Below are 43,266 nucleotides of genomic sequence, written 5' to 3'. Positions count from 1 at the left end.
TTGTGAAACGCCGCAGCGGCTACGATAGTTGGAGAGTTGTCTCCTGCAACAATTGCTCGGTGCCAGGGCAATAATACAAAACAAAACCCTTCTCTTGTATATAAGAGGAGGTTTTTGTTTTTGGCGCCTTTTTATTAAATAAACAATTTATTAAAATGTGTTGGGTTACGCAAAGCCTCCACCCAACCTACAGTTTTAATATAGAGGATAAAGTTTTTAATAATTCTATTGCTGTATAAGGCTTCGATAAAAACGCTTTGGCGCCAACCGAAGCTGCTTCAGCCATTCTTTCGGTTGATGCTAATCCACTTGTAGCAATAATTTTGACCTGCGAATTGATTTTTTGTAACGTGCGGATAGTAGTTAAACCGTCCATTTCTGGCATCATCATATCCATCAAAACTGCACTAATCTCAGCTTTATGTTGAGCATACAGCGCTATCGCTTCAATACCATCACTAGCTGTAAGCACTTTATAATTACCCATTTCTAATGAGATTTGAGTAATTTCCCGAATCGAAACTTCATCGTCTACAACCAAAACTAATTGCCCGTCACCTTTTGGCTGTTCTAAATCTTCAATTTGCTGACTCATGGCGCCTTCTACTGCTGGCAAATATACCTTAAACTGGGCGCCTAACCCAACTTCACTATACACATTCACAAAACCACCGTGGTTTTTAATAATACCAATAACTGTTGAAAGCCCCAAACCTGTACCTTTACCAACTTCTTTAGTAGTAAAAAATGGCTCAAACATTCTCTGCAATATTTCATTTGAAATGCCAACTCCCGTATCCGAAACAGTTAGCATAATATAATTACCAACTTTTGCCTCAACATTCATCTGAGCATATTGTTGATCAATATATAAATTTTCAGCATAAATACTTAAAGTTCCACCATGTAGCATTGCATCGCGCGCATTAACTACTAAATTCATAAGTACTTGATGTAATTGAGTCGCATCTGCACAAACAGTCCAAAGATTTGGTGATATATCTGTATATATTTTGATGGACTTGGGAAATGTCTGTTTCGCAATCTGCTGAATTTCTAAAAGTAAATGCCGAACTTGAAGAATAGTCCGCTTACCTTCAATTCCTCGCCCAAATGATAGCACTTGCTTGACCAAAGAGGCGCCACGTTTGGCACTAGCTTCTAATTCTGTAAGCAACTGCTGACTATTGACATCAGTGATTTTTTCCTGTAGCAGTTCAGCAATCATCAAAATTGGCCCTAGTGCATTGTTTAAATCGTGGGCAATGCCACTAGCAAGGGTACCAATGCTCTCTAATCGCTGAGAACGAAAAAGCTGCGCTTCGAGTTGTTTCTTCTCAGTAATATCAGTATTAACAACAAGAAACGATTTTGGTTGTCCTTGTTCATTACGTACCAACGTCCAACGACTTGAAACAATTATTAAGTTGCCAAACTTATTGAAGCAACGTAACTCACCTTCCCAAAAACCACTCGATTGTACAACTTGTTGCACTTGATCGAGTTGAGGCACTTCTTGGTACAAAAGCTGATTAGCATTTTGACCAAGAGCTTCGTCTTGCTTCCAACCATATATACGCTCGGCACTCTCATTCCAAAATATAATTTGGTTGTCAAGAGTTTGTACATTAATTGCATCGCTGGCAACATTTAATAAAGCAGCTTGTTCGCGGATTTTCTCTTCAGATTTTTTGCGTTCAGTAAGTTCAGTATTAACTTGCTCAAAAAGTGTAGATTGCTGAATTGCAATCGCCACCTGCGTAGCTAATTGTTGAAGCAAATCAATCTCTAACTGCTGCCACTGTCGCGGTGACGAACAGTGGTTAGCTACTAGCAACCCCCATAATCCGGATTGCACAATTGGTACTACCAAATTAGCTCTAATTTGAAGCCGAGCTAATAAATCAACATGACATTTTGATAATTCTGCTGTATCAATATCCTCAATCGCTAGAAACCGACCTTGTTGGTATAGCGTTCGACCAAGCGGTTCTCCAAAAAAAGAATCTTTGATTTTTGTTCCCAATATAGAGGAACAACCAGAAGCTACTGATTCTACAGCCACATATCCACTCCAATCTGGCTCAAACCGATAAATAAATACACGCTCAGTTTGAAGAAACTGCCGAACTTCAGATACTGTAGTACTAAGAATTTCTTCAAGGTTAAGAGATTGGCGAATGCGTTGTGCCATAAGTGCCACTAATCGCTCTCGAGATGCTTGCTGTCGTAATGTCACCTCAGTACGTCGTCGTTCGGCTAACTCAGCAAGTTGTTCCGCGCGAGTTTGACATTCACGCTTGACCCTCTCTCTATAATTGCAGAAAAAATCAGCCAAACTAGGCTCGTCTTCGAGTAAAGCCCCAAAATTATCAATAACTCGCTTATCTGCTTCATAAGGCACTTCGGGGTGAGCTTCCATCCACACATGACATGTTTTAATATAAGCAATAAATGCAATTAAATGCTGGTAGTTAACAGAACCTAGAATCCGTCGCAGTTCCTGACGATAATGCTCATCCGAATCTGGTAAGGCAATAAAAATTGAACAGTAAAGTAAACTTCCTTCAAGTTGCGAGTTTGGTTCAGGCCAGACAATTGGATCCGCAGACTGTGCCGCAAGGAAGCTAAGATGTTTTTTAATATCCGTTGAGTTAGGCGCAGGTGCTTCAAGCAACTCCAACACGTCGCTTGCCATCATTCCTAAAGGACGCAAAGTACAACTATGGCAAATCATACAGTAACTCACAGCACAGAAGCGCGAGAGGTACGCAGAAAGTTTTTCCTTAAAGAGGACTGGCAAAGGATTGTTTATATACGCGCTTAGAGTCTGTTGCCATAGGTTTTCCAAAATTTGCGGATTCTTTTCTGCTGGTGCAAAGAAAGGTGGAACAAAACCAAATTTTAATTCAATTTCTGCCTTAATTTGTTCGCTGGTTCGCGGCTTAGTCATAGCAGGGTTAATTTGCTGTTCTTTATTAAAAACTTGTGACATTGTGTTTTTCAATGGCTAAACAAATAAGGAATTTATTAATACTAGTGATGATGTACTAAAATTTTGTCCTTATACTTTGTTTGAGTTATTAATGGCGCCAGTTCACGGCTATATTTCTATTAGGAGTTGTAACGTGCGCGATTATAAAGTCATACCAACTTTGGTTTAACAATAATTCTAACGTACTGAGCAATAAATAGTACTGCTGTAAATAGCTTTTTCAGTAATTTCAACATACAACTTACCTAGTGTAATTAGGACTTGTTGCTCAAACGAATAGCCTTAACAGGTATTAAATAAATAAATTGGTACTTATAAAACTATGGTAACAACAAAATTCGAATATTTCACGATTAGTTTCAAAAGCTACTCCAAGTCTAGTCAATTGCTCAAGTTTTGAGTGACACATTTTTATTAGCAGTTTTTATAAGCAATGACGCACCATCATCTTCGATAAATATATGCGGCGCCGATGAAAAGTTGATTAACTACTTTCTGACAAACTGTTACAATCTACCTGTAACGTGCATTACTTATAATATACTTAAAATGTTTGCAATTAGATGCTATAATTGTGAAAATTTAGATGAAGTTGTAACTCTCTGGTATCGTAGTTGGACACATACTTTTCCCAACTTGAACCACCCACAGCCTTTTAAGGAGTGGAAATCACGATTGCAAAATGAATATGCTCCATCGGATGTGTGGGTTGCAACGACCAAAGAACGAATAGTCGGTTTTCTGGTTGCCAAAGACGGCGTAATTTCTCAAATTTTTGTAGATGTAGATATACAACGAAGTGGGGTTGGAACTACATTGTTAAATCAAGCAAAAAAAATTTATCCTGACGGTTTGAAACTGACGACGCTTGAGCAAAATGTAAACGCGCGTCAATTTTATGAAAAGCATGGTTTTGTGCCAGGATTAAGGGGAATTAATCCAATTAACGAACAGTCGAATATTGAATACTGTTGGAATCCGTGAAACAATAAAAATGGCACGTTATGTAGAAAATGGTATTTTATTAAGAAATGTAACAGATTTTAGGTTATTGCAGAAATTAACGTGTTGAGAGTCCGATAGGTAAATGGAGGTTTACCTATTTCCGCAATGACCGAACGAGCAATGACCGAAAAAATGCTACTGGGAAATCATGCAATGGCGCCTGAAGAAATTATACCGTTACTGGCACAGTATAATTTGATTGGGCAGTTATTACGTGAAACTATTATTGATGAAGCAATTGCTGGTATATCCTGTACTCCAGAAGAAATATTAAATGCTTGTGAAAGTGTTTATAGACATTTTGCGTTAAGCAATGAAGTAGAAAAAAATGTCTGGTTATCGCGTTATAGCTTAAATCACGAGCAGTTACAATTGCTAGCCACCCGAAAACTTAGAATTGAAAAGTTTAAACAAGTCAACTGGGGAAATAAAATAGAGTCATGTTTTTTACAGCGCAAGCGAAATTTAGATAAGGTTATTTACTCGTTAATTCAAACTAAAAATCAGAATATTGCTGGTGAAATATTTTTTCGCATTAAAGAAGGTGAACAAACCTGGGCTTCCCTAGCTAGCCAATATTCTATTGGAAATGAAGCGCAAACAGGTGGTTTAGTTGGCCCTATTGAGTTTGGTAATCTAGCAAGAAATTTGGCTATATTGCTTTATACAAGTCAATCTGGTGTAGTTCAGGCGCCAATTCCGATAGGAGAATACTGGGTTATTTTGCGAGTTGAAAAGTTTATTGCTGCAAGTTTAGATAATTTTATGCGGCAACGTTTGCTGAATGAGTTGTTTGATTCTTGGTTACATGAGCAGTGTTTACAATTACCAGATTTTGAGAAAGCTTGGATGGGTATCACTCAGAAAGTTGTACCTATCAAATCTAATTTGGTGGCGTAAAAATTTCAGTCGATATTACGACCAGAAAACAAGTATTAAATATGACATCTATTACTGTTGACATTCAAGCATTTTTATCTGAAACGTTTCCTTTTAATGTATTGGAAGCGGAGGTTTTAGAGAAGGTGCAATCAAAGTTTAAATTTGCGCGCTATTGTATGGGGCAAGTCATAATATCACGCGATATGCGGGAGCAAGTTAGTATTATTTATTCTGGAACTGTGCGGTTGTTGGGTTATGATAAACGCACAAATAAACCTGATACACTTACACTATTACAACCAGGTGAGTTAGTAGGTTGGGTTTCGGTATTACGGGAGGTTGGTTGCGAAACTGCGATTGCATCTACTGAAGTTGTTTGTCTCAACCTGCCTGTAAGTGATTTTATTGATTTAATGAACCAAGAACCGCTGTTTTCATCTAGCTTGCAAAATCGTACACATATTAGTGAAGTTTATGATTTGCTAGGTGAAGAAATTTTGCGACGTGCGGATGGCGCCACTAATTTAGTTAAACTAGCTTTATCAGCAATCGAAACGGCAATAGTGCTTTCGGTTGAGATGAGAGAAAAAAGTAGAGTTATATCTAAACTTGGCCCAAAATATACTTGGTTAATTAGCAATAACTCTGCTGATATACCAATAGGGAGCCAAATTTCATCTGATACAATTGGTAATATCAAAACCAAGCAAACACGTTTAGTTGGGATTTCAAAAGATTTATTATCACTATCATCAACAAAAGAGCTATCAGAAGATAATGATTTTTCAGATATAGCTTATGCTCCAGAGTATACTGCTGAAATTGCAGTTAATAGAGCAAATCAAAAATACCCTTATATACGTGGTAATAATCAACAAGAAGCAGCTATGGCTTGTTTCCAAATGTTGAGTCAATATTTCAATATTCCTTTTCGTAAAGATATGCTGCGAAGAATCGTAAGCAAACAGTACGAACAAGGAAGTTTATCGTTGATTTTTTGCGCTGCGGTTGCTGAACTCATGGGTTTAACTAGTCAAGTCGTTAAAGTACCCGTTACTGCTTTGACTCGATTACAAACCCCATTCATGATAGCTTGGCAAGATAGTTTTGCAATTATTTACAAAAATTCCCCTCAAGAATTACTTATTGCTGTTCCTGAACTAGGATTAATTCGTCGTCAACCGAAGCGTCTCGATACTTGGGGTAAAGATGGTGAAGTCTTGCTACTCCAACCAAACAAGCAAACTCCTCAATCTCGCTTTAGTTTACGCTGGTTTGTTCCTTCTTTACGGCGCCATCGTAAAGTTCTCATTGAAGTATTAATTGCTTCTATAGTCGTGCAAATCTTTGGACTGGTAAATCCTCTGGCAACCCAGGTAATTATTGACAAAGTAATAGTTGGCAACAGTCCTGACACACTAGAAGTTTTTGGTATATTTTTGATTGCTGTCGCAGTAGTTGAAGCTATTCTCAGCGCAGTTAGAACCCAGCTATTTGTTGATACTACCAACCGTATTGATTTAACGCTAGGCGCCGAAGTTATAAATCACCTCTTACGTTTACCGTTGTCGTATTTTGAACGTCGTCCGGTTGGTGAATTATCAACGCGAGTCGGAGAACTTGAGAATATTCGCTCATTTCTAACGGGAACTGCGCTTACTGTTGTTATGGATGCGCTGTTTTCTGTTGTTTACATTGTTGTGATGGCAATTTATAGCTGGATGCTGACATTAGTGGCACTTGCTACTGTACCGCTATTCGCTTTGCTGAACTTGCTAGTTTCACCAATGATACGGCGCCAATTGCAAGAAAAAGCTGAACGCAACGCCGAAACCCAATCTTATTTAGTTGAAATAATGGGGGGAATGCAAACAGTCAAAGCTCAAAACTTAGAATTGCGCGCACGTTGGAAATGGCAAGAAAAATATGCTCGTTACATTAGTGCTGGTTTTAAAACTATTTCCACCCAAACGACTGCTAGCTCTATTAGTAGCTTCCTAAATAAATTCTCTAGTCTTCTTGTACTATGGGTAGGCGCCTTCCTCGTCCTCAAGCAACAACTCACCCTCGGACAACTTATCGCTTTCCGCATTCTTTCAAGTTACGTCACAACTCCGCTACTACGTCTCGTTCAGTCGTGGCAAAACTTTCAAGAAACCGCACTTTCTTTACAACGTCTTAGCGATATCCTTGATACACCCCAAGAAACTGAAGCTGAAGTACAAAACATTATTATGCCTGCAATTGTGGGCAATGTACGTTATGAAAATCTTTGCTTTAGCTTTCGCCAAAACGGACAATTACAGCTATGTAATATCAACTTAAATTTAAATGCGGGTTCATTTGTGGGTATAGTCGGACAAAGTGGTTCGGGTAAGAGTACTTTGTTGAAATTGCTACCGCGACTCTACGACCCTAAATCAGGCGCCATTCTTATAGATGGTTATGACATCAGCAAAGTAGAACTCTATTCACTGCGTCGTCAAATAGGAGTTGTATTACAAGATACCTTACTATTTGAAGGGACTGTGCGCGAAAATATTGCCCTTGCTTATCCCGATGCTAGTGATGAAGAAATCATAGCAGCCGCAAAAGTCGCTTATGCTCATGATTTTATTATGAATTTACCCAATGGCTACAATACCCAAGTTGGTGAACGCGGTTCGTCACTTTCTGGTGGACAGAAACAAAGAGTTGCCATTGCTCGCACTGTTTTACAAAATCCACAATTACTGATTTTGGATGAAGCTACTAGTGCCCTTGATTACAATGCTGAAGGACAAGTTTGTAGAAATTTAGCTCAAGCTTTTAAAGGTAAAACGGTATTTTTCATCACTCATCGTCTCAGCACAATCCGTAATGCTGACACTATTTTAATGATGGACTCTGGAACTGTTGTAGAACAAGGAACGCATGAAGAATTAATGTCCATCAAAGGATATTACTACTGCTTGTATCAGCAACAGGAAACTCAGATTTAAATAGTTAGGAGTTAGGAGTTAGGAGTTAGACCTATGACTAATCAATACAAATTTGACCAACCCGTTCTTCTTGAACAATCTTCTAATTGGTCACGTGCGATTGCATGGGGAATTTTTGGTATTACTGCGTTTACTATAACTTGGGCAAGTGTTTTCAAAATCGATGAAGCAATTCACGTTACGGGTAAATTAGAACCAAAAGCACCTGTCACCGATATTCAAGCACCTATAGGTGGTGTTGTGAAAACGATTCACGTTAAAGATGGTGAGTCGGTACAGCAGGGCAAACTTCTAGTGAGCTTAGAAAAAAATACTGCTGAAGCTGAACTTACATCATTACAAAACATTCGTACTGCGTTGATACATGAAAATAATTTTTACCGCAGTCAAATGCAATCTATGTCACCAGTTATATCTCGCCAAAAAGCTGAATTATTGGCAATGAAACCAGAAATTGCTTCATTAAGTCAGTCGCGCGCGGCTTTTGTTGCTGAAAATCAACTCTATCGCGCTCAATTACAAAATTCCAGTGTAATAGCACTAACACCCGAACAAAATCTCAGATTGCAAGCACGTCAAAATCAGCAAACTTCTCTACTGGCAGGGACACAGATGGAGATAGAACAAGCAAAACAACAGTATCTTCAAAATCAAACTCAACTTGTCAACGCTAAGGAAGTACTGGAAATCAATCAAAAAATTCTTAAAAATCTTGACTCACTTGCTAAAAAAGGCGCCTATCCCAGACTGCAAACCCTTAAGCAAGAACAAGATGTTCGTATTAAAACTGCCGAAGTCGCAAAACTAGACCAAGAACAGCAGCGATTAAAAATAACTATCGCTCAAGCGCAAGCAAAACTCCAAAACACCTCAGCCCAATCAAAAGAAGATATTTTCGCGCGTATTACTACGAACGATAAGAGTATCGCCGAAATCGATAGCCAACTAACCAAGATTATTCTGGAAAACCAAAATAAAATTTCTGAAATCGATAGTAAAGTCAGTCAAACAAAAACCACCCTCAAGTACCAAAGTATTACTTCACCTATTAACGGAACTGTATTTGAACTGAAAGCCAAAACTCCCGGTTATGTCACAACTTCTAGCGAACCTATCCTGAAAATCGTACCGTCATATAATCTCGTTGCCAAAGTTTATATAACTAACCGCGATATTGGATTTGTACACGAAGGTCAGCAGGTCGATGTTCGTATCGATTCGTTTCCTTTTCAAGAGTACGGTGATATTAAAGGAGAGTTAATTGAAATTGGTTCCGATGCTTTACCACCCGACCAAGTGTACCAATATTGGCGCTTCCCTGCAAAAGTTCGTCTTACTGGACAAACATTACAAATTGCAGGGCGCCATGTACCGTTACAATCGGGTATGTCTATTAATGCTAATGTAAAATTGCGAAAACGCACGATAATGAGCATTTTTACAGATTTTTTAGTCCAAAAAACTGAAAGTCTAAAGTTTATTCGATAAAAATAAGTACTATTGTATGGTTGCCAATGGCGACCCTACTTTAATCTTAAACGTGCTTCTTGTTTAACCAAACCATTCATGGCAGCTTCTTGCAAACTCATAAAAGCGTTAAAATCTTCTTTGTCATATTTAGTTCTCAGAAGCTTACGTAATTGATTTTCGTCCGCAAGTGTTAAATAACCAGTTGTTAATACTTCTTTGACCACATCACGAATTAATACCATGACTAATATCCTGACCAATTTAAATAAGGGGATATAAATAGATACCAAATGCGTTCCTCTACCTTTTCTCTGGAGAAAAGGTATCGTTTTTATGCATAAATACTTCATTTTACAAAACTTAATGTTAATTGTTTGAAAAACGTCTCTGTATGGATAAAATATAACTAGTTATATTAATTACTTATTTTTTAGTATTATTACGATAATGATATAGCTATTAAATTTATTATGGTAGTAGTCTATGGCATTAATTATGGTAGGTAAGAATATTGGCAACGGATGATGAACGGATGTAACGGATAGGTCATTTTAAACAACAATATATAAGTTTGTGACGAATAACTCATCCGTTACATCCGTTGTATCCGTTGCAAGGCAACCCATCATATTTAATTACACAGACCACTAACTATTATGCAGAATCCTAATCATTAAAAGTATAAAAAAACACATAACAATAATTATCCAAAATCGAGTATAAAGTAAAAAATTCGAGTGTTTGGCGTAAAACTCGTAGTGTAGGCCTGAGTATATATAGAGGCGCCTACAATTTTTGATGAGCTTTGGGGTTTTCAATGGACAATACAAGGAGCAAGGAACTTGATTTAGAGCTACAACAGCTAGCGCTCTTGGCACAGCAGCAACCAGTAAAAACCATTAAAAGGCAGTTAGTATTGACACGGTTGGTTAATGAAATTAAGCTATCCGGTAGACTTTGCCATCCACAAAGAAATCAATTTTCAGCAAGACTCTATGAAGAAATTTATAATGAAGCGCTTCAAGAGCTTTGGTTATATATTTGTCAAAACATCCATAAATATGAACCTGAGCGCGCGTCCGTTATTGTATGGGTAAATGTATTACTCGAACGACGATTTTTTAGAGAAGCTATTCCAAAAGTTTTAGGTAAAGCGAGTGTGGAACGTATGAATTTATCAGAATTAGAAAATACTCCATATTTAGAAGAACCACCTGCACTGACAGAAGTTTTAAGAGAATATATTGAAAACGACCCGGAAAACTTGTTTAAAAAAGAACATATCGAAAAATATCCTTCTGCCACTTTTCAAGCTCTAGCACAACGTCGATTTAAGGGCAAATCTTGGAAGGAGATAGCCGCAGAGTTTGAAGTAAAAATACCTACTGCTAGTAGCTTTTACTACCGATGTATTGATAAGTTTCAGTCAAAAATACGCGAACATTGCGTTAATTGTTAGTTAATTAAATAAATAATTAAAATTTACAGTGCAAGAGTACTAGCAATGCTTACCAACCACCAAGAACATTTAACTTTTACAGTTCCGTTGACTTTAGAAAATCACAGTCTTGCTCAAACTTTTAGGCGCCAGCAAAGCGATTCAACGAAAGGCAAACAAGTATATCTTAACACTCTGGCTGTATCTGCTGTTAGGTATTACTTATGTTGCATGGGAATTGAAACGAATTGCGAAAATTGTTCGAGTTGGAATTCTGTGGCACAATCATTTATGGATGTCGGTGATTTAGAAATTCCTCAACTTGGAAAACTTGAATGTCGTCCAATATTACCTAATAGTGATATAGTTCGTATTCCCGCAGAAACTTGGTACGACCGCATTGGTTATATTGGGGTGCAGTTTGATGAAGCTTTGCGTGAAGGTACTTTGCTAGGGTTTGTAAAAAATGTTGCATCATGTGAGTTGCCAATTAGACAATTACTGTCTTTAGAAGATTTACTTATTCACTTAGACGAACTACAACAAACAGCGCTTAGTAGAATGCAAGTTAATCTTAGCCAGTGGTTTGAAAATGTTTTTGCTGCTGGTTGGCAGTCTTTAGAAGCATTATTAACAGCTAATGTTAGCCAACAAGCCTTTAGTGTCAGAAATGAGACTAATATAATTAATACAGTCAGAGGAGCAAAGCTGATTGATTTGGGATTGCGACTTGGGCAAATTTCGCTAGCATTATTAATCGCAATTACTCAGGAAGCTAAAGAAAGTAGGTGTATTACTATACAACTTCACCCGATGACTTCTAACAAATTTTTACCTAATAACTTAAAATTAATTTTAATGTCTACTCTTGGTGAAATAATTCAAGAAGTTCATTCCAGAAGCATGGATAATTATATACAACTCAAACGATTTAGAGGTAAACCTGGAGAGCAATTTACGATTTGTATAACTAATAATGAATTTACACTTACTGAGAATTTTGTTATTTAGTAGGTAATTTAATAGGAATGCAAAAGTTAGTTGTTTTAAGTTTGGGAGAAGGTAATTTAGGTAGTGGCTTTTTGGTGACAGCAAAGCTATCTAAACCTGGTGAGCATCCAATTCAGCTACGAGGTGCTTTACCTGCGTTTCGCGAATTACTCGAACTAGAACGAAACTGGCAACTATTATATTCTGCGCTTTATCGTCGTGTGGATTTTGCCCCTCGTCTAGAAGTCGAAGATACAGATGTTACAAACGTTTCTGAGGTTGAATTTTATGATTTATGTCAAACTTTGTCAGATTACATAAATACTTGGCTGAACTCAGATGCATTTCGTAAAATAGATAAATCTTTACGCACCCACTTAAACATCCATGATGAAATTCGGATAATTATCGAAACCAATGATGTCATTGTGAAACGACTTCCTTGGCATTTATGGGAATTGTTAGAAGATTATCCTAAAGCTGAAATTGCTATTGCATCTCCAGAATATCAGAAAAAATCAGTTACTCAACCTTTAAATAGAAAACTCAAAATTTTGGCGATTCTTGGTAACAGTCAAGGTATAGATATAAATAAGGATAAAGAGTTTTTAGAAAAATTATCCCCACAAGCGACTATTAAATTCCTTATAGAACCATCTATTGAAAGTTTAAATAATCTTTTATGGAAAAACTGTGATATTTTATTTTTTGCTGGTCACAGTTCGAGTCGAGATAGAGGAGAAATTCAACTTAATCAAACTGATGTTTTAACTGTTGATAAATTAAAATACGCGCTTAATAAAGCTATTTCTGGTGGACTTAAGCTTGCTATATTTAACTCGTGTGATGGCTTGAAGTTAGCACAAGATTTAGCCAACTTACACATTCCCCAAGTTATTGTAATGCGGGCGCCTATTGCCGATACAGCCGCGCAAGAATTTTTAAAGTACTTTTTAGAAGCATTTTCCAGTGGACAATCATTATATGTAGCAGTACGTCACGCACGCGAACGACTCCAAGGTATCGAAGGTGAATATCCCTGCGCTAGTTGGTTACCAGTTATTTGCCAAAACCCAGCTGAAGAACCACTGTTGTGGAAATTACCACCCAGAAAATTGACTTGGGGGAATCTAAGCAAAATTTTAGTAACGAGTACGCTAATTACTATCTTAGTTTTAGGCGCCCGCTATTTTGGATATCTCCAACCATTTGAACTAAAAGCTTATGACCGTTTTATGAGTCAGCGTCCAGCTATCGAACGGTCAGACGAGCGTTTGCTTTTAGTCACAATAGACGAAAGTGATATTCGTTACCAAAATCGTAGACAAATGAAAGGTAGAGGTTCATTATCTGACCAAGCGTTGGCTGATCTTTTACAAAAACTCGAAGCATACAAACCCCAGGTTATTGGTATCGATGTATATCGAGATTTTCCAGTAGAACCCAACTACCCAGATTTAGCGAATCGATTGCGCTCTGACGATAGAATTTTCACTATATGTAAAGTTAACGCCAAATTTGATGGTGAAGAGGGAATTCACGCACCATCTGAAGTACCAAAAGAACGTTCGAGCTTTAGCGATTTTGTCGAAGATAAAGATGAAGTACCCCGGCGCCATCTATTACAGTTACAACCAGATGTAAAATCACCTTGTACTTCAGAATATGCCTTTAGTCTTCAGGTTGCGAGTTACTACTTAGAGTCAAAAGGTATATATTCAAATATTACTTCCGATGGATACTTAAAAATTGGTGATGTTGTATTCAAGTCATTAAAAGAACATTCTTCCGGTTATCAAAAAATCGATGCATCCGGGTATCAATTGTTGCTTAATTATCGCTCATTATATCCAACTGAAAAAATTGCTACATCGGTATCGCTTCGGGATATTCTCAACGGTCAAATTCAGCCAGATTCACTGAAAAATAGACTCATTATTATTGGTGTCACTGCTGGTAGCACAGCAGATTATTGGAAAATTCCTATCAGCAAAAAGCGGATTCCAGGCATTTTTGTGCAAGCGCACATGGTTAGCCATATATTAAGTGCGGTAGAAAATCGTAGACCTTTGCTGTGGTGGTGGTCTGGATGGGTAGAAACAATTTGGATTTGGGGGTGGTCAATAATTGGTGCAATAATTGTTACCTATATTCAAAAGCCATTACACCTAGGAATAGGGGTAGCTACAACTCTTGTGGCACTACTTGGTATTTGTTTCAGCATTTTTATACAAGCTGGATGGATACCCTTTATTCCTTGTGCTTTAGCATTTGTGTTAACTGCGACTTTTACCATAATATGGATGCGTAAATTTGTAGCTTCTAAATGTAGTTAAAGGAGGAGTACAAATATTGCCAAAAATTGGAAGCTCGCATTATGGCTGGTATACATTTACTAAAATTCTTCATAAGATTTTTGCTGTTTGTTGTAATAATTAATTTTATGAATTATCCTTTATCGGCGCCAGCACAAAGTATTAAACTAATAAGTAGCTCTTTGAATCAGTCTAAAAACCGTCTTGCTAAATTAAAGTTTCCTAATAACGGGGCCCCTGTAGGTAGGCGCCGAGGTGGTGCAAGACGCGAGGTATGTCCAAGCCTTGATAATAGTTTAGATAATAGTTTAACTGCACTGGTTCCAGGAGAAGATTCGGAAGTTGAATCGAAATCTTTTCTAGCGTTGACTGTTTCTGAGTATCCAACATTTTGGATTTATCTACCAAAATTTACCGCGACAGTTACAACCGGACAATTTTCGCTTCAAGACGAAAACAACAAAGATATTTATCGCAAATCGCTAACTTTACCTAACAAATCAGGTGTAATTGGGTTTAAATTACCACAAAACGCGCGTTATGCATTAAAAGTGAATCAAAAGTATCAATGGTATTTTAAAGTAAGTTGTAATGAAGCGCAAAAAAAACCTAGAAATTATTACGTTTATGCATGGATAACAAGAATAGAAATGACCTCGAATCTTGACAGTCAGTTAAAATCCACTAAACCGAGGGAATATATAACTTATGCAGAGAATCAAATTTGGGAAAGTGCCTTAACAAATTTAGCTGATTTACGTTTGAGTAATGCAAATTTACCACAGCTAAGAGAAGATTGGACTGGTTTGTTAGAATCTGTGGGTTTAGGTGAATTTTCTCAGGCGCCAATACAGCGTTACCAGTTAGAGGAATAGTTGTTATCCGTGTATTAGTTATTAAATTTTATCGAAAATTCTATATTGTCAAATACTTTGGAGGTTTTGTATGTACATCAAAGAGATTTTTAAGCGTTTTAGAATATACATAGCTACCTTAACTATGTTAACAATTGGATTATTCTCTTATAAAGGAGATATCGTTTTAGCAAAGAATCCAAGTAAAATTGATGTAAATACAGCAAAGAAAGAGGCGATTCAAAAACATTCTTATATTCGGCTTCCAAAAAAAGATCACCAGACAGACTCACCGTCAAGACATAATTCATTGAATTTACAGCGAATAATCTGTAATACAACTGCCGAATCTGCTCCCTATAATATGGTAAGGATAAAAGTTTATAAACATAACCCAGATATGCCGGATGGCTTAGAACTTTTAGCATATTGGGGACCAAAACAGCTTAGTTCAGGAAATAATGATGCGGTTAGTATTATTACAACATTTGAACACGAGATTTTAGTTCAAGTCTCTTACCTTGGTGAAGATGGTACAGAATATTTAATTGGACAAGAATGGTTAAATGGGTGGAACAATCAAGATTTGAATTTTATTAATGAAGGTAATAGATCAAACTACTCAATGTCTTATTCAATTAGTATTGATGATTTATCTAGTAATTCCTCTCAACAATAATGAAACAGCACGTTTGCCAATCGATAAAGACCGCGATTGCATTCTGTTTTCTATTCGTGAATAATCGCACTCAAGCACAAATAGTTCCAGATGCAACACTAAAAGTTAACTCTCAAGTTGTTTCTCCTGAAACCAATGTTGAACAGGTAATAGGGGGAACTGTTGCAGGTAGTAACTTATTCCATAGTTTTGACAAATTCGATATCAACGAGGGTAGTAAAGTAGATTTTGTCAGTCCTAGTGCAATCGCAAATATTTTGGTGCGGGTGACAGGTGGAAACCGTTCTGATATTAAGGGAACATTAGCAACATCAGGTCTATCGAAACCCAATTTCTTTTTAATGAATCCGGATGGGATTTTCTTTGGTTCAAAAGCTAGACTTGATATTGGAGGTTCGTTTGTCGCAACAACAGCGAATGCAATTCAATTTGGTGATGGCGCCATTTTTAGTGCATCAGTACCTAATAATCCTGAGCTACTAACAGTAAACCCTTCGGCTTTTTTATTCAATCAAATAAAAAGCGCGCCAATTACAAATCAATCAACAGCAGCAATTACAGGTTTAAAGGTTCCTAACGGTAAAAGTTTGTTGTTAGTGGGTGGAGATATAAATTTACAAAGTGGGATATTAAACGCTCAAGGTGGTTATATTGAGTTAGGAGGTTTAGCAGGTTCTGGAAATATCGCATTAAATACTGACACTGATTTTCTTAAACTTAGCTTTCCTGAAAATGCTCAACTAGCTAATGTCTCACTTACTAATGGCGCCGCAATAAATGTACTTGGTCAGGATGGTAAAATAGTAATTAATAGCCAAGATTTTAGCATAGATAAAAGTTCTTTACGTATAGGTTCTTCGCGTAATACTCAAGAAGCAAATATTATCATCAACGCTCAAGGTAATATGAATGCCACCAACAACTCGAACATTTCTTCTAACGGTAGCAGTATTGACATCAAAGCTGGAGATATTTATTTCAACAATACAAGATTGAGTAGCCCAGCAGCGAGTAGAAATGCAGGTAACATTAATATAAATGCTCGCAATAGTATTAATTTAGTAAATAGTGGAATTAGCAGTGATTCTAATGGTGTTGGTAATGGTGGAACAATTGATATTAGTGCTAAATTACTATCTTTAAGCGATGGTGCTTTGATTTATACAAGAGCGTTAAACCAAGGCAATGCAGGCAACGTCAAAGTCAACGCTGACGATATCAACATTGCTGGAGTTAATTCCATTCAAGGATTTTCTAGCGGTTTATTAACAGCTTCTGAAGAAAAAGATAGTGGTCAGGCTGGTAATATTGATGTTACTACCCAGAACCTGCGTATATCTGATGGAGGAGTTTTAAGTGCTAGAACTCTCAGTGTTTCACCTGGGGGTAATATCTCTGTAAATGCGAATAAAGTTGAACTTTTTGATGGTGGACAAATACTCACCAGCACTTTCAACAGTGGCAATGCAGGGAATATAAATATTAATGCTAACTCGGTTCAAATATCTGGTACTGACCCTACATATTTTGAGCGACTTGACAAACTACGTAATAGTAGATTTGACGCTATCCAAATAATTGATAATGATAGCTCGGCTAGTGGTTTATTTGCACGCGCGCGCGGAGACACAGCAAGTAGTGGAGGAAATATTCAAATCCAAAATTTCCAGCGGTTAGAGTTACGCAATAATAGCCAAATTAGTACTACTGCTGGAACAGAAAATAGTCCTGGAAATGGTGGTAATATCACGATTCAATCACCTAATGGTTTTATTGTTGCCGTTCCAGAAGAAAATAGTGATATTACAGCCAACGCTTACAATGGTAAGGGTGGTTTTATTAAGATTGATGTACAAGGTATATACGGTTTGGCGCCGAATAAACAACTTACTTCATCGAGTGATATCACTGCATTTTCGCAACTCAATCCTGAACTGAATGGAATTATTCAAATTGATAGGTCTGCTGTAGAACTTAATACTGATTTACTAGAGTTACCTTCTGTACCGACTGATACCAGACTTGCTCAAACTTGCCAATCGACTATAGCAACAAATCAAAGTAGTTTTAGTATTATCGGACGTTCTGGTTTACCACCGAATCCGAAAGAAGTGCTTAGTGGTGATGCGGTACAAGTTGGTTGGTTGGAGCCAAGTACATCAAATCAAAATAATCAAATAGCATCTGCATCTAAGATTTACGTTCCAGCGAAACCTGTACAAATTGTGGAAGCAAATACTTGGGTAAGAAATTCTAAGGGTGAGATATTACTAACTGCAAATGAACCGACAAAAAACCAAAGTGATGGTTTGGAAAGCAATGCTCAATGTGCAGCAAAGTAAGGTGGGCAGTGCCCACCCTACAAGTTGTCAAATTCATCCGTTACATCCGCTCTCATCCGTTGCCAAGTTACAACCAGTTGCCTACTAGTACATAAGGCGCCCAATGAAATGGTTTTTTATCTTTTTGCAAAACTGCTAGTTGGGCTTGACGTAATGCTTCGGCTTTACTCATTCCAGTATTTAATTGTTGGTAAAACTCACCCATAAGAAAAGCAGTAGAACTATCTTCAACTGACCATAGACTTGCTAGTGTACTACGGGCGCCTGCTTTTACAGCAATACCCGCAAGTCCTAAAGCTGCGCGCTTATCACCAAGAGCTGTTTCGCAAGCGCTAAGGACGAGTAATTCTATATTAGTTAAGCTATTTCCGTCAGTAGTTCGCAATAATTTCTCAAAATCTCTGACTTTTAACAGACCATCCCAAGTTAGAATAAAAGTTTTTTCTGGGTCGGAACTAAATTTACCATGAGTAGCAAGATGTACAATAGAAAAAGAGGTTTGCTGTAATTGTGTTTGCAAATTTTTTTGGGTGAATTCTTGATTTAATAGTTGTTTGCTTTGAGGTATTTCTGACTTAACTTGTTTTAATTCTTGCGGTACATTTTTTAAAGGAGCAAAGGGTTGATTGTTAATAACTCTTTTTTCTCCTACTCCCGCAGTCAAAGCGTTGATTTGAACTTTTTGTAATGGTTGTGGGTCAATTAACTGTAAACCAGGAGTCAGAGCTATAGCATATTTTTCAATTAAATATTTATCCTGTTGCTTGTTATACAAAACAGCCATTGGAATATTTCGTAAGCTAGCATCTAAAACAAATACTAAAGTTTTAATCTTATTATTAGTTAATTGTGTTTCAAATGGTCGAATCAACCAGTTATAGATTTGTCCTGAATTTTCTTGCACTTGAGAGGTGTAATCAGGTTCTTGTAAGTCTCCTCGCAGTTTGTCGATAATATCTTCAACTTGGCTTTGAGCAATTTCAACTTGGTTATGTGCCAAGTTATCTTGTCCTGGTAGTTTAAGAATAACTTCAATTCTATCTTTGAGGACAATTGGATAAATAAATGCTGCACTTCTATCTTTTTTATCTACTACTTGGTCAATATTGACTTTTGGTATTAAACAAGCTTGACGAAAAAAATTGTCTAATTCTGCTAACTGTAATGATTCGATTACATATCGTGCTTGTTTGAGATTTTCAAAGCTAGGCTGATAGTTCTTATTATTGTATAATTGTAATCCTACCAACTCGCGATATACAGGTTCTACCATATCACGAAACGAAAATTGGATTTCTGGATTCATGAAGAGCAAATCTCGACGTAAAGATTCTAGAGTTTTGAATGCTTCTTGATAATAAGAAATTGCACCGCGAGTATCACCTTGTTGATTGAGTAATCTTCCTAGTTGCCACAACCATTGGTAAGTAATATCACCAGATTGTAGACTTGACGCAATTAATAATGCTTTTTGCGTCAGTTTTTGCGCTTCTGCTAGTTGGTTGCTTTTTTCATATAATCCTCCCAAAGTCCCTAATGCATAAGATTCCGCGCGTTTATCACCTAGTATTTGTGCTTGCTGTACTGAAGCAGATAAAATTTTAGCAATATCTAGTAATGATATATGGGTATTATTCTGTTGTAATTTAATTAGACTTTCCGCAAAATTAATTTGTGCGTAAATGCTATTTCGGCTTGGTGATAAATTTTTAAGTTCCGATTCAATTTGCGGAAGTAAAGATAATGCCGTGGATATTTGCTTGTCATCTATCAAAAGTCTGAATTTATTTAAATGTGCTTGAATGCGTGTTGTGGGAGATGCAATTAGTTCTGCTCGTTTGTAATATTCTAAAGTTTGTTGTACTAGCTTTTTTGCTGCTTCATTATTTTGAATATAAAGTAAATTGCGATATTGTGCTAAAGTTGTATTTCCCAGACTTAATAATATTTCGCCAAGTTCAGTAGAAGCTTGAATATTACTTGCGACTTTTCTACTTTCCTCTAAAATAACTCGCGATTGATTCAAATTTCCAATAACCCGTAAAACGTTACCAAGACTACGTAACCCAGTTGCTTTTACAAGTGAGTCAGGTTGTTTTGTTAAACGTTGTTCCACCTCAGTTAATACTGTTTTTGCCTGATAGTAAAGCCCTAATAATTGCATGGCAGAAGCTGAATTAACACGGTTGCGGATTAAAAGAGCTTCATTGCCATTTTTTTTATAAATATTAGCAGATTGGCGCCAAGTTTCCAGTGCTGCTTCTGTTTGACCCTGTGCAAGTTGTAATTTTCCTTGCACATCTAATGTTTGTGCGGCAATATCTAAATTAGATATTTGTAAATGGGCAAGTAAATTTAGAGAACGTGCAATAGTAGCTTCTGCGTCCCTTAATTGTCCCATTTGTTGGTAAGTTAAAGCCAAATTGCTCAATGTTACAACTTGGTTAGCTTTGTTACCACTTCTTTCAAAATCCGCATTTGCCTGCTTTAATACTTTAACAGCTTCTGCAAGCCTTCCCGCATCGTAAAGCGCTTTCCCTTGTTGTAGTAAATTTTCGGTTTTAGCGTGCGTATTTTGAAGTCGAGATTTTGAAGTCAAGATATTAACACGAATTAATTCAGCATTAATCGGCGCCGTTGTAATGGTTAATACCGCCGTCAAGAGCAAAAGTGAAAATACTAGTTTCACTCTCTTAAATCCATTATGCCGCTTCACCATGCTTTATCGCTCGTATATTTTACCTTTCTTCTTTCTCCAATATGCTACCGCAAGTTACAAGTGACAAAAAATAACCAGTCAACAATATACTTGTTGACTGGTATTTTAGTGTTTTTTCTTGTGGAGTGGGCATCCTTGCCCGCCCTTTTAATTTTAGTAGTTCCCTAAGTCAAAAAGTTATCAACCACGTAATCACCGACATTCTTACCGACTTGTACCCCGTCTACTGTCGCAGCGTTGATGTGAATACCACCATAAACACGACTAATAGCATCTTCATTAGCAGCTTGAGTAAAGCTACCAAAAGAACGAGAAACACCTGGTAGTTCTTGAGAGGAAATGTCAAAACTGATATTGTCAGTACCGTAGAAACTTGCAAGAACTTGGGCAGAGGCGCCACCGAAGACAGAGTGTCCTGATATGTAATCTGGAAATGGGGGTGTATCTAATAATGGTTCCCAGTTGGGGTCTGCAACAGTTTCGGGATTGTTATCTTTGTCACCTTCGCGAATTGCTGTAATTGGACGGAACTGTTCATAAGTATACTTGGCATCCCAAGCAACGATACCAGCATCAGCTTGAGCAAGATTTAACAACGCGAACATGCGAGCATTTTCGGCAAGGCTGTTACTTTTTGCAAGGGCGATATCCTGAGCAACTGCGTTCCACTGACCAGGTGGACGGAAGGTATCATCACGGTCATATGCCCAAAATTGAGCGATTTCAGTTTGGTCTGCATTGCGAGTTGTACTGTTTTCGGCGCCGAGACTTTTAACTTCGTTGTATTCTTTGACGTAATTGGGGCTACTGTATTCTGGCAGTGAATCAGGGCGAAATTGGGAAGCACTCGGAATTGCAAAGGGTGTTACTAAACCCCACTGCGGTAAAAGCGCAGGTTTCATGTTAGTGTCATTATTCGTCGTTTCGCCATCGGTAAATGTAGGTTTCCAATCACCAATTCCATTTCCTGGTGTATAGTTGACGTTGATATTTGAACCGTCATTTTGGCGCCCATTGTAAATTTGGTTGGCTACTTTTTCTCCGATTTGTATACCTTTGGTTTTTGCAGTACCATCTGGAACTGAGTTTAAAAATGTTTGATAGTAACCATCAAAGGTAGCTTTTTGGGATGGGAACAAGTCAACGAGGGCTTTATGTGCCGCTGCCACTGCTGCGACTTCCTGCGATGCACCTGCGGCTTCTGAAGCACTGATATTTACTAAGTAAGGTTTATGACTGCGGTCAATCGCGTTAACTGCGTCATAGATAGCAGCGTGAACAATAGCTTGGTTGCGCGCGGCTATTGGTGGTGCGGTTCCTTTAAGTGCATCGCCTTTTCCAGAATCCGCGATTGCGTTCAATAATATCGAGTTCCACTGAATAACTACATCACCTTGGGTAATTATTTTACCTTGGCTGCTATTGATAGTATTATTACCCTGATTCACCTCGGCAAACAGATAATAAAGTCCGGGTGAAACGACACTTGGAGTACGAAACTCTGATTGTGAAAAATCTACAGTAATTGTTTTCGATTGACCCGGCGCCAGTTGGATATTTTGATTTGCCAGAGTACCCAATAATTCATCAGTTCCTTCGAGTCGGTCTGTGGCGCCTCTTGGTGAACCCAACACATTTAATGTATTTGTATCGAGTACATTATCAATCGATGCATAAAGTTTTAAGTCAACTGGGCCATTAAAGGCTGCATTACCCTTATTGGTAATAGAAACATTGACTTTACCCTGTTCCGTGGGGAAAATTCCTGGAGTTTGGAGAACATCACCAAACTCTACCGCTAGATTTGCTGCCATAGTTTATTTGTTCCTGTATTTTTTCCTTGGTATAAAATCGAGTTTTTACACGAAAACAAACTGATTTGCGTCGTATAAATTCAAACTAGTGGATGAAATATCTTGAACAATGCCAATTAATTCAGGTGTATTTTGACCTTGGGTAAGAAATACTCCTGTACCCGATGTAGAAGCAATAGGAGAACTTCCTAATGTATACATATCCGCTGAACCCGCAAGTTGAATTTTATCGATGCCACGGGCAACATTAGCGCCAACAAATCCAAAATCTGTAATCAATGCATAATCATTTGTACCAGTCGCATTGGTATTGCTGTCATTGTAAAGGACAACATCGTAAACTACAGTGTCATTTCCATTTGCATCTCTAGCGTTAGCTTCTGCCAATCCTAAAACAAAGGTGTCCTTGTTTCCTGCACCTGTCAAAGAATCAATTTCACCGACACCAAAGCCATTTTGAATTTGTCCAAAGAAATCTGTGTCAGTACCAATTAATTTATCTTTACCATCGCCACCATTAAGCGAGTCATTACTTTGTCCACCAAATAAGTTATCGTTGCCGCTTTCACCATAAAGAGTGTCTTTTCCGCGTCCTCCATAGATTTGGTCGCTGCCTCTACCACCGTAAACTATGTCATCTCCACTAACTGCGGGGCTTTGTTCAAAGTCATCACCGTAGAGTACATCATTTCCTAAACCACCGTAAATAGTGTCATTGTTATTTCCACCTTCGGCGTAGTCGTTACCAGAACCACCATCGATAAAGTCTGTACCGTTTTGACCGAAAAGAGAATCGGTCCCATCATTACCGTAAAGGGTGTCGTTTCCGATACCAATTAAACTTGAATTACCGCTAGGTGCAAAATCTCCATATATTTGGTCATTCCCAGCGTTGCCTTCTACATAGTCGTTTCCGGCGCCACCACTAATAGCATCACTTCCACCCAAACCATAGACTTTATCATCACCACCAAGTGCAGCAATAATATCATCGTTCTTTGTACCGTTAATAGTTTCCGAGTTAGGAGTTCCTCGAATTGGATTGAAGCCAGAATTTACATATTCTCTATATTCTGGCGCCTCATTGATATTTTCGATATTTTGATTTGGCTGTTTATCTATATTTGGTTTTAAATTGCTGTTTTCAAGTTGTCCTAATTGTTGTATTTGTACTTTTTGGTTTGCATCTCCCTCTACTTTTATAAGTTCTGCAACTGGTAATATTGTTTCTGTTTCATTTTGAAACTTAAAAGAGTTTGGTTCTTGAGTATCTAACTCTGAATCTCCCACATTTAGCTCATTAGAGTCATAACCTGCTATTGTCATTGTTTTACCCTTAAGATTGCATGAGTTTTAAATTAGTAAGCAATTGAGTAGTTTTGCTTGCCTTTTTATGCTATGCATTCTAATTTTAACTGTCAACAAGTCTTGACCATTAAATAAAACATAATTCATGTAGTTATGTTTTTATTCAGCAAACACCTATATTTTGAAATTAGTTAATTCGTTTTTTGTAATTAATATTTATTTTTGTAAATCTTTGCATAATTTGACGTTTAAAACTACGACAAGAATATGTAGCAGAAACCGGGTTTCTAGGATTTAAAAGTGATAGGAGGTAAGCCAGAGTGGATACACAAGGTTTGTACTTAACTACTAGAGAGCGTAAAATATTACAGCAAAGCTTACATGCTGATTTACGTTCTGAATGGCGCCGTAGAATTGAAATTATGTTGCTAGCAGATACTGGTAAAACACAGACACAAATTTGTAAAGCAGTTGGATGTTCACAAGAAACCGCGCGCTACTGGATTATGATGTTACAAATAGGTCAAGCACACAAATGGAATGACAGTAGTATTGGTAGACCAAAAGTTGTTAGTGACGAATATGTAAATAGATTAAAAGTGCTTGTTTGCCAAAGTCCCCGCGATTATGGATACTCAAATGGACGTTGGACGGCACAATGGTTACGGACACAGCTAGCACAAGAATTTGACATTCAAGTCAGTAATTATCACATCACTCGTTTATTAAAATCAATGGGACTTTCAATGCGAAAATTATCGTCATCAACCCTAAATCATTTTTGATGTTTTTTTGAGTAGACAAGCTTTTAGTTGTTGAGCAAGTGTTTCGACATTAGGCGCCTTCAGCATATTAAGATGATTGCCTGGAATTATATGAGTGTCTACTCCTTCACTAGTTAGCGCATCCCAACAATCGTTTAGATTTTGAACGGCGCCTTGATGAACATTTGTTCTAAAAAGAGTAATTCGGTTTGGGTAGACTTTTGGGACGTAGTTAAGGACTGCTTGAGTATTAGCTTGAAAAATACGAAGCATTGGGCTAATTGTTAGCTCGTTCAAAATTTGAGACTTAGATTCATCAGATAAAAGGTTTGCTATCGCCGTATCTCCTTGAAGAAAACGTGATAATATATTACTTACAATTTTTTTAACAAATTTATTTTTAGAATTTGAAGCTATAAATAAATAACAATAATCAAGTAAAAAAGACCAAATATTACGCGCAGCGACTGTGAAAATATATTTCAAAACATCGCCAACAGAAGGTTGATTACTAGAGATAGGCGCCGCAGTGTCAAGTAATGCTAGTAAAGCCACCTCATCTCCATTTGATTGTAGCTGTTGAGCCATTTCAAAAGCAACTAAACCACCAAAAGACCAACCAGCCAAAAAGTAAGGGCCATTCGGTTGTACTGTACGTAAAGCTTTAATATAACATGTAGCCATATCCTCAATGCGAGTTAATGGTGTACTTTCTCCATCGATGCCAACAGGTTGTAGTCCATAGAAAGGTTGATTTTTTCCTAGATAATGAGCTAATTCAAAATAAGGGAGAACAACACCAAAAATAGGATGTACACAAAATAAACGAGGATTTTCCCCATTAGGCTGAATAGCAACTAACGGAGACCAAGGTTGAGCATCATTTAAACATAACTGACTTGCTAACTGAGCAATTGTTGGATTTAGAAAAAGAGCAGCTAAAGGTAAATCTCGTTTTAACTGCTTATGTATTTGTTCTATAAGCTGTACAGCTAGTAACGAATTACCTCCCAAATCAAAGAAATTATCATTAATACTTACACGTTCAACACCAAGAACTTCAACCCAAATTTTTTCCAGTTTTAACTCAGCTTCAGTACGAGGAGCAAGAAAAACACTAGTAATAAGCACTTCAGTGCTTTCCCCCACAGCTAAAGCGCAATAATCAACCTTACCCGCTGGTGTCAATGGCAAACAATCAATTACTATAAAACCAGATGGCGCCATATAATCTGGCAATTTTTGTTTTAAAGTTTGTTTCAAAGTCTGTTTTAAACTATCTAGTTCAATTATTGATGCCTTTTGACTCTTGACAATATAAGCCACCAAATGCTTATTTCCTAATTCATTCTCTCTAACAACAACAACAGATTGTTGTACATCTTGATGCTGATTTAATACAGTTTCAATTTCTCCCAACTCGATACGAAAACCGCGAATCTTTACTTGATTGTCAATACGACCTAAAAATTCAATATTCCCATCTGCCAAATAACGCCCCAAATCACCAGTTTTATAAATTAATAATTCAGTTTTTGTGGAATTAACATACCCACGCGCCAAACTATCACCACCAATATACAATTCCCCTACAACCCCAATAGGCACAGAATTTAAATACTTATCTAATATATATACTTGGGTATTAACAATCGGGCGCCCAATTGATAATTTATCAGTCACACTGGTAATTTCTGCAACCGTTGACCACACAGTAGCTTCAGTAACTCCATAAGCATTAAAAAAGCGGCGCCCTGGTTTCCATTTTTTTACAATATCCTGAGTACAGGGTTCACCAGCACAAATAATAGTTTGCAGTGCTGGAAACTCTGTTTGCGGTAAAACAGCTAGTACAGTAGGTGGAAGCGTGACATGAGTAATTTTATTACGACGCAACATTTCAATTAAAGGTTGTCCAGGTAAAAGGGATTCCTTTAAAGCTAAATACAAAGTTCCCCCTGTTGCTAATGCCATGACAATTTCAAAGATTGAGGCGTCGAAACTTAAAGAGGCAAATTGTAATACCCGCGCAGTTGGTTGTAAGTTAAAGGTTGATTTTTGAGCATGTATTAAGTTAGTTAAACCTTTATGCTCTATTTGAACTCCTTTGGGTTTTCCTGTAGAACCAGAGGTGTAAATTACGTAAGCTAAGTTGTTGGGGGTAAGGTTACTGGTAGGGTTTATTTGGGGTTGTTGTGTGATATTCAAGTTTTGATTGATGTAGAGTTGATCCCCCCAACCCCCCTTGATAAGGGGGGCAGAAGATGAGGAGGAATGGGTTAGTAAGATTGATATTTGGGCATCTTCTAGCATGTAGTGAAGACGCTCAGGGGGATAAGTTGGGTCTAAAGGTAAATAGGCGCCACCTGCTTTAAGGATGCCTAAAACTCCTACAATCATATCTATGGAACGCTCTAAGCATATACCAACTAAAAACTCTGGTTTAACCCCAAGTTGTTGTAAATAATGCGCTAGCTGGTTTGCTCGAATGTTGAGTTCTCGATAAGTTAATTGCTCCGAACCAAAAACTACAGCAACAGCATCAGGAGTCTTTTCAACTTGCGCTTCAAAAATCTCATGAAAACACAACTCGATTTCTAATTCTCTTCCCCCCCTTATCAAGGGGGGTAGGGGGGATTCTATTATCTGCAAATCAGAAATTTTCTGAATAGGATTAGCAACAATACTTTCTAGCAACGTTTGAAAATGTCCCAACATCCGGGTAATAGTGGCGCCATCAAATAAATCAGTACTATATATAGCTTGAACTTTCAAACCTTCCGCATCTTGCCACAGATGAAACTCCAAATCCAACTTCGCGCTACAATTCTCAATTTCAAGTACTTCAAACGTTAAACCTGGTAACTCTAATGCTTCTACTGGAGTATTTTGAAGTGAGAACACAATTTGAAACAGTGGATGATAACTCAAAGAACGTTCTAGGTGTAGTGCATCTACTAATTTTTCAAAAGGTAAATCTTGATGAGCATAAGCGCCTAAAGTAACTTCCTTGACTCTACAAAGAAGTTCTTGAAACGTTGGATTGCCTGATAAATCAGTACGCAATACTAAACTATTGACAAAAAAACCAATCAACCCTTCTATCTCGCTACGGTTCCGATTCGCAATTGGTGAGCCTACAACAATATCAGATTGCTGCGTGTAACGATATAGCAAAATCTGAAATGCAGCAAGAAGCGTCATAAATAATGTAACACCTGAATGCTGGCTAAGTGACTCCAATGCTTTATTTAGCGATTGCGGTAATTGTAAATATTGTTTTGCACCTTTGTAACTAGGAATTGCAGGTCTTGGTCTATCGGTAGGAAAATTTAATACTTCTATGTTATGTAACTGATGGCGCCAGTAAGCTCGTTGAGTTTCGAGAACTTCTTCGGTTAACCACGTGCGTTGCCATTGAGCATAATCAGCATATTGAATGGGTAGTTCCGGCAGGTTGCCATTTTGATAAAATATACTTAGTTCTCGAATTAACACTCCAATTGACCAACCGTCAGCAATAATATGATGCAAACTCAGTAATAAGACGTGTTGAGCTTCTTCAAGTTGTAGTAACGTTACTCGTATTAGTGGCGCCGTAGTTAAATCAAAAAGACGTTGAGACTCTGCGGTTGCAATTTGCTGTATTTGTATCTTGCGTTCTGCAACCTCGATATTACGTAAGTCTATTAGAGAAAAGGGTATAGTCAACGAAGGTGCAATTACCTGCACTGGTTCAGATACCAATATAAATGAGGTGCGTAATACTTCGTGGCGCCGGAGAATATCATTAAATGCCTTTATAAGCAAATTTCTATCGAGCGAACCTGTGAGACGAAGCGCTGTTGAGACATTATAGAGAGGATTGTCTGTTTGTAATTGGTTAAAAAACCATAATCTAGCTTGAGCAAATGATGTAGGAAAAACAAAAACTTCTGTTTGTTCAGAAAAATTAAGTTTTTCCTCACTTGCTGATACTGATGTTCGCTTAATTGCCATAGACTATACCAGGAGCGTTGCCATCCTAATTTTAGTAGAATTCTAGAAACCCGGTTTCTATGTTAAAAAATACCAAATTTATCTTTAATTGAGGAAAATACCTAATTTTTCGATTTTTTTTGAAACTTTCTATGGTAATATTCATCTTATAAGAGAAATACTTATTGTTGTGATTACCTATTTTTGCTCGTTATAGCTCATATCTATTTTGTGATTCTTCAACTTTGGAAGAACACACTGTGGGTTTTTGAAGCTTAATTTTATAGTGGCATTAGAATTCAGTTAAATTGTACAAAAATTCGATAAGCATGAAGATTAACCTCTGCACAAGTAGGTTTAATTGTCATAGCTATAGAAACCGGGTTTCTACGCCTTCATTGTCGCAGACAAATCATTGTTTTTATTACAAGATTTAAACGAAGAAACCCGGTTTATTTTGTTAATTATAAAAATAAAAATAGTTTTTTCTCAAAAATGGTGACATGAAAACAGTTAATCTTGGCAGACAAAAATTTTTACATAATAAAGAGCTTACCTTGCTATTAGAGGAAGTTTCTCATAATTCTATTAAAGGGTGTCTACAAGTATTAAGTCTTTCACAAACATGGTCTCTATATTTTGATAAAGGACAATTGATATATGCTTATCAAGCAAATAGCATGTGGGATATTTTTAGTGAGAAATTACAGCAATTATTTCCTCAACTTAATAATTTAGATAATGAACTTGATGGTCAACTTCAAGCCATATTCGATAGTAAAACAGATGATGCAATACTAGACAGACCAGATTATTTAGCAATATGTTGGCTAGTTGAACAACAATATTTAAACTCATTGCAAGCTGGTAAACTAATAGAGGAAATGGCTATTACAATGTTGGATTCATTTCTGAAGCTAGGAGATGGGGCTTACGAATTTATACCTCAAACCTTACCAGATTATCTACCAAAATTTTGTCATCTTGATATTTCCTTGTTGATTCGGCGCCGTCAATTACGCTCTATGAATTTAACTAATGTTAATCTTTTTAAAGAATCAGCTAATCGTAGTGAAATTAAACTATTTTTAGATTTAGAACAAAAACACTTGAAACCAAATGTAATCAATGATATCACAGTTACCACTGAAAATATTGAAGATAGCACTTTTAAAATTAACAAATTAAATGATAATAACACTGAACAAAAACCTTATAAAGTTTTATGTATCGATGATAGCCCAATAATGTTAAAAACAATTAAAAGTCTTTTAGACGAACAAATATTTACTGTAATCAGTATTGATGACCCATTAAAAGGTTTAATGCAAATTCTTCGCATTAAACCCGATATAATTCTGCTTGATGTTTCCATGCCTAACTTAGATGGCTACCAACTTTGCTCTTTATTACGTAAGCATTCAGATTTTCGTAATACTCCAGTAGTGATGGTGACAGGAAAAACTGGATTTTTGGATAAAGCACGAGCAAAAATGGTGAAAGCTTCGGGATATTTGAGCAAACCATTTAGCAAAGCTGATTTACTGAAAGTCTTATTTTCACAAATTGGTCATATGTAGAGACGTGACATGTTACGTCTAAAATAGTAGACCAACGCCGCGACCTTGACCTTGTTCATACGGTTATATTTACTGCATGGCTTGACACTTAACATTATCTAGGAATTTTTTATAAATCAGATTGTATTGCGATAATTATTCTTTAGAGAGTAATAAAATAAAATTAGCTAGAGGTTGGTTGTAAATAGCTTCTTTGAAATGTTGTGCCTTTTCCTGATTAGGAATTTTTGCCGCTAAGTCCACTAAAAGCTGGTTTGGTATAAAATTTGAGTATTTTTTTACAGTATGTTCAATAACTATGCTGGCGATAGGACCGATAATATTAGTCAGTTCTTGCCGACAAATTTCTAAAAATTGTTGTTTGAAACCAGTAAACTGTTGTAGAGGCAATTCACTATTCAATTTGTTATATTCTAGAAGTGTTTTTTCGAGTTTTTGTAAAATTATTAATTCTTCTAAATCATGGTCAACTACTTGCTGATGATTTGGCATTGATATATTGACTTTTTCTGTTAGTGTATCTTTTATAGGCACTGCATCAGCTACCAAATGCGAATTATTATGTAAGTTGTTCAATAATCGGATAATTTCTGTAGGTGACTGGTAGCGTTCGCTTGGTATTTTTGCGAGCATTTTTTCAAGGATGCTCGCAAAATAATTGCTGATATTAACTTGGGACTGCCATTGCCAATTGAGAGATTCATCTACCAACATATGCGGCATTTTTCCACTCAAAAGAACTACTGCACAAATTGCAAGTGAGTAGATATCGCTAGAAGGATAGGAATATCCCCAACGCAATTGCTCTGGTGGAGAGTAACCAATTTTCCCTACTATTGAATTACGAACAGAATAATGGATATTTAGAAAATCACTAGGTATTTGAGTGAATGTATCTTTAGCAATTCCAAAATCAATCAATACTGGTTTCGATTGATTGTGCTTAAGCATGACATTATCTAATGAAATATCCCTATGAACAATATTCTGTCCGTGTAAGTACTCTAAAACTGGTAATATATCTGTCAGCCATTTTCTAACTTCTGTTTCTGAAAATGCTTTAGCTGTTTGATTAAGACGACTAGATAAAATTTCTGAATATGTTTTGCCGTCAATATATTCTTGGACGATAAACACTCGTTGTCCATCTGCTAACCGAGCTAGAAATTTAGGTACTTGGGGATGATTAATTTGGTATAAAATTTTCGCTTCACGTTCAAAAAGTTCCCTACACTTCTGTAGTTTATCTTCTCGATATGTCGGTGGTACAAACTCCTTGAGAACACAGGTTTCACCGAAACGCTGGTTGTCAAATGCTAAATATGTCCTTCCAAACCCTCCCTGTCCAAGAAGTTTCTGAATTAGATAGCGATTATCGATCAATGTTCCTTGATTGATTGCTGGTATCATTAGAGGATGCCATAGGTTTGTTACTTTTGTAGGGTAACGTAGCCCAAATTTATGCACGCCTTCGTTGTACCTGGCATCTAAAATCAAAATAAACGCACAGGTTTAGAACTTAGACGAGTAGCAATTCGAGCCACTCGGTCAATCACAGCACTCATATACTTATAGTCTGGTACATCCGCATTTGGTATATATCCAATTTCTTGAATCAAAGTTGGAGATGCTTCTCGCATATACTTCTTAATCAAATCTCGGTTTGTAGTTTCAACGTTTGGTGCAATCAACACAGCTCCTGGTGGCACATTGTGAGAATCAGTAAATAAGACGCGAAACTCAACATTATTGAACTTCGTATGATATAAATTAAATTCCTCCCATGACACAGCACCAACATCAGCCTGTTGATCTGCGACCAGCTTAATCACCTCAGAAGGAGTCGGAGCAAATAAAACCTCTTTTAACGTTAAACCGTAAAGATTGTATAGTGGAAAATAATATCCAGACGCAGCACCTGGTGTACCTAGTGCAACTGTTTTACCTTGTAAATCTTTCAAATCACGTAAGCTACTATCACTCCTCACTACCAAACAAGCGCGTGAATCAACATTTATATTAAGTGAGAAAAGAAGTTCATATTTATAATTTGTACTTGCTAATGCTGCCAACCCAGGAGGTGCAAATACCAATGACCAACTTTGACGTTGAATCCTTTCTATCGCTATGCTTTCATTAAATGCCGGCTCTAACTGTACAAGTGCCTTTGTTTTATTTCCCAAATACTCTTTAAAGCGCGCGAATTTCTTTAGCGTTTGTTTAGAATCTTCATAATTGACTATACCTACAACCAATTCTACCTGTTTTCTTGATAGTTTTTCTGTACTACATGCAGCCACTATGAATAGCATTTGTAAAATAAAAGAGCGTCGGCAAAGCTGTAATGGCATCAATCGATTTCACCCAAGTTTTTAATTTCTCGATATCACAATCTAACTAGCTCTCTCGGATATGATTTTTTACGCCAAATTCAAGCCGCATCTAAGATTGCTACATATCTTTTTTATTGTCTAGCAATTCTAAGCTTACTGATATATTAATTCATAAAAAGTTATAATACGCATTTATGAGTTTCTTGCTATTTAAAATTTGATAATAAATCACATAATTATGAATTTAATTTTTTTTACAATCTCGAAAATCTTCAATAGAGTCATGGTATCTTTATAAAAGGTATTGTTGTAAAAATTAAGGAGTTAGGAGCCAAGCCAAGAGCAGGAAATGCTCCTGAACCATTACACCTTGTTAAGTAATATATCAACCAAAACTTGAACGAGAGCGAACATACCAATATGAAAATCAACACAAAAGTCAATTTAATTCTAATAATAGTTTTTATTGGTGGTATTTTCATCAGTGGTACTGCTTTAGCTAGCGTACTCACACAAAAAACAGAGAACGAAGTGTCTAATAAAGCAGTAATGCTAATGCAAGTAATCAATTCTATCCGAGAATACACCAATGATAGAGTTCATCCTTTATTGTTACCAAAAGTCGAGAATGAAGGACGATTTATTCCAGAGTCAATACCAGCCTTTTCAACAAGAGAAATATTTGATATTTTTCGTAAGAACAACGAGTATAGCAACTTTATTTACAAAGACGCAACGCTCAACCCAACAAACTTGCGAGACAAAGCTGATGATTTTGAAAGTAATATTGTCAAAGAGTTTCGCCAAAATCTCGCTTTGACCGAAAAATCTGGTTTCCGAACAGTATCTGGAGAAAAACTATTTTATAGCGCTCAACCTCTTAAGGTTGAACAAGAAAGTTGTTTACGCTGTCATTCTACACCTGATGTGGCGCCCAAAAGTCAATTAGCAGTTTACGGTAGAAACAACGGTTTTGGTTGGAAGTTGAATGATATTGTTGCGACTCAAATAGTTTATGTTCCAGCAGAAGAGATATTTAATCAAGCAAGTCGCTCTTTCTTAATGGTACTAAGTGTGTTAGGAGCTATTTTTACAGTTATCATCCTAGTCATCAATCTCTTATTAAAGAAAACCGTACTCAAACGCATTAAAAGGATAGCTGATGTAGCGCAACAAGTTAGTGTTGGTGATATGAATGCTACTTTTGGTAAGCAAGATAAAGACGAAATCGGCGCCTTAGCAGAAGCGTTCAATCGGATGAAATATAGTTTAGAAATTGCTTTAAGTATGTTGAATAATCCTAAATAAAGTCAGATATGTAGGGGGCAAATTCAATTTTTTTCTACCCCCTACTTTTCTAGTAGCCGTTGTTCAAACTCATAAGCTTGTTTTGGCTCAGAAATTTTCAAAGCTAAGTTTTTGAGAAATTCTGTGCGTGAGATTTGTGGATTTGATTTTAACACTTGTTGAACTATAAAATTAGCAATTGGACCAATTATATAAGCTAACTCGCTCGTACATTTACGAGTAAATTCTTCATCGACGCTCTGAGTAATCCCAGATTTTTTTTGAGGAGCAGAAGCTTCTAAAATCGCCATTGCAGAGGACTGAAAGTGCTGTTGTTTTTCAGGCGCCAGGTAAGCGGCTAAATTATTAACCAAGAGTTCTAAGCTGCTTACTTGTGTCAACGCTTGTTGTAATATAGTAGACGCAATTAATCCTATTTCTTGCTTTAATAACTGTTCGAGTTGTGAGTATTGCTTAGTATCTATCTCTAATCTACCAGTTGGAAGTATATCTGGTTGTTGAGTTGATTGAGATAATTGAGTTAACTGAGTCGGCGCATTAACAACTGCAAACTTTTCTTCTGGAAAAGCCTGAGAAATATTACCAGGTAAAATATCAATTACGGCTTGCGTACCCGATAACGACGTATGTAAATTAATCCCTTTGGCAATAGAGATATTTTCTAACTCACTAATCCAAGACGCAACAGGTAAACCAACCTGTGAATTAGCTTGACTCAATGTTTCAAACAGCGCGCGTGTAAATACTTCTGGTTTCTCTGCCGAAGCTGCCCCAGTAATTATACATTGTCCATTTTCCAAACCAGATTGCAAATCTTCTATCCAGTTTTCTAGAGTATCAGCTTCTGGACAATCTAAAACAATAATCTGTTTTGAATTATACGCGCGTCGTAATTCTTGTCTTAAAGTCGAGCGACTCAAACGGGCGCCATTACCCAAAACTAGCCATGCTTCACCATCTTCAATTTCTTCAACATACCCCCGTATATATAATAACGCAGTCGGAATATTTCTTTGACTACCAATCTGACTACCAATTTGTGTATATGATGCTGTTTGCTCACCACACCAACGAATTAATTCTTGTATTGAAGCACGTATTTCTGATAAACCTTTGTCAACACAAGAAACATACTCGACTTCAAACCCACCACATCCAGAGAATACGCGACTTAAATCAGTTGTATTTTTGTTGTTTGTTAAGCCATCAATAACTAATGCTCGTCGTGGTAAGATTAGTTTTTCTGTACTTTTAGCTTTAACTCCTAAGACTAACTCTCCCACACCTTCAACAATCCGCTTCGGTGTTTGTAACGGATATTCCGGATGTAACTTACTATCACCACGTTTGAGCTTTTGCTGATTTATCAAACGCAGTTGTTGATTCATCTTATCTATATATTGCAGCGTCTGACGATACACATACTTATAAAGTCCATCAGCTTCAATTACACCATGCGAGTCAGCCGCTTCCCCCATTAACCCCTGCATCAAAAAATAAGTAAATACTCCATGTCCTAACTCTGGAAACTCCCAAGATTGTTGACCTTGATCGCACGATAGTAAAGCACAAAAACCCTTGCTTTGTGACGCACGCTGCCGTAATATATCCATCATCTGCGGCGCCGGATTAACAGGAGCTGAAACTGCATTTCTAGCTCTACCTACTCCTACCAATCGCATATCACCACTGTGACAAGTATCCAAACAAAGTAACTGCTGATTCGCGCTACTTCTTGAGAGCCTTTGTACCAACTCTTGCATCCCTAGTCCTGTCGCTAGCAAGTCGTCTTTGCGGGTATCTCTCATACACAGCACAGCTTCTTGCTGAATGGGTTCTAACATTCCGTGCCCAGAAAAGTATAGCAATATCGAATCGGAAGTTCGAGAAAGTGACACTATCCGCTGTAACGACGCGCGTACTACCTGTAAAGTCGGCGGTTGTGCAGTATTATCATGATGAATTATTACTTCTTTATTTGGAAATCCCTCTGTAGCTAATTCAAATGCCTCTCCTAACCCTTGACAGTCTATAGCTGGGTAGCGCAAAGAAGGTAAACTGTCATCTTGGTAGTCATTGATACCTACCAATAGAATCCACAGTTTGGCTTCTCCCGTTCTTAACGTATTAGTTGAAAAACTAGAACCAACACCGACTGGAGGCATATCCCTTAATCCTATAATTACATTTAAAAACGATTTCTATACTTGAAGCTACCCACTTACTCAAACCCTCAGATTTATTTTTAGGAATTATACTTATATAAAAATTATCTATCTTATTTTGTATATAACATAATCTATTTTTATATTACAATATTTTAATCGTGCTTTGATTTTCAATAAACATAGCTCCAAAGATAGATTTACATATATAACTAGATTCTGATTAATCAGATTGCCAAGACGGCGCCCTTAATTAAGCTATAAGGAGAAGAAATTATGGATACCATAGATAAAATAAAGATATTAGATTAAACTACTAATTGATACCATTCATGTTTGTGGTAAAAATAATTACAACGACTGTACGGGTCTTTATCGAAAAAAAGTAATAGAACTTTGAGAGAGCGCTGCATTAATTATATAAATCACCACCCATCATATATATATAGGTTGTTTTTTCACAGATTATGCAGGAATAAGTTGTTGGCTTATGCAAATGCGTCAAAGTATAATTGAATTATTTTCAACATTCTTAGAGCTAGACGCTTCTAGAGTGATTGGCTGGGCTACCGATGCCAGATTGCGGCGCCATATGATAAAATCACTTTCCCAGTTGTCGCAACCAGAGCAATCGGAGGATTTTTGGGTATATTATTGGTATAAACTGTGGCTAGATACTCCGGAAAGCTTGGTTCGGGATCATTTATCAGCTTACCTACAAGAAGTATGTTACTGGGCTGCACGTAAAACGGTTACAGGTATTTCTTCAAGTCAGTACACGTTATCTGACTGCTTTCAAATGGCAATTATACGTGTCGATAAAGTTTTGAAAGGGTATAAGCCGAATATGGGGTTTAGCCTCAAAAATTATAGTAGTGCCATATTCAGCAGTGAACTTAAAGAAATGTTGCGGCAGCAAAACGAAATTGACATTTGTACCAACTGGCGCCTATTGAAAAAGGTAACTCAAAAACGGCTAATAGAGTCATTGAAAAATGCTGGACAAAGTGCAGAGGCAATCGAGCGTTATGTGCTAGCTTGGAAATGCTACCAAGAATTATGCGCTCCCAGTCAGCCATCGGGGACTCGTAAATTACAAAAACCTTCGGAAGCAACGTGGCAAAGCATTGCTCAACTTTATAATAGTCTAAGGCTTACCCAACTAACGACTCCAGGCGCCGAATTAAACCCAGAAAGTCTAGAAAAGTGGTTAACTAGTTGTGCCAAAGCAGTGCGAACGTACTTATATCCTAATATGACTTCGCTGAATGCCAAAATAGGGGAAGATGATGGAGGAGAACTACAAGACATTCTGCCCCAACTCAAACAAGAGTCTTACATATCAGAAATTATTGCTGCTGAAGAACAACTTGATAGACAATCACAACAAGCCCAAATTGGTGATGTATTAGTAAAAGCACTCAAAGAGCTAGATGAAGAGGCACTAAACATTATCCAAATATATTACACTCAAAAATTAACTCAGCAGCAAATAGCAAAGGAACTGGGAGTTAAGCAGTATACAGTTTCTCGGCGACTAACCAAAGCTAGAGACACACTACTTCTCAAACTGGCAACATGGAGTCAGGAGTCGATGCATATTTCTCTAAATCCCTCGGTACTAAATTATATAAATACCGTATTAGAGGAATGGTTGCAAGTTCATTACAGCCGTAACTCTATATAGCAAGGAGCAGTGACTATGACATTTAACTCATTACCTACCATCGATAATCCTACACATTTATGGTTAGAAATTCCTGAAGCCGAATTAGAAAGAAGTTGGCAACACCAACCCTTTTCTACACCTAACCGTCGTTGGATAGCATATCTTAACCGCGTATCGCTTTCAGCATTTCTTCCTTGGCTACACTCTGAGCATGACAGCAATGCTCAAGCATATCCCAAAGATGCAGCTTTACCTAGTATTTGGGAAGCTGTTAATGGTACCGCAATTAGCTTCGGAAATAAAAAAATGGTATTAATACCTACCGAAGCCTTAGATATTGACGAATTTCGTGTACCTCAAGAATGGGTAGACATTCCTAACTGGGTAGCTGACTATTACCTAGCAGTACAAGTAAACTTAGAAGAAGGATTTATCCGAGTTTGGGGATATACAACCCACGTGCAACTCAAAAATGAAGCAAGCTATGACGCATTCGATAAAGCATATTGCTTAGACTCTGAAGACTTAATATCAAACCTAAATATTTTGTGGCTATCACAGCAACTTTGCCCTGATGTAACTCGTGCTGCTGTGGCGCCTTTACCCAAATTATCGCTCTTCCAAGCGCAAAACCTAATTCAACGCTTAGGAAACCCTAACGTTATTATCCCCCGAACTCAAATACCTTTTGCCACATGGGGCGCCCTTTTACAACACGGTGGTTGGAGACAACGTTTATACGAACAACGTCAAGGAATACAACAATGGTCTGTTAACGAGTGGTTACAAAATGGTGTATCTGATTTTGCCCTCTTATTTGGCTGGGCAACCGTTGATACAGCAATGGCTGGGGCACGGGGTTCAAATGTGATAGAAACATCACCAAGTATCGTGCGGAGATTAACTATCAATTCACAGCAGTGCGAATTGCAAGTGCGACCCCAAGGTAATATTACTTCGAGAATTTGGCGCTTTGAATTGCGCGCACTCCCCGGTGAATTACTTCCTACAAGTTTTAAACTCCGACTTCTCACAGAAGATTTACAACCGTTTGAAGGTAACGAAGTTGAAGTTAGAACATCGGTAGAAAGTGTCTACCTTGAAGTAGCGCTGGGTGAGTTGCCCGAAGGATTAGTTTGGGAAATTGAACCAACCCCTGATAACTTTGAACTAGAAATTTTATATATTTAACCTGTTGATAACCATCTTTTATGACTCTGATTAAATAAAATTATTCAGTAGGTTGGGTGGAGGAACGGAACCCAACAAAAACTACTTGATATTGAGAAGCGAAAAGCCGCTCCACCCAACTAACGGGCAAAGCAATTCAAAGAGCATATTTATAACTTAAACATTATTTAGTTAACAAATCAATATTAGATTCAGGCATGTTCGAGATAGCAGTGGTACCTCTGACGATTTTTTGACGATCAATTAGTACAAATAAACTGTGATATTAGAGAATTTTGCCGAGTTTTGCTCTAATTATGTTATTACTCACGAGCGCATGGGAATTATAAACGAAGAAGCGACTAACCATATTTTGGTTTTAAGCCCTGAAACCTAAGAAGTATAATCAACCCATGTCTAATGATTCTGAGCGTAATTCTGCTGTGAACGCTGCTGCGACAAACAGCATCGAGCATATTCAATTGCAGGATTTACCTGTAAATGCAGTGCGTAGATTGCACAAAGGTGGGGTTCGATCTGGTGAACCTTTAAGAACTAGGGTCGAAGCTCAAGAAATGTTAAATAAAATCCCCCCATCTCAGCGAGCAGGTATTGACAGTACCGAAGCTGGTCAAAATACACAAAAATACTTGTCTGATAAGCACGCTAGTCACGTTAAGCCTCATAGTAAAGGAGGCTCTAATCACCCCAAAAACATCAAATGGGAGAATGCCAAAGACAATATTGCTCGTGGTGGTAAACCTATGTCTTGGCAAGAGCAAATGAGACTGGATGCTAAATGGCATTTTGATAACTTAGCAGGAGGTGTTAAAGCTGGCATTAAAGCGGCGCCCTTTGGAACTGCAATTGGTGCTGCAACAACGGCGCCATTTTCGATGCTCACCAATGCGCTTCGTGTAATTCGAGGTGAAATTTCTCCACAGCAAGCTGGTGTAGAAACATTAAAAGATACTCTTGTTGGGGGTGCAGTTGGAGGTACAACAGCATTTGCAGTTACAACAGTAGCAACAATGTGTCCGCCAATTGCAATAGCTTTAACTGCCGTTTCCCCTGCCTTAGCTGTTATTGGAACTGCGGGTATGATTCACGAGTTTTTTAATATTCTTAATGAGCATAAACAGGTTGTTAGAGCTTATTACGAATCTTTAACTCAGCAGGAATTAGGACGTTTGCAAGAGATTGAGAATGAGCTAATTTACGAACATAAGAAAAATCTAGAATTTTTGGCTAAGGCAAAATTAGTCAATGAACAGATTACAAATCGACCTATATTACCAGGTATCGAAGGAGCAGTAAAAAGATATCAAGAATCAGCAGCTATTGCTAAATCTCTAGGATTAACATCAGCACATAGTGAGTTACTTGCTGATTTTATTCCTCAGCTTCCGCCAAAAAATAAGAAATAAATTTTAGTATCCACACTTTTTATGCTCCCTTTTCTTTTCGGTGCCCTTGGATTAGCAGTAGGGGCTGTTGTTGGTGCTTTTACTACTCATGCAGCAGGTGAAAGTGATAGACAAGCGGCTCAACATCATAAAACTGTTGCAAATGAACTAACAGATAAATACACAAATTTAGAGAAACGATACAACGAACTAGCAGATAAAAGCAAAAAGCAGATTTTAGACTTAACTCGTCAGCGCGCGTTAGATGAAGTTGAAAAGGACTGTTTGCGATTAGCGGTTAGGTTACAGCAAAGTCTCATTTCCCTAATGTGGGATATTGATAGAGAACCAACAGAAGCTGCTTTAAAGAATTTTGTACAAGCAGTAGAACTAACTAATACTGTTCTCTGTAAAATCAATGAAGAGCTAATTTATGTTCCTAGTGATTACTACGCGCGTAATCTTACTGCTGCTGTTAAACGAAAATATTTGAAGCAAGTAGATTATTTAAATGAATCGAGTATAACAGAGAAAAGAACTTCAGAAGACGACTTTGAAAAAACATTGGATAAAAATGTAATGGAATACAGTTATAAGAATATGCATTCTGAAAAATTTCAGTCAAGCCATAGTAAACTTTATGATACTGGTAACAGGTTCTTAAATTATCTAAAACAACTTCGTACTCAACGATTAAAAGAAGGAGATGATACTCAAAGACTACAAAGTGTAGAAGATGATATTATCAGAGCATTGAAAGCTTTAAATGAACAAAAATTTCAGGTTGCTGTAATTGCGGCAATGAAAGCAGGTAAAAGCACCTTTCTAAACGCCTTAATTGGCGCCGATGTATTAGCAAGTGAAACAGAAGCTTGTACAGTTTGCCGGACAGACATTCGTCCAATTAAAGCTGGACAAACACCCAGACTTTTAGAATATCAAGATGGTAAACGAGAACCTGTAGTTTTAATACAAGGTGAAGCAGGAGAAATTCGTCGAAAATTTTTAGAGCGTACCCATGAAATTCGAGAAACACAGAACGCTGATGCTACAATACGTTTTGAATTAGAACATGCTGTTGAAGCCATTAGTCAAATTCCATCTCTAGCCGGCTTCACGTTAGTTGATACACCGGGTCCAAATGAGTGGGAATCAGTAAAATTTAGTACAGTAGCTCTAAAACAGACTGCCTTAGAAGCACTCCGAACTAGCGATGCTATATTATTCATTCTGGATTACACATCATTTAAAGACAATACGAATGCGGAATTGCTTCAAGATTTGATTGGGCAACGTAAGGAGTTTTTAGCAAGGAGTAATAAAATTTACTTTATTCTGAACAAAGTAGATAGAAAAGCCGAGAAAGATAGACCCATTGAAGATGTGATAAAAGATTTAAGTCAAACCTTATTAGGGTTTGGAATACCAGAGCCAATTATTTTACCAGCAAGTGCATGGCAAGGATTGTTAGCAAAACTTATACAAAATAAAGTTGCAACTAGAGAACATGAAGCAGATTTTGACAAATTCTTCCTTTTCAGCTACATGGAAAAAGATGAACATGGCAGACGTTATATTCCAGAATTAATAGATATTGCACCAAAAGCTTTACAGGATAGTGGCATTACAACCATAGAAAATACTGTAATTCAAACAGTTGTTCGCAATTCAGGGTGGAATTTATTAAGTGATGTTTTAGCTACGTTAAATAAGTCTGCTCAAGCTATTGAAGAGACTTTTATTACAGAAATGAAAGGGTGGGAGATCGAGTTTGAAGAACTTCAACAAACAATAGAAGAATATAAGCAAAATTCTGATTTAGCTAGGGGGAAAGTAGCAAACGTAAAAAAGTCCGTAGAGGAACAGAAGCAAGTATTAATTAATACGTTTAGTCAAGGAATTAATAAATTCGCTGAAAACGCTAAAAAACGTATAGGAATGGAAATCGATAAAGTAGCAAAGGATAAATCTCAAAAACCTGTACATAATAAGGAAGGCAAAAACCTTTTAGCGTATTTGTGGGAGTTTGCTTTTTTTGTAGCAGCTTCTAGCTCAGACTCTTATAAAATTAGGGTCAATAATAAAAAAGATGCTGAGAAAATTGGTAAAACCATCAATGAATACTGCACCCCTGTAATACAAAGCTTTTGGCTAGATACTCAAGACAAACTCATTAGAGAAGGAACAAATATTCGTGAAAGTTTAGTTAAAGAAATTCAAAAGGAAATTCAAGCAATCTCTAATGAACTTTCCAAGTATTTGGGAGATGCTTTAGAGATTGAGATAGGTATCAATGAAATTCAGTTTCCAAAGTTTGAATTTTCAGGAATTGATGCAAAAATTGAGCATCAGCAACAAGTATACGCTAGAACTAAAAAAGAAAAAAGAACAAAGAGCCGTTGCTGTGAGTCAGATAAAGTCTATGAAGTAGATGTTCCATATACTGAAACAGTGTCTTACTATGAAATCGATTTACGGCTCACTTACCAAGGGATTCAGCAAAAGATAGACTTACAAGTTCAGAATAACATTGAGTTGCTTGAGCGCGTTATTGAAAAACAAATATCAGAGGATTTCCAAAAAGGCGAAAAGCAAATCAATAACTATATCAATCGGTTTCAGGCTGAATTTGACTACTTGTTAAAGGAACGGGCAACGAGGGAAGTTGAGGCGCCTAATATTATTGATCATCTCGAAAGCCAAAGAATCGAATTAAGTGAATATCTTAATGAATTGAAGTTGATTAAAGGAGAGCTTGATAATTGGAGACCGATAATAATGTTATAAAAATAGAGGGTAAGGTGGGCAGTGCCCACCCTACTGATTTTTACTGTCTTTATTTAACGAAGATAATTTCATTCGCCGACTGTCGCGAGATATTGGTACTAGTGCAGGCGCCTGACTTTTTGCGTTATTATCTTTCAAGCTTTCCACGACTTTAGATAACCCTGTAATTGTCGGCGCCTCAAATATACTACTTAAAGGCAACTCGACTTTGAAAGCATCGCGTACTCTTGAAGGTATGGCTTCACTCAAACCAGAAGTTATTTTTCGCTGTTTTCAAGATGAACCTCGGCGCCATACTTATAATATTTTTGAAT

Annotated in this window: 27 protein-coding genes; 17 read left to right on the top strand and 10 right to left on the bottom strand. The window is 37.2% G+C overall.

The genetic code is table 11. The annotated features are described in order from the left end of the window. Positions 1 to 187: 187 nt before the first annotated feature. Positions 188 to 2,995: a hybrid sensor histidine kinase/response regulator gene (locus tag DSM106972_RS48010; RefSeq protein WP_233787017.1), complete on the bottom strand. Its 2,808-nt coding sequence runs from the start codon at positions 2,993 to 2,995 to the stop codon at positions 188 to 190. A 396-nt stretch (positions 2,996 to 3,391) separates the two neighbouring features. Between DSM106972_RS48010 and DSM106972_RS48005 the strand changes: the two genes are divergently transcribed. The 4 genes from DSM106972_RS48005 to DSM106972_RS47990 all read left to right on the top strand — a co-directional run bounded on the left by DSM106972_RS48005 (position 3,392) and on the right by DSM106972_RS47990 (position 9,351). Further along, positions 3,392 to 3,979: a GNAT family N-acetyltransferase gene (locus DSM106972_RS48005; protein WP_127087339.1), complete on the top strand. Its 588-nt coding sequence runs from the start codon at positions 3,392 to 3,394 to the stop codon at positions 3,977 to 3,979. Positions 3,980 to 4,105: 126 nt separating this feature from the next. Continuing rightward, complete coding sequence (locus tag DSM106972_RS48000; RefSeq protein ID WP_233787016.1) at positions 4,106 to 4,900, top strand: peptidylprolyl isomerase; 795 nt, start codon at positions 4,106 to 4,108, stop codon at positions 4,898 to 4,900. Positions 4,901 to 4,941: 41 nt separating this feature from the next. Then, positions 4,942 to 7,863: a peptidase domain-containing ABC transporter gene (locus DSM106972_RS47995; protein ID WP_127087338.1), complete on the top strand. Its 2,922-nt coding sequence runs from the start codon at positions 4,942 to 4,944 to the stop codon at positions 7,861 to 7,863. 33 nt (positions 7,864 to 7,896) lie between these two features. Beyond that, positions 7,897 to 9,351 carry a beta-barrel domain-containing protein gene (locus tag DSM106972_RS47990; RefSeq protein WP_127087337.1) on the top strand — a complete coding sequence of 485 codons (1,455 nt, stop codon included), beginning with the start codon at positions 7,897 to 7,899 and terminating at the stop codon, positions 9,349 to 9,351. 35 nt (positions 9,352 to 9,386) lie between these two features. Here the strand turns inward: DSM106972_RS47990 and DSM106972_RS47985 are convergent, their stop codons facing one another. Then, positions 9,387 to 9,575 carry a hypothetical protein gene (locus DSM106972_RS47985; protein WP_127087336.1) on the bottom strand — a complete coding sequence of 63 codons (189 nt, stop codon included), beginning with the start codon at positions 9,573 to 9,575 and terminating at the stop codon, positions 9,387 to 9,389. A gap of 575 nt (positions 9,576 to 10,150) precedes the next feature. Between DSM106972_RS47985 and DSM106972_RS47980 the strand changes: the two genes are divergently transcribed. The 6 genes from DSM106972_RS47980 to DSM106972_RS47955 all read left to right on the top strand — a co-directional run bounded on the left by DSM106972_RS47980 (position 10,151) and on the right by DSM106972_RS47955 (position 17,951). Next, complete coding sequence (locus DSM106972_RS47980) at positions 10,151 to 10,792, top strand: sigma-70 RNA polymerase sigma factor region 4 domain-containing protein (protein ID WP_127087335.1); 642 nt, start codon at positions 10,151 to 10,153, stop codon at positions 10,790 to 10,792. A 45-nt stretch (positions 10,793 to 10,837) separates the two neighbouring features. After that, a complete protein-coding gene (locus tag DSM106972_RS47975) occupies positions 10,838 to 11,782 on the top strand; it encodes a DUF1822 family protein (RefSeq protein ID WP_127087334.1) in 945 nt (314 codons plus the stop codon). Positions 11,783 to 11,799: 17 nt separating this feature from the next. Continuing rightward, complete coding sequence (locus DSM106972_RS47970; protein ID WP_127087333.1) at positions 11,800 to 14,097, top strand: CHASE2 domain-containing protein; 2,298 nt, start codon at positions 11,800 to 11,802, stop codon at positions 14,095 to 14,097. Positions 14,098 to 14,204: 107 nt separating this feature from the next. After that, a complete protein-coding gene (locus DSM106972_RS47965; RefSeq protein ID WP_158633017.1) occupies positions 14,205 to 14,951 on the top strand; it encodes a DUF928 domain-containing protein in 747 nt (248 codons plus the stop codon). Between the two features lie 70 nt (positions 14,952 to 15,021). Then, a complete protein-coding gene (locus DSM106972_RS47960) occupies positions 15,022 to 15,609 on the top strand; it encodes a hypothetical protein (RefSeq protein ID WP_127087331.1) in 588 nt (195 codons plus the stop codon). Between the two features lie 56 nt (positions 15,610 to 15,665). Continuing rightward, entirely contained in the window at positions 15,666 to 17,951 is a 2,286-nt protein-coding gene (locus DSM106972_RS47955; protein WP_158633016.1) for a two-partner secretion domain-containing protein, read from the top strand. Between the two features lie 67 nt (positions 17,952 to 18,018). On the opposite strand, the gene DSM106972_RS47950 is transcribed toward DSM106972_RS47955, so the two are convergent. From DSM106972_RS47950 to DSM106972_RS47940, 3 genes are all read right to left on the bottom strand, one after another. Next, entirely contained in the window at positions 18,019 to 20,640 is a 2,622-nt protein-coding gene (locus DSM106972_RS47950) for a CHAT domain-containing protein (RefSeq protein WP_233787015.1), read from the bottom strand. Positions 20,641 to 20,834: 194 nt separating this feature from the next. Then, on the bottom strand, positions 20,835 to 22,484 hold the full coding sequence (locus DSM106972_RS47945; RefSeq protein WP_127087328.1) for a vanadium-dependent haloperoxidase: 1,650 nt from the start codon (positions 22,482 to 22,484) through the stop codon (positions 20,835 to 20,837). A gap of 45 nt (positions 22,485 to 22,529) precedes the next feature. Continuing rightward, the gene (locus DSM106972_RS47940; protein ID WP_127087327.1) at positions 22,530 to 23,810 is read right to left on the bottom strand and encodes a calcium-binding protein; all 1,281 of its coding nucleotides are present in this window, start codon (positions 23,808 to 23,810) and stop codon (positions 22,530 to 22,532) included. A 302-nt stretch (positions 23,811 to 24,112) separates the two neighbouring features. Here DSM106972_RS47940 and DSM106972_RS47935 point away from each other — a divergent pair, with 302 nt between their 5' ends. Then, on the top strand, positions 24,113 to 24,577 hold the full coding sequence (locus DSM106972_RS47935) for a helix-turn-helix domain-containing protein (RefSeq protein ID WP_127087326.1): 465 nt from the start codon (positions 24,113 to 24,115) through the stop codon (positions 24,575 to 24,577). Here the strand turns inward: DSM106972_RS47935 and DSM106972_RS47930 are convergent. Next, a complete protein-coding gene (locus tag DSM106972_RS47930; RefSeq protein ID WP_127087325.1) occupies positions 24,563 to 28,555 on the bottom strand; it encodes a non-ribosomal peptide synthetase in 3,993 nt (1,330 codons plus the stop codon). The two genes, DSM106972_RS47935 and DSM106972_RS47930, sit on opposite strands and share 15 nt — an antisense overlap. A 482-nt stretch (positions 28,556 to 29,037) precedes the next feature. On the opposite strand from DSM106972_RS47930, the gene DSM106972_RS47925 reads away from it, so the two are divergent. Then, the gene (locus tag DSM106972_RS47925; protein ID WP_127087324.1) at positions 29,038 to 30,114 is read left to right on the top strand and encodes a response regulator; all 1,077 of its coding nucleotides are present in this window, start codon (positions 29,038 to 29,040) and stop codon (positions 30,112 to 30,114) included. Between the two features lie 135 nt (positions 30,115 to 30,249). Here DSM106972_RS47925 and DSM106972_RS47920 read toward each other — a convergent pair whose 3' ends face one another. Continuing rightward, positions 30,250 to 31,524: a serine/threonine protein kinase gene (locus tag DSM106972_RS47920; protein ID WP_127087323.1), complete on the bottom strand. Its 1,275-nt coding sequence runs from the start codon at positions 31,522 to 31,524 to the stop codon at positions 30,250 to 30,252. An 83-nt stretch (positions 31,525 to 31,607) separates the two neighbouring features. Continuing rightward, positions 31,608 to 32,465 (bottom strand): phosphate/phosphite/phosphonate ABC transporter substrate-binding protein, encoded by an 858-nt coding sequence (locus tag DSM106972_RS47915; RefSeq protein WP_127087341.1) that lies wholly within the window; start codon positions 32,463 to 32,465, stop codon positions 31,608 to 31,610. A gap of 402 nt (positions 32,466 to 32,867) precedes the next feature. Here DSM106972_RS47915 and DSM106972_RS47910 point away from each other — a divergent pair, with 402 nt between their 5' ends. Then, a complete protein-coding gene (locus DSM106972_RS47910) occupies positions 32,868 to 33,755 on the top strand; it encodes a Tll0287-like domain-containing protein (protein WP_127087322.1) in 888 nt (295 codons plus the stop codon). Between the two features lie 41 nt (positions 33,756 to 33,796). On the opposite strand, the gene DSM106972_RS47905 is transcribed toward DSM106972_RS47910, so the two are convergent. Next, a complete protein-coding gene (locus DSM106972_RS47905) occupies positions 33,797 to 35,920 on the bottom strand; it encodes a caspase family protein (RefSeq protein WP_127087321.1) in 2,124 nt (707 codons plus the stop codon). Between the two features lie 490 nt (positions 35,921 to 36,410). Here DSM106972_RS47905 and DSM106972_RS47900 point away from each other — a divergent pair, with 490 nt between their 5' ends. From DSM106972_RS47900 to DSM106972_RS47880, 4 genes are all read left to right on the top strand, one after another. Beyond that, complete coding sequence (locus tag DSM106972_RS47900) at positions 36,411 to 37,607, top strand: sigma-70 family RNA polymerase sigma factor (RefSeq protein WP_127087320.1); 1,197 nt, start codon at positions 36,411 to 36,413, stop codon at positions 37,605 to 37,607. A 15-nt stretch (positions 37,608 to 37,622) separates the two neighbouring features. Continuing rightward, entirely contained in the window at positions 37,623 to 38,780 is a 1,158-nt protein-coding gene (locus tag DSM106972_RS47895) for a DUF1822 family protein (protein WP_127087319.1), read from the top strand. 392 nt (positions 38,781 to 39,172) lie between these two features. Further along, on the top strand, positions 39,173 to 40,186 hold the full coding sequence (locus tag DSM106972_RS47890; protein WP_127087318.1) for a hypothetical protein: 1,014 nt from the start codon (positions 39,173 to 39,175) through the stop codon (positions 40,184 to 40,186). Positions 40,187 to 40,207: 21 nt separating this feature from the next. Further along, a complete protein-coding gene (locus DSM106972_RS47880) occupies positions 40,208 to 42,952 on the top strand; it encodes a dynamin family protein (RefSeq protein ID WP_201800892.1) in 2,745 nt (914 codons plus the stop codon). Between the two features lie 30 nt (positions 42,953 to 42,982). Here DSM106972_RS47880 and DSM106972_RS47875 read toward each other — a convergent pair whose 3' ends face one another. Continuing rightward, positions 42,983 to 43,153: a hypothetical protein gene (locus DSM106972_RS47875; RefSeq protein ID WP_233787977.1), complete on the bottom strand. Its 171-nt coding sequence runs from the start codon at positions 43,151 to 43,153 to the stop codon at positions 42,983 to 42,985. Positions 43,154 to 43,266: the final 113 nt, after the last annotated feature.

Origin of the sequence: Dulcicalothrix desertica PCC 7102 (assembly GCF_003991905.1) — a bacterium.
Lineage (GTDB): Bacteria > Cyanobacteriota > Cyanobacteriia > Cyanobacteriales > Nostocaceae > Dulcicalothrix > Dulcicalothrix desertica.
The sequence above is the reverse complement of the archived record's forward strand: the minus strand, read 5'-3'. Positions and strand labels throughout refer to the sequence as shown.

Coding starts and splice junctions, on each gene's coding strand:
- DSM106972_RS48010 (WP_233787017.1), bottom strand. CDS start 2,995: ATGTCACAAGTTTTTAATAAAGAACAGCAAATTAACCCTGCTATGACT.
- DSM106972_RS48000 (WP_233787016.1), top strand. CDS start 4,106: ATGACCGAACGAGCAATGACCGAAAAAATGCTACTGGGAAATCATGCA.
- DSM106972_RS47995 (WP_127087338.1), top strand. CDS start 4,942: ATGACATCTATTACTGTTGACATTCAAGCATTTTTATCTGAAACGTTT.
- DSM106972_RS47990 (WP_127087337.1), top strand. CDS start 7,897: ATGACTAATCAATACAAATTTGACCAACCCGTTCTTCTTGAACAATCT.
- DSM106972_RS47985 (WP_127087336.1), bottom strand. CDS start 9,575: ATGGTATTAATTCGTGATGTGGTCAAAGAAGTATTAACAACTGGTTAT.
- DSM106972_RS47980 (WP_127087335.1), top strand. CDS start 10,151: ATGGACAATACAAGGAGCAAGGAACTTGATTTAGAGCTACAACAGCTA.
- DSM106972_RS47975 (WP_127087334.1), top strand. CDS start 10,838: ATGCTTACCAACCACCAAGAACATTTAACTTTTACAGTTCCGTTGACT.
- DSM106972_RS47970 (WP_127087333.1), top strand. CDS start 11,800: ATGCAAAAGTTAGTTGTTTTAAGTTTGGGAGAAGGTAATTTAGGTAGT.
- DSM106972_RS47965 (WP_158633017.1), top strand. CDS start 14,205: ATGAATTATCCTTTATCGGCGCCAGCACAAAGTATTAAACTAATAAGT.
- DSM106972_RS47960 (WP_127087331.1), top strand. CDS start 15,022: ATGTACATCAAAGAGATTTTTAAGCGTTTTAGAATATACATAGCTACC.
- DSM106972_RS47945 (WP_127087328.1), bottom strand. CDS start 22,484: ATGGCAGCAAATCTAGCGGTAGAGTTTGGTGATGTTCTCCAAACTCCA.
- DSM106972_RS47940 (WP_127087327.1), bottom strand. CDS start 23,810: ATGACAATAGCAGGTTATGACTCTAATGAGCTAAATGTGGGAGATTCA.
- DSM106972_RS47930 (WP_127087325.1), bottom strand. CDS start 28,555: ATGGCAATTAAGCGAACATCAGTATCAGCAAGTGAGGAAAAACTTAAT.
- DSM106972_RS47925 (WP_127087324.1), top strand. CDS start 29,038: ATGAAAACAGTTAATCTTGGCAGACAAAAATTTTTACATAATAAAGAG.
- DSM106972_RS47920 (WP_127087323.1), bottom strand. CDS start 31,524: ATGATACCAGCAATCAATCAAGGAACATTGATCGATAATCGCTATCTA.
- DSM106972_RS47915 (WP_127087341.1), bottom strand. CDS start 32,465: ATGCCATTACAGCTTTGCCGACGCTCTTTTATTTTACAAATGCTATTC.
- DSM106972_RS47910 (WP_127087322.1), top strand. CDS start 32,868: ATGAAAATCAACACAAAAGTCAATTTAATTCTAATAATAGTTTTTATT.
- DSM106972_RS47905 (WP_127087321.1), bottom strand. CDS start 35,920: ATGCCTCCAGTCGGTGTTGGTTCTAGTTTTTCAACTAATACGTTAAGA.
- DSM106972_RS47900 (WP_127087320.1), top strand. CDS start 36,411: ATGCAAATGCGTCAAAGTATAATTGAATTATTTTCAACATTCTTAGAG.
- DSM106972_RS47895 (WP_127087319.1), top strand. CDS start 37,623: ATGACATTTAACTCATTACCTACCATCGATAATCCTACACATTTATGG.
- DSM106972_RS47890 (WP_127087318.1), top strand. CDS start 39,173: ATGTCTAATGATTCTGAGCGTAATTCTGCTGTGAACGCTGCTGCGACA.
- DSM106972_RS47880 (WP_201800892.1), top strand. CDS start 40,208: ATGCTCCCTTTTCTTTTCGGTGCCCTTGGATTAGCAGTAGGGGCTGTT.